Origin of the sequence: Streptomyces sp. MK37H, from assembly GCF_018035285.1 — a bacterium.
GTDB lineage: Bacteria > Actinomycetota > Actinomycetes > Streptomycetales > Streptomycetaceae > Streptomyces > Streptomyces endocoffeicus.
Genome location: NZ_JAAAYH010000030.1, coordinates 1 through 41679 on the forward strand (window position 1 = coordinate 1; position 41679 = coordinate 41679).

The window sequence follows — 41679 nt, forward strand, 5'->3', positions numbered from 1 at the left end:
ACAACCGGCTCACCCGCCCCAGCCGTCCCAGCCGCCGCCCGCGTACGCACCTCACCACCCTCATGAGCAGCGGTTCGAGCGACGTCGCATCCACATCAACGAGTACCAGCGCGGTGCCGACGCCACCGCCGTCGGCGGTCTGCTGCTCCATGTGCCCAACTTCCTCGGCAGCCTGCTGGTGGTCGGGCTGGTCTCGCTGTTATTCGGCACCCTCGGTCTGCTGCTGGTGCTCGCCTGGCTGGCCAGCGGCGCGCTCGTCTTCCACCGCCCCACCGAGCGGGCCCTTGCCCGTTATGTCCTCAAGCTGCGTCCGCCCACCCCCATGGAGCTGGCCAGGCTCGACGAGGCGTGGCGGGAAGTGATCACGCGGGCGGGCATCGAGGAGCACACCTACGAGCTGTGGGTCGAGGACAGCGACGAGTTGAACGCCGTCGCGGCGGCCGGGCACATCGTCGGTGTCACCCGCTTCGCACTGGAGCAGCTGCCCTCCGCACAGCTGGCCGCCGTCCTGGCACATGAGCTGGGCCACCATGTCGGCGGGCACAGCTGGTCGAGTCTGCTCGGCTACTGGTACGCGCTTCCCGGCCGTATCGCCTGGCGTGTCACGCAGCTCCTGGCGTACGTGATCTTCCGGGTGTCCAGCGCCTTCTCCTGCCTCGGCGGCCTCGGCGTACTGGCCTTCTTCGGCTTCGCCGCCTTCATGACGGTCAGTGCGCTGTACGGGCTGCCGCTGCTACTGCCCGTCATCCCGTATTTGATGGCCGCCGTGAGCCGGCGGGCGGAGCTCCACGCCGACCGGCAGGCAGCGGCGCTCAACTTCGCGCCGATGCTGGCCGAGGTGCTGTGGCGGATGCATATGACGCAGGAGCAGACCAAGGCCATCGCGGCGGCGGCCGGCAAACCGCTGCCCAAGGAGAGCCCCCTCGCCCGGCTGCTCTCCTCCCATCCGGATCACCACACGCGGCTGCATCATCTGACCCCTTACCTCCAGCCGCATCCCCAGCCACCCATCTGACCCGTCCGGAACGCCGCAGGGCGGCCACCCCGCGAGGGGTGACCGCCCTGTGAGCGATACCGGTGGTACTACTGGGTCACCGGCCTTACTGGTTGTACGGACCGTAGTCGTAGTCCTCCAGCGGAACCGCCTGGCCGGAGCCCGTGCCGAAGGGCGAGTAGTCGATGTCGTCGTAACCGACGGCCGAGTACATCGCGGCCTTCGCCTCCTCGGTCGGCTCGACCCGGATGTTGCGGTAGCGGGACAGGCCCGTACCGGCCGGGATGAGCTTACCGATGATCACGTTCTCCTTGAGGCCGATCAGGGAGTCCGACTTGGCGTTGATCGCCGCGTCGGTGAGCACCCGGGTCGTCTCCTGGAAGGACGCTGCCGACAGCCAGGACTCGGTCGCCAGCGAGGCCTTGGTGATACCCATCAGCTGCGGACGGCCGGAGGCCGGGTGGCCGCCTTCCTGAACCACACGACGGTTCTCACCCTCGAAGCGCGAGCGCTCCACGAGTTCGCCCGGCAGCAACTCGGCGTCGCCGGACTCGATGATCGTCACACGGCGCAGCATCTGCCGGATGATGATCTCGATGTGCTTGTCGTGGATCGACACACCCTGCGAGTTGTAGACCTTCTGGACCTCACCCACCAGGTGCACCTGGACGGCGCGCTGGCCGAGGATGCGCAGCACGTCGTGCGGGTTGACGGCACCCACGGTCAGCGGCTGGCCGACCTCGACGTGGTCGCCCTCGCCCACCAGCAGACGGGCTCGCTTGGAGACGCCGTAGGACGTCTCGTCGGAGCCGTCGTCCGGGGTGACGACGAGCTTCTTGGTCTTCTCGGTCTCCTCGATCCGGACGCGGCCGGCCGCCTCCGAGATCGGGGCGACGCCCTTGGGCGTACGGGCCTCGAAGAGCTCGACGACACGCGGCAGACCCTGGGTGATGTCCTCACCGGCCACACCACCGGTGTGGAAGGTACGCATCGTCAGCTGGGTGCCGGGCTCACCGATGGACTGGGCGGCGATGATGCCGACCGCCTCACCGATGTCCACCAGCTTGCCGGTCGCCAGCGAGCGGCCGTAGCACATGGCGCACGTGCCGACGGCGGACTCGCAGGTGAGCACCGAGCGGGTCTTGACCGTCTCCACGTTGTGGCGGACCAGCTCGTCGATGAGCACATCGCCCAGGTCGGTGCCGGCCGGGGCCAGGACCTTCCCGTCCACGACGATGTCCTCGGCGAGGCAGCGCGCGTACACGCTGGTCTCGACGTCCTCCGTCTTGCGCAGCACGCCGTCGGCGCCCGTGGTCGCGATCGCCAGCTTGAGGCCGCGGTCGGTGCCGCAGTCCTCCTCGCGAATGATCACGTCCTGCGAGACGTCCACCAGACGCCGGGTCAGGTAACCCGAGTCGGCGGTACGCAGGGCGGTGTCGGCGAGACCCTTACGGGCACCGTGGGTGGAGATGAAGTACTCCAGCACGGAGAGACCCTCACGGAACGACGCCTTAATGGGCCGCGGGATGGTCTCGTTCTTCGCGTTGGACACCAGACCACGCATACCGGCGATCTGACGCATCTGCATCATGTTTCCGCGCGCGCCCGAGTTGACCATCATGAAGATCGGGTTGGTCTTCGGGAAGTTCGCGTTCATCGCCTCGGCGACCTCGTTGGTCGCCTTGGTCCAGATCGCGATCAGCTCCTGGGTGCGCTCGTCCTTGGTGATCAGACCGCGCTCGTACTGCTTCTGGACCTTCTCGTCCTGTGCCTCGTAGCCCTCGATGATGGCCTTCTTGGCCTCGGGCACGACCACGTCGGAGATGGCGACGGTGACACCGGAGCGGGTGGCCCAGTGGAAACCGGCCGCCTTCAGGTTGTCCAGCGTCGCCGCGACGATGACCTTGGGGTAGCGCTCGGCGAGGTCGTTGACGATCTCGGAGAGCTGCTTCTTGCCCACCGAGTAGTCGACGAACGGGTAGTCCTCGGGCAGCAGCTCGTTGAAGAGCGCGCGGCCCAGCGTGGTGCGCAGCCGGAAGCTGTCACCGGGCTGCCAGGCCGGCTCGCCCTCTTCGGCCACCGGCGGGGTCCAGCCACGGGGCGGGACGGTGCCGATCGGGAAGCGGATGTCGATCTTCGCCTGGAGCGAGAGCTCCCGGGCGTCGAACGCCATGATCGCCTCGGCGGTGGAGCCGAAGGAACGGCCCTCACCGACGACCTCGCGCTCCTCCTCATCGGTGGTGAGGAAGAACAGGCCCAGCACCATGTCCTGGGTCGGCATGGTCACCGGACGGCCGTCGGCCGGCTTGAGGATGTTGTTCGAGGACAGCATCAGGATGCGGGCCTCGGCCTGCGCCTCCGCGGACAGCGGCAGGTGCACGGCCATCTGGTCACCGTCGAAGTCCGCGTTGAACGCGGTGCAGACGAGCGGGTGGATCTGAATGGCCTTGCCCTCGACCAGCTGCGGCTCGAAGGCCTGGATGCCGAGGCGGTGCAGGGTCGGCGCACGGTTCAGCAGCACCGGGTGCTCGGCGATGACCTCTTCGAGCACGTCGTACACGACCGTGCGGCCGCGCTCGACCATGCGCTTGGCCGACTTGATGTTCTGCGCGTGGTTCAGGTCCACCAGGCGCTTCATCACGAACGGCTTGAAGAGCTCCAGCGCCATGGCCTTGGGCAGACCGCACTGGTGCAGCTTGAGCTGCGGGCCGACGACGATGACCGAACGGGCCGAGTAGTCGACACGCTTACCGAGCAGGTTCTGACGGAACCGGCCCTGCTTACCCTTCAGCATGTCGCTGAGGGACTTCAGCGGACGGTTACCGGGGCCGGTGACCGGGCGGCCACGGCGGCCGTTGTCGAAGAGGGCGTCAACAGCCTCCTGAAGCATGCGCTTCTCGTTGTTGACGATGATCTCCGGGGCACCGAGGTCCAGGAGCCTCTTCAGCCGGTTGTTCCGGTTGATCACACGGCGGTACAGGTCGTTCAGGTCGGAGGTCGCGAAGCGGCCACCGTCCAGCTGCACCATCGGACGCAGGTCCGGCGGGATCACCGGGATGCAGTCCAGCACCATGCCGTTGGGGCTGTTCCGGGTCTGCAGGAAGGCGGAGACGACCTTCAGGCGCTTGAGCGCACGGGTCTTCTTCTGGCCCTTGCCGGTCCGGATGATCTCGCGGAGCCTCTCGGCCTCCTCGTCGAGGTCGAAGGACTCCAGGCGCTTCTGCAGCGCCGCGGCACCCATGCCGCCCATGAAGTACGTGCCGAAGCGGTCACGCAGCTCGCGGTAGAGCAGCTCATCGCCCTCCAGGTCCTGGACCTTGAGGTTCTTGAAGCGGTTCCACACCTCGTCGAGACGGTCGATCTCGCGCTGGGCGCGGTCGCGCAGCTGCTTCATCTCGCGCTCGGCGCCCTCGCGCACCTTACGGCGCACATCGGCCTTGGCACCCTCGGCCTCGAGCTCGGCGAGGTCCGCCTCCAGCTTCTTGGCGCGGGCCTCGAGGTCCGCGTCGCGGCGCTGCTCGATCTGCTGACGCTCGACGGAGACGTGGGCCTCCAGCGACGGCAGGTCGCGCGTACGGCGCTCCTCGTCCACCCACGTGATCATGTAGGCGGCGAAGTAGATGACCTTCTCGAGGTCCTTCGGGGCGAGGTCGAGCAGGTAGCCCAGGCGGCTGGGCACGCCCTTGAAGTACCAGATGTGGGTAACGGGAGCGGCCAGCTCGATGTGGCCCATCCGCTCACGGCGCACCTTGGCGCGGGTGACCTCGACGCCACAGCGCTCACAGATGATGCCCTTGAAGCGGACGCGCTTGTACTTCCCGCAGTAGCACTCCCAGTCCCGGGTCGGACCGAAGATCTTCTCGCAGAAGAGTCCGTCCTTTTCGGGCTTCAGTGTGCGGTAGTTGATGGTTTCCGGCTTCTTGACCTCACCGTGGGACCACTGACGGATGTCATCAGCAGTGGCGAGGCCGATCCGCAGCTCGTCGAAGAAGTTGACGTCGAGCACTTGTCGTCAATCCCTCTTTCAGGGTCGTGTCTTCGGGTCTGACTGGGGGTCCGGGGAGAGGCCGGGGCGCACGCGGTACGCGCGCCCCGGCCAGACCCGTCAGACCTCTTCGACGCTGGTCGGCTCGCGCCGGGACAGGTCGATACCGAGCTCTTCCGCGGCGCGGAAGACGTCCTCATCGGTGTCGCGCATCTCGATGGACATGCCGTCGGACGACAGCACCTCCACGTTGAGGCACAGGGACTGCATCTCCTTGATGAGCACCTTGAAGGACTCGGGGATGCCGGGCTCGGGGATGTTCTCGCCCTTGACGATGGCCTCATAGACCTTCACGCGGCCGGTGACGTCGTCGGACTTGATGGTCAGCAGCTCCTGGAGGGCGTACGCGGCGCCGTAAGCCTCCAGCGCCCACACCTCCATCTCGCCGAAGCGCTGGCCACCGAACTGAGCCTTACCACCCAGCGGCTGCTGGGTGATCATCGAGTACGGACCGGTGGACCGGGCGTGCAGCTTGTCGTCCACCAGGTGGTGCAGCTTGAGGATGTACATGTAGCCGACCGAGATCGGGTCCGGGAACGGCTCGCCGGAGCGGCCGTCGAACAGCCGGGCCTTACCGGAGGGCTGGACCAGACGGTCGCCGTCCCGGTTCGGCACGGTGTGCTCGAACAGGCCGGCCAGCTCGTCCTCGCGGGCGCCGTCGAAGACCGGGGTCGCGACGTTGGTACCGGGCTGGACCTCATCGGCACCGATCGCCCTCAGCCGCTCCATCCACTCCTCGGAGCCTTCGACCTTCCAGCCCCGGGAGGCCAGCCAGCCGAGGTGGATCTCCAGGACCTGCCCCGGGTTCATTCGGGACGGGACACCCAGCGGGTTGAGGATGATGTCGACCGGGGTGCCGTCCTCCAGGAACGGCATGTCCTCGACCGGTAGGATCTTGGAGATGACGCCCTTGTTGCCGTGACGGCCGGCGAGCTTGTCACCGTCGGTGATCTTGCGCTTCTGCGCCACGTAGACGCGGACCAGCTGGTTCACGCCGGGCGGCAGCTCGTCGCCCTCCTCGCGGTCGAAGACGCGCACGCCGATGACCTTGCCGGTCTCGCCGTGCGGCACCTTCAGCGAGGTGTCACGGACCTCACGGGCCTTCTCACCGAAGATCGCCCGCAGCAGGCGCTCCTCCGGCGTCAGCTCGGTCTCACCCTTCGGGGTGACCTTGCCGCAGAGGATGTCGCCGTCGCGGACCTCGGCGCCGATGCGGATGATGCCGCGCTCGTCGAGGTCGGCCAGGACCTCCTCGGAGACGTTCGGGATGTCCCGGGTGATCTCCTCGGGGCCCAGCTTGGTGTCCCGGGCGTCGACCTCGTGCTCCTCGATGTGGATCGAGGAGAGGACGTCGTCCTGCACCAGACGCTGGCTGAGGATGATCGCGTCCTCGTAGTTGTGGCCCTCCCACGGCATGAACGCCACCAGGAGGTTCTTGCCGAGCGCCATCTCGCCGTCCTCGGTGGACGGGCCGTCGGCCAGCACCTGGCCGGCGATCACCCGGGCGCCCTCGTCCACGACGACCTTCTGGTTGAAGGAGGTGCCCTGGTTGGAGCGGGAGAACTTGGCCACCCGGTAGGTGGTGTAGGTGCCGTCGTCGTTGGCCACCGTCACGTAGTCGGCGGAGACCTCCTGGACGACACCGTCCTTCTCGGCCTTGATGACGTCGCCGGCGTCGACCGCGCAGCGGTACTCCATGCCGGTGCCGACCAGCGGGGACTCCGCCTTGATCAGCGGCACGGCCTGGCGCATCATGTTCGAGCCCATGAGCGCGCGGTTGGCGTCGTCGTGCTCCAGGAACGGGATCATCGCGGTCGCGACCGACACCATCTGGCGCGGCGAGACGTCCATGTAGTCGACGTCGTCGCCGGGGATGTAGTCGACCTCACCGCCACGGCGGCGGACCAGGACGCGGTTCTCGGCGAAGTGCAGATCGTTCGTCAGCGGCGCGTTGGCCTGCGCGATGACGAAGCGGTCCTCCTCGTCGGCCGTCAGGTAGTGCACCTCGTCGGTGACGACACCGTCGACGACCTTGCGGTACGGGGTCTCGATGAAACCGAACGCGTTGACCCGGCCGTACGAGGCGAGCGAGCCGATCAGACCGATGTTCGGGCCTTCGGGCGTCTCGATCGGGCACATGCGGCCGTAGTGCGAGGGGTGCACGTCACGGACCTCGAAGCCCGCCCGCTCACGGGAGAGACCACCGGGGCCGAGCGCGTTCAGACGGCGCTTGTGGGTCAGACCCGACAGCGGGTTCGTCTGGTCCATGAACTGCGACAGCTGGCTGGTGCCGAAGAACTCCTTGATGGAGGCGACGACCGGCCGGATGTTGATCAGGGTCTGCGGCGTGATCGCCTCGACGTCCTGAGTGGTCATGCGCTCGCGGACGACGCGCTCCATACGCGCCAGACCCGTGCGGACCTGGTTCTGGATCAGCTCGCCGACGTTACGGATGCGGCGGTTGCCGAAGTGATCGATGTCGTCGGTCTCGACGACCACGGACTGGCCGTTGTCCCCGACGGTCTCGGTCTCACCGGCGTGCAGCTTCACCAGGTACTTGATCGAGGCGATGATGTCCTCGACCGTCAGGACGCCCGCGTCCAGCGGAGCGGCCGCGCCCAGCTTCTTGTTGACCTTGTAGCGGCCGACCTTCGCCAGGTCGTAGCGCTTCGGGTTGAAGTAGAGGTTCTCCAGCAGCGTCTGCGCGGCCTCCCGCGTGGGGGGCTCGCCCGGGCGCAGCTTGCGGTAGATGTCGAGCAGCGCGTCGTCCTGGCCCTGGGTGTGGTCCTTCTCCAGGGTGGCGCGCATGGACTCGTACTCGCCGAACTCCTCGAGGATCTGCTCGGTGGTCCAGCCGAGCGCCTTCAGGAGGACGGTAACGGACTGCTTGCGCTTGCGGTCGATGCGGACACCGACCATGTCGCGCTTGTCGATCTCCATCTCCAGCCAGGCACCACGGGAGGGGATGACCTTGACCGAGAAGATGTCCTTGTCGGACGTCTTGTCGATGGAGGAGTCGAAGTAGACACCCGGCGAGCGGACCAGCTGCGAGACGACGACACGCTCGGTGCCGTTGATGCAGAAGGTGCCCTTGTCGGTCATGAGCGGGAAGTCGCCCATGAAGACCGTCTGGGACTTGATCTCACCGGTCTCATTGTTGGTGAACTCGGCCGTGACGAAGAGCGGAGCGGCGTAGGTGAAGTCACGCTCCTTGCACTCGTCGATCGAGTTCTTCGGCGGCTCGAAACGGTGATCACGGAAGGTCAGGGACATCGACCCGGAGAAGTCCTCGATCGGGGAGATCTCCTCGAAGATCTCTTCCAGACCGGACTTGGTGGGGACGTCCTGACCGCTGTCCAGCGCAGCCTCGACGCGAGCCTTCCACGCGGCATTGCCGAGCAGCCAATCGAAGCTCTCGGTCTGCAGCGCGAGGAGGTTCGGAACCTCGAGAGGCTCCTTGATCTTCGCAAAGGAGATGCGCAGCGGGGCGGTGCTGGCGCCATTGTTCGTATTGGCAGTCGAGGCGTTGCGCGAGGCGGCCAAGAGGGGGTCCTTCCGAGGGCTCGGACTCACTACGCGCGTACCGGTCCCACCGAGAGCCCATGGATGAAATCCCTGGTCAGGGACTATTCATCGGTAGTGCTCGAAGGTAGGTATGCCCCTGGTGACGGGCAGGGAGCAGCTAACAGGCAGCGCAAAGGGTCAGTGTAGCCACTTGGCACACTGATGTCCAGCGCCGAGTTTCTGAGACCGGCAGTGCCAATCTCTCCCTCCGGTGAGGGGCGCGCCCCTCGTTGTCTTCTCACGCCCTGTCGGCAGCCCGCGCTGTCGATGCGCATATCGATACTGCCCGCTTCGCCGACGATCCATGCCTCGGACTTTTTGGATCGGTGTGACGTCGCGTCCTGAGAATTGCGCGCTGCGTGCCGTTCGTCAAGGCCCCCCACTCCGGCGAGATCGTCACAGGGCGTGGCGACGGGCAACGAAGATCACCCTACCTCCACAAACCCATAAGGCAATGTAACCGTCACGGGAACGCCGAAGGGCGACCACCCGAACGGGTGATCGCCCCTGGCTTGGAACCGGGCCGCGCCGCCGGACGTCCTACGGGCGTGTGGCGGCGGGCCGCGAGGTCATCCGACCTCGAGGGGTCACTTGACCTCGACGGAGGCGCCGGCGCCCTTGAGGGACTCGGCGGCCTTGTCGGCCTGCTCCTTGTTGACCTTCTCGAGGACCGGCTTCGGGGTGCCGTCGACGAGGTCCTTGGCCTCCTTCAGACCCAGGGAGGTCAGCTCACGCACGACCTTAATGACCTGGATCTTCTTGTCGCCGGCGCCGGTGAGGATGACGTCGAACTCGTCCTTCTCCTCCTCGGCCGGGGCAGCGGCGCCCGGGGCACCCGGGGCGGCGGCGACCACGGCGGCCGGGGCGGCGGCGGTGACGTCGAACTTCTCCTCGAAGGCCTTCACGAACTCGGAGAGCTCGATGAGGGTCATTTCCTCGAACTGCGCGAGCAGGTCGTCCTGGCTGAGCTTCGCCATGGTGGCGGTCCTTCCACTAATTCGGCAGGTGGTGCCGGATGTACATGTCGGCGGGCTTCCGGGCCCGCTGCGACCGGGGCCTGATTACTCGGCGGCCTCGGCCTCGGCGGGAGCCGGGGTGTCGGCACCGCCCTGCTCGGCCTGCTTCTGCCGGAGCGCCTCGGCGGTCCGGACGAACTTCGACAGCGGGGCCTGGAAGAGCGCGGCAGCCTGGGACTGCTTGGCCTTCATCGCACCCGCCAGCTTGGCGAGCAGCACCTCACGGGACTCGAGGTCCGCGAGCTTCTTGATCTCGTCGGCGGACAGCGCCTTGCCATCAAGGACACCGCCCTTGATCACGAGAGCGGGGTTGTCCTTGGCGAAGTCACGGAGACCCTTCGCCGCCTCGACCGGGTCACCGGTCACGAAGGCGACGGCCGACGAACCCGAGAACAGGTCGTCGAGCTGGTTGATCCCGGCCTCGTTGGCCGCGATCTTGGTCAGCGTGTTCTTCACCACACGGTACTGAGCGTTCTCACCGAGCGAACGGCGCAGCTCCTTCAGCTGCGCAACGGTGAGACCGGTGTACGCGGTCACAACGGCCGCGTTCGCGTTGCGGAACTTCTCCCGCATCTCGTCGACGGCTGCGACCTTGTCAGGACTCGCCATGAGCCTCGGCCTCCTTCCGGGTGATGAGGACCGCTTCGGTCTGAAGGAAGGAGACTGAGACAATGCGAAAACGCCCCGGCGCAGGCGCTCGGGGCGTAACTCGACCGGGACGGACTCGCGGCCCGTTCGGGAGTGCAACCTCGGTCACCTACGCAGGTCGCCCGCAGCTAGCGGATCCTTCAGCCACCGGATCCCTTGCGGGACACGGCGACAACCAGCGGTCTTTGGCTTCTGTAGGAGGTTACGCGAACGGGCCGCGGCCAGGCAAATCGGCTCTACTGCTGGAGCATGTCCTGGAAGTCCACGGTGTCCGAGGAGGACGGCTCGGTGACGGTCACGCTGGTGCCGTAGTCCGAGTAGAAGACCGTGGAGTCGTAGGCGCCGTTGTTGCTCTGCGCCTGCTCACGCTTCTTGACCAGCAGGTTCTCCCCGTCCACCCACAGGTCGATGGTCTCGGTGTCCATACCGGAGGACTCCAGCTGCTTCTGCAGGGCGTCCAGGTCGGACTGGCTGAGCTCCTTGGACTGCATCTTGGCGATCTCGGAGACCTTGACCGTGCCCGTGTAGTGGGTGGCCTTGACGCCCTTCACGTCCTCGCTGCCCACGCTCTTGACCTTGCCCGTGGCGAGCAGCAGCTCCACCGAGCGCGACGGGTTGTTGTTCTGCATCTGGTCCTTCAGGAAGGCGCCCGAGGGGCCCGCCTTCTGGGCCAGCACGTCGTAGTCGTACTTCACCCAGTGCTTGCCGCCGCCCGCCTGGGCGGCGAACTGGTCGCCCATGTTCAGGAACATGGCGTCCGGGGTGTACTTGGCGTCCATCGGCTTGCCCGCCATCGGGGAGGAGGCGATGGCGCCACCGTTCTGGGTGATGGACATGTTGGCCCGGATGCCGTTGGCCCAGTCCATGTCGCCGGACATCTGCGAGTTCTGCTCGCCCATCTTGGTGGTGCCCTCGACCTTGGCCGAGTTCTTCTTGTCCGTCTGCTGCGAGGCGAGCTTGAGCGCCGCCAGCGGGCTCATCGCGGACTGCCCGGACTTGTCGCCGCCGGTCTTGTCGCCGGCCTTGTCAGCGTCGGACTTCTCGCTCCCGCACGCGGTGAGGCCGACCATCAGAACGAGGCTTCCAGCGGCTATCGCCCATCGCGCACCGACATGAGTACCGCGCACGGCTCCCCCTAGTTTTTATTTCTCTTTTACGTCTACTGCAGAGTGACTCTAGCGGAGGGGGCCGACAACGGAAGACGCCGGGCCCCCGCACCTTCGACGCGGTGCGGGGGCCCGGCGGTTGCACACCGTGGTGCGCTGATCAGGGGCTGCCTCAGATGGCGTCTTCCTCGACCAGCAGGTTGCGGGTGCGGTTGGCGTCCAGCGGGATGCCGGGGCCCATCGTGGTGGTCAGGGTCGCCTTCTTGATGTAGCGGCCCTTCGCGGCGGACGGCTTGAGACGGTTGATCTCCTCGAGCGCCGCGGCGTAGTTCTCCACCAGCTTCGTCTCGTCGAACGAGAGCTTGCCGATGATGAAGTGCAGGTTCGAGTGCTTGTCGACGCGGAACTCGATCTTGCCGCCCTTGATGTCCGTGACGGCCTTGGCCACGTCCGGGGTGACGGTGCCGGTCTTCGGGTTCGGCATCAGACCACGCGGACCGAGCACCCGGCCGAGGCGGCCGACCTTGCCCATGAGGTCCGGGGTGGCGACGACGGCGTCGAAGTCCAGGCGGCCCTTGGACACCTCGTCGATGAGCTCGTCGGAGCCGACGATGTCGGCGCCCGCGGCCTCCGCGGCCGCAGCACGGTCACCGGTCGCGAAGACCAGGACCCGGGCGGTCTTACCGGTGCCGTGCGGCAGGTTCACGGTGCCACGGACCATCTGGTCGGCCTTGCGCGGGTCGACGCCCAGGCGCATGGCGACCTCGACGGTCGCGTCGAACTTGGTGGTGGAGGTGTCCTTCGCCAGACGGACGGCCTCGAGCGGGGCGTATGCGCGCTCCCGGTCGATCTTGGCGTCCGCAGCGCGGAGGGTCTTGCTGCGCTTGCTCACTCTTGCTCCTGATGTCTGTGGAGTTCGTGGTCCGGGCCAGCGCTTGGCCCTGCCACAGGTGGCCGCGGGGGCTGTCGGCCCTCACGCGTGAGGTGTCAGCCCTCGACCGTGATGCCCATGGAGCGGGCGGTGCCGGCGATGATCTTCTCGGCGGCGTCCAGGTCGTTGGCGTTCAGGTCGGGCATCTTGGTGGTGGCGATCTCACGCACCTGGTCGCGGGTGATCTTGGCGACCTTGGTCTTGTGCGGCTCGCCGGAGCCCTTCTCCACGCCCGCGGCCTTGAGGATCAGCTTGGCGGCCGGCGGGGTCTTGGTCACGAAGGTGAAGGAGCGGTCCTCGTAGACCGTGATCTCCACCGGCACGACCATGCCGCGCTGCGACTCGGTCGCGGCGTTGTAGGCCTTGCAGAACTCCATGATGTTGACGCCGTGCTGACCCAGCGCGGGGCCGACCGGCGGGGCCGGGTTCGCGGCGCCGGCCTGGATCTGGAGCTTGATCAGCCCCGTGACCTTCTTCTTCTTGGGAGGCATGCTCTCTCCGGGTCCTAGTGAGAGGGTGTTCGCCTCCGAACCGGATCATCCGGATGGAGGCATACCGCACAACGATAACGGGTATAGCTGTGCGCCTTAAAACCGAGCAGGTCAGACCGGCCGCGAAAGCCCGTCTGACCTGTCGGAAGTTCTCGTGAAGAGACTCAGTTCTGAAAAGACTCAGTTCTTCTGGATCTGGTCGAAGCTCAGCTCGACCGGGGTCTCCCGGCCGAAGATCTCGACCAGGCCCTTGACCTTCTTCGAGTCGGCGTTGATCTCGTTGATCGTCGCCTGCAGGGTCGCGAACGGGCCGTCGGTGACCGTGACCGAGTCGCCCACCTCGAAGTCCAGCACCTGGACCTCGACCTTGCGGCTCGGCGCCGGCACACCGCTCTCCTCGGCGGCGGCCTTGGCGGCCTTCTCCTCGGCCTCCGGGGCGAGCATCTTGACGATCTCGTCCAGGGTCAGCGGGTACGGGTCGTAGGCGTTGCCCACGAAGCCGGTGACGCCCGGGGTGTTGCGGACGACACCCCACGACTCGTTCGTCAGGTCCATGCGGACGAGCACATAGCCGGGCAGCTTGTTCTGCCGGACGTTCTTGCGCTCGCCGTTCTTGATCTGGACGATCTCTTCCTCGGGGACCTCGGCCTGGTAGATGAAGTCCTCGACGTTCAGCGAGACGGCACGCTGCTCCAGGTTGGCCTTCACGCGCTTCTCGTAGCCCGCGTAGGTGTGGATCACGTACCACTCACCGGGCAGCCCGCGCAGCTCCTGACGGAGCGCCTCGACCGGGTCGACCTCAGCCTCGGCCTCGGTCTCGACCGCGTCGTCCGCCTGGGCCGTCTCGGTCTCGACGGCGCCCTCGTCCTCGACGCGCAGCGCGTCCTCCTCGGCGGGAACGCCCGCCGAGGCGTCGGCCGCTTCAGCCTGGTCGGAGTCCGCCGCCTCGACGATGTCGAGCTCGTCCTCACGGGACTCGACGGGCTCGGCGGCGTCGTTCAGGTTCGGGTCAGACACTGTGGCTGCTTCTTCCTGGCTTCAAAGGGGTGGAACGTGCGAAAGAGGCGACGCCGGGAAAGCGGCCGCCTTTCGCGAGGGTCTCAGCCAAAGACGTACTTGATGGCGTTGTTGAACCCATAGTCAATCACGGTCACGATGCCGATCATGATGACGACGAAAACGATCACCACGCTGGTGTACGTCGACAGCTGGCTGCGCGTGGGCCAGACGACCTTCCGCAGCTCGGCGATGATCTGGCGGTAGAAAAGCGCGAGCCGGCCGAAGGGCCCCTTCTTCGCGCGCTTGCCGCCACGACGACCCCGCTTGGTCGTCTCCTCATCCTCGGGACGACCGCTCTCAGGCGTCGCGGTGGAGCCCAGGGCTTCCGTCACTCGTCCTCACCTGAATCCGGGTCGTGGCCGTGCCGCGTCCGGCCCGGCCGCACAGCGGTGCTTGTCCTTGCGTACGCATGCACGCACCCTCATCACAGTGCGTGTAGCAGGGCCGGAGGGACTTGAACCCCCAACCGCTGGTTTTGGAGACCAGTGCTCTACCAATTGAGCTACGACCCTTTGCGGCACTCACCAACCTACCGCATACACCCGGCTGCACGGAGTGTGCGGTCGGATCCGGCTGTTGATCGGCCAACGACGGATGAGTGTACGTGCTTGACGGCCGGGCGTCGAACGAGAAGCGCGCGAAGTCTCCGCAAACCCGTGTGCCACCCATTTCGCCCGTCTGCGACGATGCATCTATGACCGCTGCTACTCCCCCAGTACAGTCCCCGACCGACCGGCGGGTATCGGCCCGGATCGGCTCGATCTCCGAGTCCGCGACCCTCGCCGTCGACGCCAAGGCCAAGGCCCTCAAGGCCGCGGGCCGTCCGGTGATCGGCTTCGGCGCCGGTGAGCCCGACTTCGCCACGCCCGACTACATCGTCGACGCCGCGGCCGCGGCGTGCCGCGACCCGAAGTACCACCGCTACACCCCGGCCGGCGGCCTCCCCGAGCTCAAGGCCGCGATCGCCGCGAAGACGCTGCGCGACAGCGGGTACGAGGTCGAGACGGCCCAGGTCCTGGTGACCAACGGCGGCAAGCAGGCGATCTACGAGGCGTTCGCCGCGATCCTGGACCCGGGCGACGAGGTCATCGTCCCCGCGCCCTACTGGACCACCTACCCGGAGTCGATCCGGCTGGCCGGCGGTGTCCCGGTGGAGGTCGTCGCCGACGAGACGACCGGCTACCGCGTCTCCGTCGAGCAGCTGGAGGCGGCCCGCACCAAGAACACCAAGGTGCTGCTCTTCGTCTCCCCCTCGAACCCCACCGGCGCGGTCTACAGCCGTGAGCAGGTCGAGGCGATCGGCCGCTGGGCCGCCGACAACGGGCTGTGGGTGCTGACCGACGAGATCTACGAGCACCTGGTCTACGGCGACGCAGAGTTCCACTCGCTGCCGGTCGTGGTGCCCGAGCTGCGCGACAAGTGCGTCGTGGTCAACGGTGTCGCCAAGACGTACGCGATGACCGGCTGGCGGGTGGGCTGGGTCATCGGCCCCAAGGACGTCATCAAGGCCGCGACCAACCTCCAGTCGCACGCCACCTCGAATGTGAGCAACGTCGCTCAGGTCGCCGCGCTGACCGCCGTCTCGGGCGACCTCGACGCCGTGGCCGCGATGCGCGAGGCGTTCGACCGCCGCCGCCGCACCATCGTGCGGATGCTGAACGAGATCGACGGCGTCGAGTGCCCGGAGCCGGAGGGCGCCTTCTACGCCTACCCCTCGGTCAAGGCGCTGCTGGGCAAGGAGATCCGCGGCAAGCGGCCGCGGACCACTGTGGAGCTGGCCGAGATCATCCTGGAGGAGGCCGAGGTCGCGGTGGTGCCGGGTGAGGCGTTCGGCACCCCGGGCTATCTGCGGCTGTCCTACGCGCTGGGCGACGAGGACCTCATCGAGGGCGTCTCCCGGCTGCAGAAGCTGCTGGGCGAGGCGGCCGCGTAAGGCGCCTGGCTTTCGTACGCACGACCCGTACGCGCGGAAGGAACGGGCCGGAATCCCCGGGGGCGGATTCCGGCCCGTTCCGCGTGCGTGCACCTTCCCGTTCGGGGAAAGCGGTACCGACGGGTCCGGACGTGCGGCAGTATCTCCAGATGGCACGCGATGTACACCTGCTCCCCAAAGCGCATCTGCATCTCCACTTCACCGGCTCCATGCGCCCCGCGACCCTCCTCGAACTCGCCGACAAGTACGGCGTCCACCTCCCCGAGGCACTGAGCAGCGGTGAGCCGCCGAAGCTGCGCGCCACCGATGAGCGCGGCTGGTTCCGCTTCCAGCGGCTGTACGACATCGCACGCTCCTGTCTGCGGGAGGCCGACGACATCCGGCGGCTGGTGCGCGAGGCCGCCCAGGAGGACGTGCGGGACGGGGCCCAGTGGCTGGAGATCCAGGTCGACCCCACCTCGTACGCCCCGCGTCTGGGCGGGCTGATCCCGGCGATGGAAGTCATCCTGGACGCGGTCGAGAGCGCCTCCGCGGACACCGGGCTGGGGATCAGGGTCCTGGTCGCCGCCAACCGCATGAAGCATCCGCTGGAGGCCCGCACCCTCGCCCGGCTCGCGGTGCGCTACGCGGACCGCGGCGTCGTCGGCTTCGGCCTCTCCAACGACGAACGGCGCGGATTCGCCCGCGACTTCGACCGGGCCTTCGCCATCGCCCGGGAGGGCGGGCTGCTGGCGGCGCCGCACGGCGGTGAGCTGTCGGGCCCCGGCAGCGTTCGGGACTGCCTGGACGACCTCGGCGCGGCCCGGGTCGGCCACGGGGTGCGCGCGGCGGAGGACCCGCGGCTGCTCGCCAAGCTCGCCGAGCGCACGGTGACCTGCGAGGTGTGCCCGTCGTCGAACGTGGCGCTCGGGGTCTACGAGAAGCCGGAGGACGTCCCGCTGCGCACGCTGTACGACGCGGGCGTGCCGATGGCGCTCGGGGCGGACGACCCGCTGCTCTTCGGCTCGCGGCTGGCGGCGCAGTACGAGCTGGTGCGCGAGCACCACGGCTTCACGGACGCCGAACTGGCCGAGCTGGCACGTCAGTCGGTGCGCGGCTCGGCCGCGCCGGAGGACGTCCGGCGGCGGATGCTGGCGGACATCGACGACTGGCTGGCGGGCCCGGACTACTCACGTGAGTAGTCCGGATCAGAGGCTCACGCCGACCGTCACCGGCTCGTTGACCAGCCGGATCCCGAACGCCTCCTCGACCCCGGCCACCACCTCGCGGGCCAGCGCCAGCAGGTCCTCGGTCGTGGCCTCGCCCCGGTTGGTGAGGGCGAGCGTGTGCTTGGTGGAGATCCGGGCCGGGCCGGTGCCGTAGCCCTTGGTGAAGCCCGCCCTGTCGATCAGCCAGGCCGCGGAGGTCTTGATCAGGCCGTCGCCCGCGGGGAAGGCGGGCGGCGCGGTGTCCGGGCCCAGGCGTTCGGCTACGCGGGCCAGGAAGGCGGCGTGGGCGTCCTGGTCAAGCACCGGGTTGGTGAAGAACGACCCCGCAGACCAGGTGTCGTGGTCTCCGGGGTCGAGAACCATGCCCTTGCCCGCGCGCAGTCCGAGGACGGTCTCGCGGGCGACGGCGGCCGGCACCCGGTCCCCCACCTCGACGCCGAGCACCCGCGCGGTCTCGGCGTACCGGACGGGCGCGGAGAGCCCGCCCGCGTCCTCCAGCTCGAAGCGGACCCGGAGCACCACATGGCGGTCGGGGTCGGCCTTGAAGCGGCTGTGCCGGTAGGAGAAGGCGCAGTCGGCGTTCGGGATCGTGACGACCTCGTCGGCGCGGCGGTCGTAGGCGATCACCTCGGTGATCGTGGCGGAGACCTCCTGGCCGTAGGCGCCGACGTTCTGTATTGGCGTCGCGCCCGCGGAGCCGGGGATTCCGGCGAGACATTCGATGCCCGCGAGCCCCGCTCGGACCGTACGGGCCACGGCGGCCGACCAGTTCTCGCCCGCGGCGAGCTCCAGGCGGGTGCCGTCGAGCGTGAAGCCGCTGGTGGCGATGTGCAGGGCGGTGCCGTCGAAGCCCTTGTCGGCGATGACCAGATTGCTGCCGCCGCCGATCACCAGCAGCGGGGTCCCGGCCGCGTCGGCCGCACGGACCGCGGCGATGACCTCGTCGTCGGTGGTGGCCGTGAGCAGCCGGTTGGCCGGTCCGCCGAGACGGAAGGTGGTGAGGGGCGCGAGAGGGGCGTCGTGGAGTTCCTGCACGCGCTCAAGAGTACGGGGGCGCCCCCTGGGCTCCTTGAGGCGGCCGCCCCCGGTGTGGGGAATCCGGGGGCCGGCGGGCCTGCGGGCCGTAAGGGGCTCGGACGGGCCGCACGCGCTCCGGCGTGCTCTCATCCGCCCGGGGGCCGCATCGGGCGCGGTCGGGGGCTCAGACGAGCCGTACCACGGCGCGGGCCCGGCCAAGCACCTTCTGGCCGGCGCTGGTCGCCGTGATGTCGAGGCGCACCGTACGGGCCTCGTCGTCCAGCTTGGCGGTCACCTTGGCGCCGATCTCGATGACCGCGCCCTTGTCGTCGTTGGGGACCACGACCGGCCGGGTGAAGCGGACGCCGTACTCGACGAGGGCGCCGGGGTCGCCGGCCCACTCGGTCACCACCCGGGCCGCCTCGGCCATGGTGTAGGCGCCGTGCGCGATGACGTCGGGGAGACCGACCTCTCTGGCGAACTTCTCGTTCCAGTGGATCGGGTTGAAGTCGCCCGACGCGCCCGCGTAGCGCACGAGGTCGGCGCGGTTCACCCGGAACTCGCGCGTCGGCACCTCGGTACCGACCTCCACGGCGTCATACGAGATCTTGGCCGTCATCTGCTCTCCTCCACCTCTGCGTCAGCGGCGCGGGCCACCAGCGTCGTGAACGACGTCGCTACATGATCACCCGCCTCGTCGTGGACCTCGCCGCGGACGGACAGGATGTCGTTGCCGGCCAGCGACTTGATCGAGTCGATGGTCGAGGTGACCGTCAGGCGGTCCCCCGCGCGGACCGGGCGGGTGTACTCGAACCGCTGGTCCCCGTGGACCACCCGGCTGTAGTCCAGCCCCAGCTGCGGGTCCTCGACAACCTGCTTCCCGGCCGCCTTGAAGGTGATCGTGAAGATGAACGTCGGCGGGGCGATCACATCGGGGTAGCCGAGGTCCCGGGCCGCTTCGGGGTCGGTATAGACCGGATTGGTGTCACCGAGGGACTCGGCGAATTCCCGGATCTTCTCCCGGCCGACCTCGTACGCGGCGGTGGGCGGGTAGGTCCGCCCCACGAAGGACTGGTCGAGCGCCATCGGCGCACACCTCCTGCGATTGAATTACCAACGAAACGAGGCCGCCCCCCGCGAGTGGGGGCGGCCTCGAATGAGAGCTTATTACTATCGCGTCTCACGGTGCGCGGTGTGCGCGTTGCAACGCGGGCAGTGCTTCTTGATCTCAAGACGATCCGGGTCGTTGCGCCGGTTCTTCTTGGTGATGTAGTTCCGCTCCTTGCACTCCACGCAGGCCAGCGTGATCTTCGGGCGGACGTCGGTGGCAGCCACGTGAGTGCTCCTTGACGAACGGGCTAGGGGATTAACGCAGAAAGAGTAGCCGATCGAAGGACCGACCCCGCAATCGGCTACTGTCAGTAGCGGTGACCGGACTTGAACCGGTGACACAGCGATTATGAGCCGCTTGCTCTACCGACTGAGCTACACCGCTGCGATGCGAGTGACTCCCCGCTCGACCAGCGTAGCGGAACGGGAAGCCTCACACATCAGAGCCCCAATACGGAATCGAACCGTAGACCTTCTCCTTACCATGGAGACGCTCTGCCGACTGAGCTATTGGGGCGAGCGATGAAGACATTACACGGTCGGCCGCCGAAGGTGAAATCCGTATCGGCCCCTCGTCACCCTGGACTCATGCACCACACCGGTACGACTATTCGGCTCCTCCACGAAGCCGCCTCCACCTGGTCCTAGGCTTCGCTTCGCACCCGCGTGATCTTGGCTGCGCACGCATCCGACGCGTGCCCGGCGCGTCACCCGTCGCGTGCTCGGCGCGAATCCCAGGAGCGCGATGCCCGAGAGCCAGCAGCAGCCGCAACAGCCGCCCCGGAACGGCGGAGCGGCCCCCGGCGAGCCCACCACCCTGGTGCTCGGCGGTGTCCGGCTCGCCGACCGGCGCACCGTGGACGTCCGGCTCAGCGGCGGGCGGATCGAGGCCGTGGGCACGGCGGGCAGCCTCGTCCCCGGCACCCGGCTGGACCTCGGCGGCTATCTGCTGCTGCCCGCCCCCGCCGAACCCCACGCCCACTGCGACACCGCCCTTACGGCCGACATGGCGGGCCCGGTCCCGTACGACCCCAGGGACGTCCAGCGCCGCACCGTCGAGGCCGCCCTGCTCCAACTCGGCCACGGCGCGACGGCGCTGCGCACCCATGTCCGCATCGGCGGGGTGCACGGACTGCGCTCCCTGGAGGCGGTCCTGGAGGCCGGCCGGGCGCTGCGCGGGCTCACCGAGCTGAGCGCGGTGGCGGTGCCCCGGGTGCTGACCGGCACCGCCGGGGCGGACGGTCTGGCGATGCTGCGGGACGCGGTGGCGATGGGCGCGTCGGTCATCGGCGGCTGCCCCGACCTCGACCCCGATCCGACCGGCCACGCCGAGGCCGTCCTCGACCTCGCCGCGCGCCATGGCTGCGCCGTCGATCTGCACACGGACGGTGACGACCCGGCCCGCCTCGCCCGGCTCGCGGCGATGGCCGGGGGCCTGCGGCCGGGCGTCACCATCGGCCCCTGCGGCGGGCTGTCCCGGCTGCCCGCGGAGATGGCGGGGAGGATCGCCGAGCGGCTGGCGGCGGCCGGGGTGACCGTCGTCTGCCTCCCCCAGGGCGACTGCGCCGGGCTGGAGAACCAGGGCAGGCGGGGAGCGCGCACCCGCGCCTGGGCGCCGGTGCGGCTGCTGCGCGCCGCGGGCGTCCGGGTGGCCGCGGGCAGCGGGGCGCTACGGGACGCGGTGAACCCCGTGGGGCGCGGCGATCCCCTGGAGGCCGCCTTTCTGCTGGCGTCCCGGGGCGAGTCGCGCCCGGAGGAGGCGTACGAGGCGGTGTGCGCGCGGGCGCGGGCCGCGATGGGGCTCGCCGAGGTGCGGGTGGAGGCCGGGTTCCCGGCGGAGCTGCTCGCGGTGCGCGGGGACGGCCTCGCGGCGGTGCTCTCGCTCGCGTACAGCAGGGTCGTGGTGCACCGGGGGCGAGTGGTGGCCCGTACCAGCGCGATGCGGGAGTACTGCGACTCGGCGGCCGCGGTGGCGCTGGATCTGCCCCGGCAGGCGCGGTCGCAGAGCGGCGGCGAGCAACAGTAGGCCGCACGGCGTACGGTCGGGATCATGCGCATTGTCATCGCTGGTGGACATGGACAGATCGCGATGCGGCTGGAGCGGTTGCTCACCGCGCGCGGAGACGAAGTGGCGGGCATCATCCGCAAGCCGGAACAGGCGGGCGACCTGCTGGCGTCGGGCACCGAACCGGTCGTCTGCGACCTGGAGTCGGCTTCGCTGGAGGACGTGGTCAAGCATCTGGAGAACGCGGACGCGGCCGTCTTCGCGGCCGGAGCGGGCCCCGGCAGCGGTGCCGTCCGTAAGGACACCGTCGACCACCGGTCCGCGGTGCTCTTCGCGGACGCGGCCGAACAGGCCGGGGCCCGCCGGTTCCTGATCATCTCCTCGACGGGCGCGTCCCACGAGCCGCCGCCGGACACCGACCCGGTCTTCGCCGCCTATCTGCGCGCCAAGGCCGCGGCGGACGACGACATCCGCGCCCGGGACGGCCTCGACTGGACCGTGCTGCGCCCGGGCCGGCTGACGAACGACCCGGGCACGGGCCGGGTGAAACTGGCCGAACACACGGGCCGGGCCGAGATCACCCGCGACGATGTGGCGGCGGTCCTGGCCGCCCTCCTGGACGAGCCCCGCACGGCGGGCCGCACGCTGGAGCTGATCAACGGCGACACGGCGGTGGCGGACGCGGTGGCGGCGGTCGCCGCCGAGCGGGACTGAGGACGCGGGGGCCGGCCGGGACAGTCGGTACGGCCCGATCGCTCAGAAGTCCACCCGGGCCGGGGCGTCGGCCCGGGCCACGGACTCCTGGGCGTACTGGCGCTCGTACGCCGTCCGGATCCGTTCGATCCTCGGGTCCTGCGTCCCCGCCTCGGACGCCGGGTAGAGCAGGACCACCTCGTACGAGCGCTCCCGCTCGATCGTCCCGTTCTGGTCCCGCCACTGCCCCCGGCCGTCGTGGATCGTCAGGCCGGAGGGGAAGCGCGGGGTGATCCGCCGGTCCACGAAGGCCAGGAACTGCTTCTCGGTGACGGGCGGCCCGCCGTCGGGGCGCTCGGTGCCGAAGAAGAGCCGGGTCTCGACGTACGGCTTGCCCCGGCCCACGGCGCCGGAGGCCGCCGCGGCGGGCGGGTCGTCCAGCGCGGCGTACGCGGCGACGGGGGTGGCGGCGGCGAGGGCGAAGGCCGCTCCGACGGCGGCGAGACGGACGCGTGGCTTCATGGTCGGCATCGTCCGATCGTCCCGGCGCCGGGGACCCTCGGAAAGACCGCCTTACGGTGCACATCCGTGCGAGGCGCGGGGCACATTCGCGCCAGACGCGGGGTACGTCCGTACGAGACGCGGGGGCTGACCCGACCCGGCGTCAGGCGGCAGCGGCCCGGCCCGGGACCACCCCGGCCCAGGACGTCGCTCAGACCCTGCGCCACCGGGCCATCGCGCACGAGAACACCCCGAAGAGCGCCAGCCCCAGCGCCACCGCCATCAGCAGCCAGGGCCCCGCCGCCGTCCCGGCGAAGGTCCGCAGGGTGTCGTCGATGCCCTTCACCTTGCCCGGGTCGTAGCGCACGGCGGCCGTAAGCGCGAAGCCGCCCGCCACCGCGAACACCGCCCCGCGGGCCACCCCGCCGCAGATCCCGAGCGCCTCCACGGCCCGCCGCGTCCGCCGGGACATCGCGCCCACCTTGAGGTACTTGCGGAAGCCGCACCGGATCGCCCGTACCGCGATCCACACCCCCGCCACGGCCACCGCGGTCCCGGCGGCGGCGACCAGCCACCGGCCGTACGGCAGGTCGAGCGCGCGTGCCGTCACGTCCTTCGACCGCCGGTCGCTGGAGCCGCTGCCCTGCTCGCCGGTGGCGAAGCAGAGCACCGAGTACGCGACGATGCCGTAGAAGACCGCGCGGGCCGCCCCCGCCAGCCGCTTCCGCGCCGCGCCCCCGTCCGGCCCCGCGGCCCCGAAGGCCGCCTCGGACAGCCGCCACAGCGCCATGCAGACCAGCCCGATGCCGACCGCCCAGACCAGCGCCGCGCCGAACGGCTGTTTGGCGAGGGCCTGGAGCGCCCCGCCCCGGTCGGCCTGTTCGCCATGGTCGCCCGAGGCGATGCGCAGCGCCAGGACGCCGATGAGCAGATAGAGCACGCCCCGGGTGGCCAGCCCCCAGCGGGCCGCCGCCTCGATGGCCCGGGTGCCCGCCTCGCGCGGGGTGCGTGTGCGCGTCGCCGAACCCAATCCGCGTGCGAACGACCATGCGTTCACCGTTTCCTCCCCAGTTGTCGCTCATCGTTTGCCCTGGACGTACATGCGGAAACGGGACTTTCTCTTGTTGGTTGAAGCGATCCGCCCTACTCTGCCGCCACCGAATCTGACGAACCGTCAGATCGAAGCGAACGGACAGGACCGCCACGAGGAGACCGGGGAGAGATGGCGAGATGACCGGCGAGACGAACGGCACCACCGAGCTGCCCATGGTCATCAGCGTCGATGACCATGTGATCGAGCCCGCGCACCTCTTCGAGACCTGGCTCCCGGCCAAGTACCGGGACCGCGGCCCCAAGCCCCTTACGGCCGGGATCGGCGAACTGGCCTACATCGGCGGCAAGTACAAGTTCACCACCGACCCGGACGGCCAGCTCACCGACTGGTGGAGTTACGAGGGCGACCTCTTCCCCTACAAGCGGATCATCGCCGCCGTCGGCTTCTCGCGCGACGAGATGACCCTCGACGGCATCACCCGCGAGCAGATGCGCCGCGGCTGCTGGGACCCCAAGGACCGGCTCGCCGACATGGACCTCAACCATGTCGAGGCGTCACTGTGCTTCCCGACCTTCCCCCGCTTCTGCGGCCAGACCTTCGCCGAGGCGAAGGACAAGGAGGTCGGGCTGGCGTGCGTCCGCGCGTACAACGACTGGATGGTCGAGGAGTGGTGCGGCGACAGCGGCGGCCGCCTCATCCCGCTCTGCCTGATCCCCCTGTGGGACGTCGACCTCGCCGTGCGGGAGATCCGCCGCAACGCGGCCCGCGGCGTCCGCGCGGTGACCTTCAGCGAGATCCCCACCTACCTCGGGCTCCCCAGCATCCACAGCGGCTACTGGGACCCGTTCTTCGCCGAGTGCGAGGCCACGGGGACGGTCGTGTGCATGCACATCGGCTCCTCCTCCCAGATGCCCGCCGCCTCCCCCGACGCCCCGCCGGCCGTCCAGGCCGCGCTGAGCTTCAACAACGCCATGGCGTCGATGATGGACTTCCTCTTCAGCGGCGTCCTGGTCTCCTTCCCGCGCCTGAAGCTGGCCTACGCCGAGGGCCAGATGGGCTGGATCCCCTACGCCCTGGAGCGCGCCGACGACGTCTGGGAGGAGCACCGCGCCTGGGGCGGCGTCCGCGACCTCATCCCCGAGCCGCCGTCCACGTACTACTACCGGCAGATCTTCTGCTGCTTCTTCCGCGACAAGCACGGGGTCGCCTCGCTGGACACGGTCGGTGTGGACAACGCCACCTTCGAGACCGACTACCCCCACGTCGACTCCACGTGGCCGCACACCCGCCGCATCGCCGCCGAGCATGTCGCCGGGCTCCCCCCCGAGGTCACGTACAAGATCCTCCGCGGCAACGCGATCCGCATGCTGGAGCTGGACCTCGACGGGGCGCGGTAGGCGGGGCGGGCGGCCAGGCGGCGATCGGCCCGGCGGTTACTCCATGCGTGGCTGGTCCGAGGCGCAGTAACGGCACTTGCGCGCCGCCTCGGGGATGTCGTCGGCGAGGCATTCCGGGCAGGTCTTAACGGGGCCCGGCTCGCCGAAGACCTCGGCGCCCCGGCGGGCCTGGGTGTACTTGTACGGCATGACGATCAGGAAGTAGATGACGGCCATGAAGATGGTGAAGTAGATCAGGGCGCCGATGAACGACCCGATGTTGATGTAGGTCGCGTTGTTCCCCTCCTGGCCGAGCTGCCAGCCGAGCCCGACCGCCTTGCCGCCCTGGAGCCGGGCGATGATCGGGTTGATCACGGAGTCGGTGAACGTCTTGATCAGCGTCGAGAACGCCAGCGCTGTGACCAGGCCGATGGCGACAACAATGACATCACCGCGCATGAGGAAGTTCTTGAAGCCCCTGAGCACGATCCGCCCTCTCTGTCCCGATACGGGGGAATCACCACCCTAGGAGCGGCCGCACGGCGCCCAGGGCGCGCCACGACGACGGCCGCCCGTACGGCGGCAGGGGACGACTTAATCCACGCCATGAGATAAGTTGTCCGCGAGGCTTGACGCCCGGCGGCGCGCCTCGGATCATCACAGTCACCGAGCACCGTGAACACACCGGTGCCTCGCTGCTCAGCCGCACAGCTGCTCAGCCGCTCCGCTGCTCCGCTGTTCAGCCGCTCCGCTGCTCCGCCGCTCAGCCGCACCGCTGCTCCGCCGCTCCGTTGCCGTGAACACACCGGTGACCGGAGTTCCCCCCATTCCTTCCCTCCGGCCGTGACCACACCGGCCCGAGCCTGCCCACACAGGAAAGGCACCGGTTCCATGAGATCCCTCAGATCCGTGAGTTCCCCCCGCACGACGCGCACCGCCCTGGTGAGCGCCTTGGCCGCGGTCGCCGTGGCCGTCGGCCCATGGCTGACCTCCCCGGCCGACGCCACGACCGCCGGTACCGGCTCGGCCAAGGCCGGCGAGACCGTCAACGTCTATCTGACCACCACCTCCGGCTCCGACGGCCGCACCGTCGTGAAGGGCCTGGAGCAGCAGGCGCCCACCCGGTTCGGCTCGGGCGGGGGTGGCAGTGTCACCGTCGACGAATCCAGGACGTACCAGGAGTTCTCGGGCGCCGGGGCGTCGTTCACGGACACCGCCGCATGGCTGTTCAACAGCAGCGGCGCGCTGAGCCAGAGCACCCGCGACGAGGTGATGCGCAAGCTCTTCTCGCCCACGGACGGCATCGGGGTGAGCTTCCTGCGCAATCCGCTCGGCGGCTCCGACCTGGCCCGCTACGGCTACACCTTCGACGATGTGCCGGCCGGGCAGACCGACCCCGGCCTCACCAGCTTCTCCATCAACCACGACCTGGCCGACGTCCTGCCGCTGACCAAGCAGGCCAAGCAGCTCAACCCGGCGCTGAAGGTCATGGCCTCGCCATGGACCGCCCCGGCCTGGATGAAGGACAACGACCAGCTCAACCAGGGCTGGCTGGAGGCGCAGTACTACGGCACGTACGCGAACTACTTCGTGAAGTACATCCAGGAGTACCAGAGCCGGGGTGTGCCGATCGACTACGTGACCGTGCAGAACGAGCCCACCTGCTGCCCCGGCTACCCGTCGATGCAGTGGAACGGCTCCGGGCTCAACTACTTCACCAAGAGTGAGCTGCTGCCCAAGCTGGCGAACGCGGGCCTGAAGACCAAGGTGCTCGCCCTCGACTGGAACTGGGACCAGTGGGCGGGCTTCGGCGCACCCGTCGTGGACGACGCCGCCATCCGCAACCACCCGAACTTCGGCGGCATCGCCTGGCACGGCTACGGCGGCAACGTCGGCCAGCAGACGACCGTCCACAACCAGTACCCGAACGTGGACGCCTTCGACACCGAGCACTCCGGCGGCACCTGGATCGCCAATCAGCAGCAGGAGGACATGCACAACCTGATCGACTACACCCGCAACTGGGGCAAGAGCTGGATCAAGTGGAGCCTCGCCGTCGACCAGAACAAGGGCCCGCACAACGGCGGCTGCGACACCTGCACCGGCCTGGTCACCGTGCACAACGGCGACGGCCAGAGCGGCCGGGTCGACTACACCGTCGAGTACTACACGATGGGCCACCTCACGAAGTTCGTGAAGCCCGGAGCCCGCCGCATCGACTCCAGCGCCAGCTCCACGGTGCCGAACGTGGCCTGGAAGAACCCGGACGGCTCCAAGGCGCTGATCGCCTACAACGACACCGGCAGCCAGCAGACCCTGAAGGTCAACTGGGGCAGCCAGTCCTTCAGCTATCAGCTCCCCGCCCGGGCCTCCGCCACCTTCACCTGGACCGGCACCCAGTCCTAGGCCCGGCGCGAGGCCGCGTCCCCGCTCCACCCTGACACAGCAAACGGCCCCTGGCTGCGTTTCCGCAGTTCAGGGGCCGTTTTCCACTGTGGCGGCGCCAGGATTCGAACCTGGGTAGGCTAAGCCGACGGATTTACAGACCGCGCGGCCGTACTGCTGTGACCAGGCAGAACGGCCCAACTGGGCCGCTCTGCCCCACACCTGTCCCATGGTCCGCCGGGCGGCACGGATTACATCGGCGCCTTCCCGACCGCCAGCAGGTGGGAGCTGGCGGCCAGAAGCTCGGGGTAGGGCTCGGCCATCCGCGCGGCTGTCAGTGCGGAGGCGAACAGGTCCTCCGTAGGCCCTTCCCCGGGCTGCTGCTCCACTGCCTTGAGCAACGACCAGGCGGGGCCCTCGATCCCGAACACCTCGACGTCGGTCAGCCCCGCCGCACGAAGTTCGTCGACGAGTTCTTCGGCACGGTGGAAGTAGGCCAGGGTGAAGCCTTTGCCGTCGTGCACGGCGGTGCTGAGGATCTTGGAGATGGCCGCCTGTAGCCGGTCGGTGTGCAGGTGGGCATAGCTGACGTGCTCGAACAGGGAGGCGTACCGGTTGATGCCCGCTGCGGCGACCAGCCCCCCGGGCTTCACCACGCGCCGAGCCTCCGAGAGGGCCCGGCGCCGGTCTTCCGGATCGGGCAGATGGTAGAGCGGGCCGAGTAGCTGCACCACGTCATAGCTCGCGTCTGCCGCATCCAGCGCCCGCGCGTCGCCCTGCGATGCGGGGCAGATTGCCGCCGCCTGCTCGACATGCCGGGCCACGGGGTCGATCAGCTCAACCTTGTAGCCGTCTTCGGCAAGCCACCGTGCGTGCACTCCCGTCCCTCCCCCCACGTCGAGAACGCGCGCCGGGGTCGGCGGGAGGAAACGGCGCAGGATCTCCTGCGTGCGGATGAGTTCGAGTCGCCCGTCTGCCGACATGCTCAGCCGGGTGTTCTCGTCAATGACCTGTGAGTAGAAGTGTTCGATCTCCGGTGCTAGGACCACCTCTGGTTTCGTCATGGAGGCAGTATCCTGTGTACCGGTGGACCAGTCCAGTACGGACCTGACAAGGGGAGCCATGGCGCTGCTGAAGTACGAGGAAATCGCGGAATCACTGCGGTCCCGGATCGCAGCGGGTGAGTTCGGGCCGGGCGAGATCGTCCCATCGGGGCGGGATCTGGCCGAGCAGTGGTCCGTGTCACGGGCTACTGCCATCAAGGCCATGGACGTGCTGCGAAACGACGGCGTGGTCGAGGCCAAGCAGGGCACGGGGTTCATCGTCACCGAGACCCCCAAGGCGCGGCCGGCGGGCGGGCGCCGGGCCGGTTCGGCACGCGTGACCGGCGGCATGCCGTTCCTGCGGGTGGGCGCCCCCGACTGGGCGGCACCTCCGGCACATGTGGCCGAGGCACTGCGCATGGATGGCGAAGTGGAGGCACTTCGCCGGGTGCGCGTGATGCAGCTTCCCGACGGGAGCCCTCACAGCTATGCGGTGGCGTGGTTCCCGCCCGAGGTGGCGGAGGCGGCGCCCCGCCTGACCCAGACCGCCCCCATCGCGGAGGGGACGACGCGGTACGTCCGCCGACAGACCGGCCGGTTCCCTGTGGAGGGGGCGGACGTCACCACGGTGCGCCTGGCGACGGAGATCGAAGCAGAGCACCTGGGCCTGCCGGAGCCGACCCCCGTGGCCGTCGTGCTGCACACCGCCTACGACCAGGAGGGGCGCCCGCTGGTCTGCGAGGAAGGGGTCACGCCGGGCCCCCTCTATGAGCGGGAGGAGACCTACGAGATGTAACCATCACACACGACAGAAGAAGCTGGACCGGTCCGCCGGTCCAGCTTTTTTCGTGCCCAAAAAGCGACTCTCACCAGCGGATACGCGCCGACCCTCAACCGACTTCCACTCGAAGAGTTGACTGGACCGGTCCACCGGTCCAGTCTATGGATGTGGCCGCAAGCCAGCCCGAACCCCCTCGGGGGCGGGGCTACTTGGCCATGCGTGCGCCCGGAGGGCCCCGTGAGACGGGCCCAAAGGATGCGACTGGATCTTGAGAACTCAACAGAGGACGCACCGCAGCCTGCACACGGGAAGAGCGGCCGTCAGAAGCATCAGGCAACAGCGACAAGCCGTAGGCCCTGCCGCACGAGCAGCAAGCACCTTCTCCCAAGCCGTCCCTACAGGGCGGACAAGTGACCCTCACGTGCGGTGAGACAAGGGCAAAGATCGCGGGGCCCCGAAAGGCAGCCTGACCGGTTCGAGTCCGGTCCGGGGCACTCCGGCCACCGTTTGCGGCCGTGCCGCGCGAGGTTCGCGCGGCTTTCCACCACAACGGCGCGCACCCCCGAAGCGGCAACTCCGGGGGTGCTGTTCGGGCCGTTCCCTTGTGAGAGGAACCACGACCCATGAAGCACATCGGTGCACTTCAGGCGGTTGTTACCGCCGACCTGTCCGACCACGAGCCGACCGCCGCGGAGCTGGACGCCATCGCGGATGAGATGCCGCTCATCGCGGCGGAAGTCGAGTTGCTGGACGTGCAGATCAGCCTGCTCGACCGGCCCGCGTCCGAGCTGGACACGCGCCGTCTGCGCCGGGCCCGTCGCCGGGTGCTGGCCGCGCGGCGGGTGCTGGCGAACCGGGGCGGGGCGATCTCGCCGGAGGTGGCCTGATGGCGCAGGAGTTCACGGCGCAGATGTCCACCGGCGCTCGTGGGTGGCGCCTGTACGTGGTGCTGCTGAACACCTTCGAGATCTGGCCTGAGCACGACTTCGGCCGTGCCGCTCCGGTGCCGACGTTCACCGAACGCGCGGCGGCGCTCACCGCGCTGGGCTATGAGCTGGTGCCGGGCGCTGAGTGGGAGTGGTGTGAGACCCCCGACATCCCCGAAGACCTCTCCTCTCCGGTGTGCCTGATCGCAGCGGTCCGGGTGCGTTCACGGGCGGGGGTGGACTGGTGAACGCGGTTCAGATCCGTTCAGCCGAGCGCGCTCTGTCGGTCGGCACATGGCTGATCGTCGCGGGCGCCATGCTCTACTCGGTCCTCACCGTCACCCCGCTGGCAGCCGAGCACACCCCGGACAAGTGGGACTGGACCGCGCCGATTCTGCCGCTGGTGGTGGACGCCGCGGTGGTGATCGTGGTCCGCCTGGATGCGGTGCTGGCCCGGCTGGGCGGGCATGGCGGCCGGTGGCCGGTCGTGCTGCGGTGGATGACCGGCTGCATGACCCTGGCGCTGAACGTCGCCGATTCCGCGCTGAAGAAGGACCTGGTGGGCGTGGCCGTGCATGCGGTTGCACCGTTGCTGCTGATCGTCACCGCGGAAACCGGGCTGGCCTACCGGCGCGCCATCGCCGCGGCTGTGACCGCGCTGGAAGCGGAGCAGCGCGCCGAGCGGGAAGCCCGCGAGAAGGCAGCGGCCGAACGCCGCGAGGCGGCCGAGCGGCGGGCCCGTGAAGAGCGCGAGCACGCCGCGATGCTGGCGCGTGAACAGCGTGAACACGAGGCCGGTCTCGCCCGTGAGCAAGCCGAGCGGGAGGAGCGGGCCCGCCGTGAGGAACGGGAGCGGGCCGAAGCCTGCGAACGCGCCGAGCGGGAAGAGCGTGAGCGCCGTGATCGCGAGCGTGAACAGCGTGAGCGAGAGCTTGAACGCCGTGAACGCGAGGCCGCCCAACGCCGTGAGGATGAGCGCCGCGAGCGCGAAGAGCGTGAGCGCCGTGAACAGCGGGAGCGCGAGGAGCGGGCCGAGCGTGAACGCGCCGCGCTGCTGGCCGCCGGGCCCGCGGTGGAGAAGTTCCCCGAGGACCGGGCCCGCGCGACCGTTCAGGCCGCGTTCGAGGCAGGGCTGCCGGTGCGTGCCGCTGCTGAGCTGTGCGGCTGGTCGGTCGGCTGGGTCTCCACCCGCTACCAGGAACTGCGCGACCACGGCGCGACCACCACCCCCATCCTCGAAGGAGCCGTCACGTGATCGCCGTTTGCCATACCCGGACCCTGCGTACCCTGCGCGCTGACCTGATGACGGCCGAGGCCGAGGCCGAGGAGCGTCGGCACGAAGCCGAGATCGTCACCGATTCCGCGATCCGCGCGGAGGCCGCCCTTGAGGAGCTGCGCGCCCAACTGGCCCGCGCTACGGCCGATGCCGCCCGGCTCGAGGGAGAGCTGGAGACCCTGCGGGCGCAGTCCCTCCTTGACACCGAGGACCGGCAGGCGCTGCGGATGCTGCTCCGCACGGTCCGCAAGCAGAGCGCCCTGACTGACCGCGTCTACGTCCTCTTCCACCGCGGGTCCCTGCACAGTGTTCACGCCACTCTCGACGCAGCGGAGGCCGCGGCCGAAGCCGAGGGCGCGCCCCGCGATGGGTGGACCGCGCACACGCCGGGCGCCGCTCTGCCCCCGGCCGCCGAGGTCCTGTGGCGGGTGCAGCCGCTCCCCCTCGGTGGTGCCCGGTGAGCCCGGCGTTCGGCAAGTGTTACGACCCTTCCGGCGCCCGCTACGGCATCCCCACTTTCCCGTGGCGCCTGGCGCCGGACGGCATGGCCACCAGGCGCCAGTTACGGGCCCGCGGGCTGCGTCCCGGTGGGCAGCCGATCGCAGCGCAGGTCATGCGGGCCAATCGCCGTGCCGGTGGGGTGCAGGTCGCATTCCTGTACCGGCTGGAACGGGCGAAGCGGGTGCGGCCGATGACGGCCGCGAAGTCCGCGGCGCTCGCCGCGGCGATGCTCGCCCGCCGTACCTGCCCCGCCTGCCGCACCGATGCCGGGTACTGCATCCCGACCTCCCTCGGTCTGTGCGTGACCTGCGCCTACCCCGACGAAGAGTGCGCCGCCTAACCCACTCCACTCCGTCCCGTTCAAGGGAGATTCGCTGTGTCCAGCCGTACCCGTGCCCGCACCGTGAAGACGGCGGCGGGTGTCACCACCGTTCGTATCCCGCGCCAGCGCGGGCGCCGCTCCGCTGACCCGTTGGTGGTCGTGGTGCCCGAGCGCCCGACCCTGACCCGCCTGGCCCTGGCCGCCGCGGCACGGTGGCTGTGGCGCCACCGCCGCGCGCTCGCCCCGCTGGCTCTCGGGGTGCTGGCTCTACCCATCACCGCGCTGCTGCACGTGATGGCCTGGTGGTCCGCCCTGGTGCTCGCCCCCGCCGCCGCGGGCCCGCTGCTGTGGCTGGGCATCGCGCAGCGCCGCCGCCCGGCCGCCAACGGGTCGGTGTGGGGCTGGCGCATAGCCGCGGCCCTGCTCGGCACCTCCGGTCTCGCCTGGGCCGCGTCGGCGGCGGGGTTCGGTCCGCTGGCCGGTCCGCTGGAGCTGTGGTGGCTGCTGAACCTGATCGCCGCACAGACCACCTGGCTCATCGTCCGCCGCACCGCCAACTGACCTAAGGGGACCGTCTGATGGCTCAGCACACCAACGGCCAGCGCCCGCACCGGCCCACCAATGGCCGCGCGGACAACGGCAAAGGGAACAAGTTCGCCAACGCGGGCGCCGCGGCGGGCGGGTTCGTCGGCGCGATGGGCGGCTCGTTCGTCCCGCCAATCAACGTCACGGTCAACAACAACCGCAGCAAGAACCACGCTGGCGGCGCCCGTCCGCACTCCGAAGCCCTGCTGCCTTCCCCGGAGTTCGGCTCCCCGGCGCAGGTGCGGTTCTACTGCAACAGCATCCGCGCGGCGGCCGTCACGCTCTCCATCGAGGTGGCCATGGGTGCCGAAATCCTCAAGGGCGTGCTGGCCGCGGTGCCGGACCCGGAGGGCAAGACGTTCGGGTCCCGTATCCGGGCGCAGAAGGTGGCCCGGAAGCTCCAGAAGTCTGCTGACGATCTGCGGGATGCGGCGAAGAACGCCGCGGCTGCCTACGCCACGTTCCAGCAGCAGTACGAGGAAGAGATCAACCGCGTCCGTCACCGTGCCCGGCGCCCCCAGCAGCCGCGCATGGACTTCACCCAGCAGTAAGAAGGAGGTGCGGCCATGACCCGCAACAACAGGGTGACCACCTACCACCACGACGGTATGAGTAGCTACACCATGGACCCGCGCGGCGGGTCGGGCGGGGGCAGCATCAGCGGATACCTGCTGCACCGCGTCAAGCCCCACCTCCCCCCGTGGCTCGGTGTCGCGGGCGTGGGCCTGGCCGGTGTCCTCGGACACGAGCGGTGGGCGAACAGCGCGGGGGCCGGGGTCGGCCTGACCCTGGCGTCCGTGGCCCTGACCGGCACCACGTGGTGGGTCGGCCGCACCACCGGCAAACAGCGACGTCTCCACTCAGCCATCACCGTCGCGGCGGGGTCGGCATGGCTCACCGCCGCCTGCCTGGCCGGACCGACCACCGGCCCGATCGATGACGTCTACCTCATGGGCGGCCCGGGTGTGGCGCTGTCGTGGAACGTGCGCATGGCCATGCGCCGCAACGACACCGACGCGGAAGGCTCCGGCTCGGACAAGGGCCTGCTGGAGAAGGTCGGCTTGGCGCGAGCGCAGATCGGCGCCGCGAAGGTGGAGCCGAACCGCGTCACCGCCCCGATCGCTGGGGCGGCCGGGGAGCACACCCACGACGACGTGACGAAGGCTCTGGCCCACATCGCCTCCGCGCTCGACCTGCCGACTTCGGCCGTGCGCTACACGCCCGACGCCGACTCGGCACGGCGCGGCGAGCTGGTGATCGTGCCGGAGGACATGCTGGCTGAGACGGTCGAGTGGGAAGGCCCGTCCAGCCTGGGCGGTTCGATCGCCGATCCGCTGGTCATCGGCCGCTACGACGACGGCGCCCCGCTGATGCTGTGGCTGCCCGGTGACCCGAGCCCCAAGGTCAAGCGGAACTCCACGCACCTGCTGATCGCGGGCGGTACCGGTTCCGGCAAGGGCGACGCGGCGCTGAACCTGCTGACGGAGATCCTCTCCCGCCGCGATGTGCTGGTGTGGCTGTCGGACCCGAAGGCGTTCCAGGACTTCGGCCCGCTGCGTCCCGGTCTGGACTGGGGCGTGGAGGGCGGCCCCGACACCGAGGTCATGGTGGAGGGCGTCAAGGCAGCCATCCCGGCCCGGACGCGCTGGCTCGGTGCCCACAGCTACCGCCAGTGGGTTCCGGAGTGTGCGCAGGTGCAGGACAGCTCCGAGCACACCTGCCGCCCGGACGGCCGCCCGTGCGGCTGCCCCGGGATGCCGTTCCTGGTGGCCTGGATGGAGGAGGCCGCGAACACCCTGCGCGCGCTGGGAGACGACGCGTTCACCGGCATCGCGCAGGAGGCCCGCTCTGCCGGCATCTCTTTGGTGGTCTCGCTCCAGCGGCCGAGCTATGACCAGATGAGCACCAGCACCCGCGCCTCCCTCCCGTCCGTGCTCGCTCTCGGGTGCGACCCGCGCGACGAGGGATTCTCCCTGCCGGATTCGGTGCTCGACGCAGGGGCCCACCCCGGCGCGTGGGGCAACCGGCGCCCCGGGTACTGCTACCTGGTCACCCCCGGCGTCCCCGAGGACCGGTACCCCTCCCCGGGCCGTACGCGGGCGTTCAGCCACCGCGCGGTCTCGCTCATGGAGGTGCTGGCCTCCTGGGCCCAGCGCAACGGCGCCACCGCCGACCCCATCACCGCAGGCGCAGCCTCCGGGGTCGCCGGGCGCCTCTACACCGGCCGCACCGCTGCCGGGGACAACCAGGCAGCAGCGCGGGACGCCGTGGAGGAGGACGAGGACGGCATGGACTACGGGCTGCTGGTGGACCCCGAGGACGGCGACATCGACCCCGAGGCTGAGCTGCCCGAGCCGGAGCAGGGCGATGACGCCCCGATCTTCGGCCAGGACACCGGTCGCAAGCCTTCCCCGGCTGAGGCGCGGGAGCTCTTCGCTCAGGCGCTGGAGGAGTTCGAGGAGGAGGGTCGGATGGTCGTTGGTCCGAAGGACTTCACGGACTGGTGCGACCGGAACAACCTCTCCCGCCCCTGGGTGTCCGCGCGCCTGAAGGAGGCCGCGATGGAGGGCCGTCTGGAGCCGACCAACACCACCGGTCGGTGGCGCATCGTCCCTGTCCTGACGGCCGCCTGACGCCTGACACCGTCACGGCCCCCTGACACCCAAACCCCTAGGCAAACCCGCTGTCAGAAACGCGTGACGCCCCGGCGTGACACCCCTGACACCCGAACCCCGCGGGCCCGTACCGTCTCCCGGCGCGGGCCCGCGGGCATCCCGGAGGGACTCGCGATGACCCACCTCGACCGGCCCCCGGCCGTCGAAGTCCACCACCCCCAACCCATCACCCCACACCCGACCGCCGCGCCCCTGGTGCCGGTGCAGCCGGGCACGGCGGCCCAGGTGCAAAGCGTCGTGCTGCCGGACGGGCGGGTCATCACCGGCTACGCCATCGAGCCGGTCAAGCCTGAGCCCGTCACGGCCAAGCCCGTCATCTCCCGCACAGCGGCGAACATCGCCCTCGGAGGGATCGGGTTCGCCGCGGTCTGCGGTGGGCTGGTCATGCTCACCGCGTTCATCGCCGCGCTCGCCGCGTTCATCCACCAGCTCATCATCTTGGCCGCGGTCATCTTCGGCGGCTGGATCACCGTCCAGATCCTCGGCACCAGCCGCGGCCGAAGCGCCGGAACGACGGTCAACATCCGCAAGGCCGTCATCAAGCGCAACCACTTCCACAGCTAGGAGAGGCCATGGCCCGGCTCGACCCCACCAACTACGACGACTACGCAGAGGCCGGTGAAGAGGGCGGATACGCCGAGTTCGACTGCGATCTGTGCTTCCCGCTGGACGGCTCCGAGCCCTACGACGCGCCGCACTGCTGCGGATGCGGCGCCAACGGCAGCAGTGAAGCCCCCGACTGCACCTGTCCCTAGCCACGGCTGGGGCGGCCGTCTCTCGCCAAAGTCACGGCCGCCCCGGTCTCCCGCTCATTCCACAGAACTGGAGGCATCCAGCATGACCCAACCCGCCGTCATCCGGCGAGACCCTCCCGCCCTGTCACTCCTGCGGACCGCGCTGGAGCTGGCCGCGACCGGTCTGCCGGTGCTGCCCCTCCGCAAGGGCAAGGTCCCGTTCGGGAACTGCCGCACCTGCGCGGCCGTCGCCTGTGGCGGGCGGCCGAACATGAAAGACGGGGGCCCCTGCCATTGCCCCGGTCCCTGCCACGCCTGGGCCGCCGCCACCACCGACCCGTCCGTCATCGCCTCACCCGCATGGGCGTCAGCGTGGCGGGAGGCCGTGACGGTCGCCTACCACCCCGGCGGCGCCGGGCTGACCGTGGTGGACCTCGACGACACCGCAGCCGTCGCATGGGCCAGGGAGACCCTGCCCGCCACCCGGATCGTACCGACGGCCCGCGGTGAACACTGGATCTACCGAGACGCCATGAGGTCCGTGAACGCCGTCCGTGACGGTGTCGACATCAAGTCCACGATGGCCTACGCCCGGTGGCTCGGTCCCGGCGCCGGCACCATGACCGACCTGCCGGATGCCGTGCGCGCGCTGGCCGTGAAGGAGCCCCCCACGGTCCGGCAGGCACCGCACGCCATCACCGTGCCCGCACGGGCCGGGGAAGGCGCTTGCCGCCACCGCACGCCCGCCTACCTGGAGCGCGGCATCTCCATGGCCGAGCAGCGCATCACCGAGGCCCGCAGCGCGGTCCACGCCACCGTCTACCGGACCTTCCTCGCCGTGCTGTCCACCCACGGCCGGTGCGGCTGCCTCACCGAGGCCCACATCGCGCGACTGTTCACCGCCGCGCAGGCCAAGGGCGAATCGCCCCGGCACTGCACCGACGCGTGGACCAACGCCCGCACCACGTTGGGGCTGTAGCCATGGCTGAGGACGAGAAGAGCCCCGCCCGCGAGGTCATCACCGACTACGCGCAGGCGCACTTCCGGTACTTCCGCACCGTCGACGGGACCGTGTACGCGCAGAGGAACGGCCACCCCGTTGCCCGTCCGATCCGCTCTCAGGGCACCACGGGAAGCCACCGCCAGGAACTCATGGTCGGCCTGTTCAGGGACGGGCGCGGCGTGTTCAACGGGACCGCACTCAAGGAGGCGTTGGATTTGATCGAAGCACTCGCGCTGACCGAGGACGTACAGCCCACCCACATCCGCGTAGCGCCCGGGTTCGACGGAGCGACCTGGCTCGACCTGGGCCGCAACGACGGCAAGTCCGTCCGCATCCACCCCACCGGCTGGGACATCCTCACCCCCGACCCGCAGGAAGTCTGCTGGCGGCGCACCCAGCTCACCGGCGAACTCCCCCTGCCCGCCAAGGACACCAACGGCAAGGGCATCGACCTCCTGCTCAGGCTGTGCAACTTCGCCAACGCAGAGACCGAATGCCTGGCCATCGCCTGGCTCATCGGCTGCCTGGAGCCGTCCGTGCCCGTGCCCGCCCCGTTCCTCACCGGCCCCCAAGGGGCAGGCAAGTCCACCGGCGGCCGGATGCTCGTGCGGATCATCGAGGGCATGAGCGGCGACCTACGCCGGGCGCCGAAGGACGAGGAGAACATGATCACGGCCGTTGCCGCCGGATGGGTCACCGCCCTGGACAACCTCTCCCACCTGCCCCCGGACCTGTCCGACCTCATGTGCTGCATCGTGACCGGCGCCGAGAGCATCAAGCGCGCGCTCTTCACCGACGGGGACGTCGTCCGCTCCCGCTACCGGCGCCCCATGCTCCTGACCGGCATCGACGTCGGCGTCATCAGGCCCGACCTCGCCGAACGCCTCCTCCCGCTCCGTCTCGTGCGGCCCCGGGTGCGGCGAACCGAAGCAGAGCTGTGGACCGAGTACGCGGAGATCCTGCCAGTAGTTCTCGGCTCCCTGCTGGACCTGACCGTCAAGGTGCGGGCCGCCCAGGCGGACACCCCCACCGACCTGCGGATGGCCGACTTCGCCCACCTGTGCGCGCAGCTCGATGCGGCTACCGGCTTCGGCTCACTGGCCGCGTACCGGGCCAGCCTCGATGACCTCAACGACGACGTCATCGAAGGAGACCTCCTCGCGCAGACGGTTCTGAAGCACGCCGCCGGGCTCGAGACGGGCGAGGAAGTCCGTATGCCGTCCTCGGAGTGGCTGCACTGCCTCACCGAGCTCTACAGCGGCGAGGAGTGCCGTCCCCTGCCCAAGGGCTGGCCCACCACCGGCAAGGTCCTCTCCGACCGGCTCAAGCGGCTACAGCCGACCCTCGCCGCACGCGGCGTCCTCATCGACTGGGGCCGCACCAGCTCCGCCCGCTACATCGAGATGACCCGCCCCACGACACCGCCCCCGCACCAGCAGGAAGCGGCGTTCTGACCCGCACCACCACGGCCACCCCCCGAACAGCAAGAGGAGCACCCGCCGCCCGTGCGGTGCTCTTTTTGCTGTTCCGGCGGCTTGCCGCCGCTGCACAAGGCGCGCCGCGAAGCGGCTCCTTCTTCACGTCCTGAGCCGCACCGCACCACCACAGACACCACCCCTTCTCTTTTTCCTAAGAGAAGAGACCCTGCGTCACCCATGTCACCAGCCACCGGAACCCGGTTCCTGACCAGCGATGACAGCGGTGACGCAGACGGCCAAACCTGCGTCATCCCGCGTCACCAGCGTCACAGGTGACAGAACCCCGCCCCACCCTGTGACACGCCCCGAGCTGCCCGCGTCACCGGATAACCGCAGGTCAGAGCCACAAATGACGTGCGTGACGCGATGACGCAGAAATCCGCGCTTCGGACAGGCGCAACCCCTCGAAAGCCCAAAGACCCCGCCATCAGAGCGAAGGAGTCGAACGCGTGGCACGCGACGAAAAGCTCAAGCTCACTGACGTCCTCACAGAGATCAAGATGAGCCGCGCCGCCTTCTACCGGATGCGCGCTCGGGGCAAGGCCCCGAAGCTCACCAAGCTCCCCAACGGTCACCTTCGCGTCCTGCGTAGCGACCTGGACGCCTGGTGGCGAGACCTCGATTCCCCTGCCTACTGACCTCGACTCGAAGGGGTCCGGCCGCGCTCCGCGACCGGACCCCTTTCTCATGGAAGGACCCCCGTGGGACACACGTTCAACGTCCGCATCTGGGCCGTACGACAGCGGAAGGATCTGCGCCGGACCACAGCGGAACTCCGCTGGAAGGTCGGCAGCACGCCCCACTCCGAGAGCTTCGCCACCAAGACTCAGGCCGACGGCCGCCGCGCCGAACTGCTCATGGCCGTCAACAAGGGCGAAGCGTTCGATGAAGCCACCGGCCTGCCACTGTCCGAGCTTCGGAAGCTCAACGATGTGAGCTGGTACCAGCACGCTCGCGACTACATCGAGATGAAATGGCCGGCCGCCCCCGCCAAGACGCGCACCACCTTGGCCGAAGCCATGGCGAGCGCCACCCCGGCCCTGGTCACCACCCGTCGGGGCATGCCCGGCGCGCGGGAACTCCGCCGGGCCCTCTACAGCTGGGCATTCAACATGAACCGCTGGAAGGAGGACCCGCCCACGGACGTGGAACGCATCCTCGCGTGGGTGGAACGGAACACGGTGCCCGTGAGCGCGCTGGATGACCCCCTGCTCCTACGGAAGGTGCTCACCGCGTTCACGCTGCGCCTCGACGGCGAGCACGCCGCAGCGTCCGTGATCCGCCGCAAGCGCGCGATCTTCCATAACGCCCTGGGCTTCGCTGTGGAGGCACGGCGGCTGACCACGAACCCGCTCCCCCAGGTGCAGTGGACCATCCCGGATTCGGTGGAGCAGGTGGACCCCGGGGCCGTGGTGAACCCCCGGCAGGCGCGCCGCCTGCTTGACGCCGTCGCCGAGCAGGGCGACCGGGGTAAGCACCTCCGGGCGTTCTTCGGCTGTCTCTACCACGCGGGCATGCGCCCCGGGGAGGCCGTGTGGCTACGGCGCGCGAACTGCGACCTTCCCGCCACGGGCTGGGGGACGCTGCGCCTCGACGGCTCCCGGCCGCGTGTCGGGAGTTCCTGGACGGACTCCGGGACCGCACACGACGAGCGCGGGCTGAAGCGGCGCCCGAGGAAGGAGGTGCGATCGGTTCCGATCCCGCCGGACCTGGTGACGATGCTGCGGGATCACCTGATGATGTATGGCACGGCCCCCGACGGTCGGCTGTTCCAGACCGCCCGGGGTGGTCTTGTGCAGGAGAGCGGCTATGGGGAGGTCTGGGCGCGGGCCCGCAAGCAGGTGCTCACGGCGGAGCAGCAGGCTTCGGCACTGGCCGCCCGCCCCTACGACCTGCGTCACGCGTGCGTGTCCCTGTGGCTGAACTCCGGGGTGGACCCCATGGAGGTCGCGCGCCGCGCCGGCCACACCGTGGCCGTCCTGCTGAAGGTCTACGCGAAGTGCCTCGACGGAGCGACCACCATGGCGAACGCTCGCATCGACAAGGCACTGAAGACCTGGAAGTGATCGGAATCTCCGTCCCACAGATGTCCCACACGCGCTGGTCAACACGCGAAATCGAGTGAGACAGTCTGGGACATTCCCCACCATTTCGGGCCTGAGCCCCGTCCGTCAACGAGAACGGCCCCCAGCTGCGTTTTCGCAGCTCGGGGGCCGTTTCCCTCGTGTGGCGGCGCCAGGATTCGAACCTGGGTAGGCTAAGCCGACGGATTTACAGTCCGCTCCCATTGGCCACTCGGGCACACCGCCTGGGATGTGGCCAGGTGCCCCGCTCTCGCGGTGCTGCTCCCTGGCAACGACGTAAACAATACCTGATGCGCGGGGGTGCTTCGCCACCCGGTTGATCGCCTCTGGATCATGGCCGAGATCGCTAGGCTGGCTGGAGCGGTCCGCTGGGCCGTGCCACTGACGGATCTACGTACGAGGAGCCAACTCAAGATGGCCGACTCCAGTTTCGACATCGTCTCGAAGGTCGAGCGGCAGGAGGTCGACAACGCTCTGAACCAGGCGAGCCGCGAGATCTCCCAGCGCTACGACTTCAAAAACGTCGGCGCCTCGATCGAGTGGTCGGGCGAGCGGATCGAGATGCGAGCCAACTCCGAGGAGCGGGTCAAGGCGATCCTCGACGTCTTCCAGTCCAAGCTGGTCAAGCGCGGGATCTCGCTGAAGGCCCTGGACGCGGGCGAGCCGCAGGCGTCGGGCAAGGAGTACAAGATCTTCGCCTCGCTGCAGGAGGGGATCTCGCAGGAGAACGCGAAGAAGGTCGCCAAGATCATCCGCGATGAGGGGCCCAAGGGCGTCAAGGCGCAGGTGCAGGGCGAGGAGCTGCGGGTGACCTCCAAGAGCCGGGATGACCTGCAGGCCGTGATCGCCCTGCTCAAGGGCAAGGACCTGGACTTCGCGGTGCAGTTCGTGAACTACCGGTAGGCAGCACTCGGACCGGTGCGGCAGGGGCGGTGCGGCGTGGCCGTGCCGCCCCTGGTGTTGTCGGCGGGCAGGTCAGCGGTGGCCGAAGGGCTGGTCAGTGGGGACGATGTCGACGCCGAGGGGGGCCAGGGAGATCGGGATGAGCTTGAAGTTGGCCAGGCCCAGCGGGATGCCGATGATCGTGATGCAGAGGGCGATGCCGGTGAGCAGGTGGCCGAGCGCCAGCCACCAG

At 69.3% G+C, this 41679-nt stretch carries 41 protein-coding genes and 4 tRNA genes; 23 read left to right on the forward strand and 22 right to left on the reverse strand.

Going from position 1 to position 41679, the window contains the following annotated elements; all coding sequences use genetic code 11:
- Positions 1 to 1015: M48 family metalloprotease (locus GWI24_RS07275; protein ID WP_247616010.1), on the forward strand; the 1015-nt coding region annotated here is incomplete at its 5' end.
- A gap of 85 nt (positions 1016 to 1100) precedes the next feature.
- Here GWI24_RS07275 and GWI24_RS07280 read toward each other — a convergent pair.
- The 10 genes from GWI24_RS07280 to GWI24_RS07325 form a co-directional block, all read right to left on the reverse strand.
- Positions 1101 to 5000, reverse strand: coding sequence for a DNA-directed RNA polymerase subunit beta' (locus GWI24_RS07280; RefSeq protein ID WP_210945076.1), 3900 nt, complete (start codon positions 4998 to 5000; stop codon positions 1101 to 1103).
- A gap of 99 nt (positions 5001 to 5099) precedes the next feature.
- Positions 5100 to 8582 carry a DNA-directed RNA polymerase subunit beta gene (rpoB, locus tag GWI24_RS07285; protein WP_210945077.1) on the reverse strand — a complete coding sequence of 1161 codons (3483 nt, stop codon included), beginning with the start codon at positions 8580 to 8582 and terminating at the stop codon, positions 5100 to 5102.
- A gap of 608 nt (positions 8583 to 9190) precedes the next feature.
- Complete coding sequence (rplL, locus tag GWI24_RS07290; RefSeq protein WP_037952872.1) at positions 9191 to 9580, reverse strand: 50S ribosomal protein L7/L12; 390 nt, start codon at positions 9578 to 9580, stop codon at positions 9191 to 9193.
- Positions 9581 to 9664: 84 nt separating this feature from the next.
- Positions 9665 to 10228 (reverse strand): 50S ribosomal protein L10, encoded by a 564-nt coding sequence (gene rplJ, locus GWI24_RS07295; RefSeq protein ID WP_020869302.1) that lies wholly within the window; start codon positions 10226 to 10228, stop codon positions 9665 to 9667.
- A 275-nt stretch (positions 10229 to 10503) separates the two neighbouring features.
- A complete protein-coding gene (locus tag GWI24_RS07300) occupies positions 10504 to 11337 on the reverse strand; it encodes a hypothetical protein (RefSeq protein WP_210945078.1) in 834 nt (277 codons plus the stop codon).
- 208 nt (positions 11338 to 11545) lie between these two features.
- Positions 11546 to 12265 (reverse strand): 50S ribosomal protein L1, encoded by a 720-nt coding sequence (gene rplA, locus GWI24_RS07305; protein WP_037952865.1) that lies wholly within the window; start codon positions 12263 to 12265, stop codon positions 11546 to 11548.
- 95 nt (positions 12266 to 12360) lie between these two features.
- Complete coding sequence (gene rplK, locus GWI24_RS07310) at positions 12361 to 12795, reverse strand: 50S ribosomal protein L11 (RefSeq protein WP_020869305.1); 435 nt, start codon at positions 12793 to 12795, stop codon at positions 12361 to 12363.
- A 180-nt stretch (positions 12796 to 12975) separates the two neighbouring features.
- Positions 12976 to 13812 carry a transcription termination/antitermination protein NusG gene (nusG, locus tag GWI24_RS07315; RefSeq protein ID WP_210945079.1) on the reverse strand — a complete coding sequence of 279 codons (837 nt, stop codon included), beginning with the start codon at positions 13810 to 13812 and terminating at the stop codon, positions 12976 to 12978.
- 83 nt (positions 13813 to 13895) lie between these two features.
- Positions 13896 to 14186 carry a preprotein translocase subunit SecE gene (secE, locus tag GWI24_RS07320; RefSeq protein ID WP_037952862.1) on the reverse strand — a complete coding sequence of 97 codons (291 nt, stop codon included), beginning with the start codon at positions 14184 to 14186 and terminating at the stop codon, positions 13896 to 13898.
- A gap of 107 nt (positions 14187 to 14293) precedes the next feature.
- Positions 14294 to 14366, reverse strand: a tRNA-Trp gene (locus GWI24_RS07325).
- A gap of 182 nt (positions 14367 to 14548) precedes the next feature.
- Between GWI24_RS07325 and GWI24_RS07330 the strand changes: the two genes are divergently transcribed.
- A complete protein-coding gene (locus tag GWI24_RS07330) occupies positions 14549 to 15787 on the forward strand; it encodes a pyridoxal phosphate-dependent aminotransferase (protein WP_210945080.1) in 1239 nt (412 codons plus the stop codon).
- A gap of 149 nt (positions 15788 to 15936) precedes the next feature.
- Positions 15937 to 16968: an adenosine deaminase gene (locus GWI24_RS07335; protein WP_210945081.1), complete on the forward strand. Its 1032-nt coding sequence runs from the start codon at positions 15937 to 15939 to the stop codon at positions 16966 to 16968.
- A 6-nt stretch (positions 16969 to 16974) separates the two neighbouring features.
- Here GWI24_RS07335 and GWI24_RS07340 read toward each other — a convergent pair whose 3' ends face one another.
- The 6 genes from GWI24_RS07340 to GWI24_RS07365 form a co-directional block, all read right to left on the reverse strand.
- The gene (locus GWI24_RS07340) at positions 16975 to 18030 is read right to left on the reverse strand and encodes a UDP-N-acetylmuramate dehydrogenase (protein WP_210945082.1); all 1056 of its coding nucleotides are present in this window, start codon (positions 18028 to 18030) and stop codon (positions 16975 to 16977) included.
- 166 nt (positions 18031 to 18196) lie between these two features.
- Complete coding sequence (locus tag GWI24_RS07345) at positions 18197 to 18631, reverse strand: MaoC family dehydratase (RefSeq protein WP_044571702.1); 435 nt, start codon at positions 18629 to 18631, stop codon at positions 18197 to 18199.
- The gene (locus GWI24_RS07350; RefSeq protein ID WP_210945083.1) at positions 18628 to 19098 is read right to left on the reverse strand and encodes a MaoC family dehydratase N-terminal domain-containing protein; all 471 of its coding nucleotides are present in this window, start codon (positions 19096 to 19098) and stop codon (positions 18628 to 18630) included. Before GWI24_RS07350 ends, GWI24_RS07345 begins: the two co-directional genes overlap by 4 nt.
- Before the next feature lie 84 nt (positions 19099 to 19182).
- Entirely contained in the window at positions 19183 to 19347 is a 165-nt protein-coding gene (rpmG, locus tag GWI24_RS07355) for a 50S ribosomal protein L33 (RefSeq protein ID WP_009715907.1), read from the reverse strand.
- A gap of 87 nt (positions 19348 to 19434) precedes the next feature.
- A tRNA-Met gene (locus GWI24_RS07360) sits at positions 19435 to 19507 on the reverse strand.
- A 59-nt stretch (positions 19508 to 19566) separates the two neighbouring features.
- Positions 19567 to 19639: transfer RNA gene (locus GWI24_RS07365), tRNA-Thr, on the reverse strand.
- Positions 19640 to 19867: 228 nt separating this feature from the next.
- Here GWI24_RS07365 and GWI24_RS07370 point away from each other — a divergent pair.
- Together GWI24_RS07370 and GWI24_RS07375 are read left to right on the forward strand one after the other, a co-directional pair.
- Positions 19868 to 21148 carry an amidohydrolase family protein gene (locus GWI24_RS07370; protein WP_210945084.1) on the forward strand — a complete coding sequence of 427 codons (1281 nt, stop codon included), beginning with the start codon at positions 19868 to 19870 and terminating at the stop codon, positions 21146 to 21148.
- A 24-nt stretch (positions 21149 to 21172) separates the two neighbouring features.
- Positions 21173 to 21841, forward strand: coding sequence for an NAD(P)H-binding protein (locus tag GWI24_RS07375; protein WP_210945085.1), 669 nt, complete (start codon positions 21173 to 21175; stop codon positions 21839 to 21841).
- A 42-nt stretch (positions 21842 to 21883) separates the two neighbouring features.
- Here the strand turns inward: GWI24_RS07375 and GWI24_RS07380 are convergent, their stop codons facing one another.
- Together GWI24_RS07380 and GWI24_RS07385 are read right to left on the reverse strand one after the other, a co-directional pair.
- Complete coding sequence (locus tag GWI24_RS07380) at positions 21884 to 22342, reverse strand: DUF3574 domain-containing protein (RefSeq protein ID WP_247616011.1); 459 nt, start codon at positions 22340 to 22342, stop codon at positions 21884 to 21886.
- Between the two features lie 190 nt (positions 22343 to 22532).
- Positions 22533 to 23378, reverse strand: a complete 846-nt coding sequence (locus GWI24_RS07385) for a DUF1206 domain-containing protein (protein ID WP_374103280.1) — start codon at positions 23376 to 23378, stop codon at positions 22533 to 22535.
- Between the two features lie 173 nt (positions 23379 to 23551).
- Here GWI24_RS07385 and GWI24_RS07390 point away from each other — a divergent pair, with 173 nt between their 5' ends.
- A complete protein-coding gene (locus GWI24_RS07390) occupies positions 23552 to 24772 on the forward strand; it encodes an amidohydrolase family protein (protein WP_210945087.1) in 1221 nt (406 codons plus the stop codon).
- A 36-nt stretch (positions 24773 to 24808) separates the two neighbouring features.
- On the opposite strand, the gene GWI24_RS07395 is transcribed toward GWI24_RS07390, so the two are convergent.
- On the reverse strand, positions 24809 to 25237 hold the full coding sequence (locus GWI24_RS07395; RefSeq protein ID WP_210945088.1) for an MscL family protein: 429 nt from the start codon (positions 25235 to 25237) through the stop codon (positions 24809 to 24811).
- Between the two features lie 405 nt (positions 25238 to 25642).
- Here GWI24_RS07395 and GWI24_RS07400 point away from each other — a divergent pair, with 405 nt between their 5' ends.
- Positions 25643 to 27157: a glycoside hydrolase family 30 beta sandwich domain-containing protein gene (locus GWI24_RS07400; RefSeq protein ID WP_210945089.1), complete on the forward strand. Its 1515-nt coding sequence runs from the start codon at positions 25643 to 25645 to the stop codon at positions 27155 to 27157.
- A 230-nt stretch (positions 27158 to 27387) separates the two neighbouring features.
- On the opposite strand, the gene GWI24_RS07405 is transcribed toward GWI24_RS07400, so the two are convergent.
- Positions 27388 to 28200 carry a bifunctional 2-polyprenyl-6-hydroxyphenol methylase/3-demethylubiquinol 3-O-methyltransferase UbiG gene (locus GWI24_RS07405; RefSeq protein ID WP_210945090.1) on the reverse strand — a complete coding sequence of 271 codons (813 nt, stop codon included), beginning with the start codon at positions 28198 to 28200 and terminating at the stop codon, positions 27388 to 27390.
- A 58-nt stretch (positions 28201 to 28258) separates the two neighbouring features.
- Between GWI24_RS07405 and GWI24_RS07410 the strand changes: the two genes are divergently transcribed.
- The 15 genes from GWI24_RS07410 (at position 28259) to GWI24_RS07480 (ending at position 40526) form a co-directional block, all read left to right on the forward strand.
- Positions 28259 to 28975 carry a GntR family transcriptional regulator gene (locus GWI24_RS07410; RefSeq protein ID WP_210945106.1) on the forward strand — a complete coding sequence of 239 codons (717 nt, stop codon included), beginning with the start codon at positions 28259 to 28261 and terminating at the stop codon, positions 28973 to 28975.
- 608 nt (positions 28976 to 29583) lie between these two features.
- Complete coding sequence (locus GWI24_RS07415) at positions 29584 to 29847, forward strand: DUF6284 family protein (protein WP_210945091.1); 264 nt, start codon at positions 29584 to 29586, stop codon at positions 29845 to 29847.
- Positions 29847 to 30134: a DUF6303 family protein gene (locus GWI24_RS07420; protein WP_210945092.1), complete on the forward strand. Its 288-nt coding sequence runs from the start codon at positions 29847 to 29849 to the stop codon at positions 30132 to 30134. The genes GWI24_RS07415 and GWI24_RS07420 overlap by 1 nt, the downstream gene beginning before the upstream one ends.
- Entirely contained in the window at positions 30131 to 31141 is a 1011-nt protein-coding gene (locus tag GWI24_RS07425) for a DUF2637 domain-containing protein (RefSeq protein WP_210945093.1), read from the forward strand. Before GWI24_RS07420 ends, GWI24_RS07425 begins: the two co-directional genes overlap by 4 nt.
- Before the next feature lie 47 nt (positions 31142 to 31188).
- Positions 31189 to 31623, forward strand: coding sequence for a hypothetical protein (locus GWI24_RS07430; protein WP_247616012.1), 435 nt, complete (start codon positions 31189 to 31191; stop codon positions 31621 to 31623).
- Complete coding sequence (locus GWI24_RS07435; RefSeq protein WP_210945095.1) at positions 31620 to 32003, forward strand: RRQRL motif-containing zinc-binding protein; 384 nt, start codon at positions 31620 to 31622, stop codon at positions 32001 to 32003. Before GWI24_RS07430 ends, GWI24_RS07435 begins: the two co-directional genes overlap by 4 nt.
- A 36-nt stretch (positions 32004 to 32039) precedes the next feature.
- Positions 32040 to 32546: a hypothetical protein gene (locus tag GWI24_RS07440; RefSeq protein WP_210945096.1), complete on the forward strand. Its 507-nt coding sequence runs from the start codon at positions 32040 to 32042 to the stop codon at positions 32544 to 32546.
- Between the two features lie 17 nt (positions 32547 to 32563).
- Positions 32564 to 33121, forward strand: a complete 558-nt coding sequence (traA, locus tag GWI24_RS07445; protein WP_210945097.1) for a plasmid transfer protein TraA — start codon at positions 32564 to 32566, stop codon at positions 33119 to 33121.
- Between the two features lie 57 nt (positions 33122 to 33178).
- Positions 33179 to 35203, forward strand: a complete 2025-nt coding sequence (gene traB / locus GWI24_RS07450) for a plasmid transfer protein TraB (RefSeq protein ID WP_210945107.1) — start codon at positions 33179 to 33181, stop codon at positions 35201 to 35203.
- Positions 35204 to 35359: 156 nt separating this feature from the next.
- Positions 35360 to 35809 (forward strand): hypothetical protein, encoded by a 450-nt coding sequence (locus GWI24_RS07455; RefSeq protein ID WP_210945098.1) that lies wholly within the window; start codon positions 35360 to 35362, stop codon positions 35807 to 35809.
- An 8-nt stretch (positions 35810 to 35817) separates the two neighbouring features.
- Positions 35818 to 36000: a hypothetical protein gene (locus GWI24_RS07460; protein ID WP_210945099.1), complete on the forward strand. Its 183-nt coding sequence runs from the start codon at positions 35818 to 35820 to the stop codon at positions 35998 to 36000.
- A gap of 82 nt (positions 36001 to 36082) precedes the next feature.
- Positions 36083 to 36958, forward strand: a complete 876-nt coding sequence (locus GWI24_RS07465; RefSeq protein WP_210945100.1) for a bifunctional DNA primase/polymerase — start codon at positions 36083 to 36085, stop codon at positions 36956 to 36958.
- A 2-nt stretch (positions 36959 to 36960) separates the two neighbouring features.
- Positions 36961 to 38436, forward strand: a complete 1476-nt coding sequence (locus GWI24_RS07470) for an ATP-binding protein (protein ID WP_210945101.1) — start codon at positions 36961 to 36963, stop codon at positions 38434 to 38436.
- 473 nt (positions 38437 to 38909) lie between these two features.
- Positions 38910 to 39098 (forward strand): helix-turn-helix domain-containing protein, encoded by a 189-nt coding sequence (locus GWI24_RS07475; RefSeq protein ID WP_210945102.1) that lies wholly within the window; start codon positions 38910 to 38912, stop codon positions 39096 to 39098.
- Positions 39099 to 39161: 63 nt separating this feature from the next.
- Positions 39162 to 40526 carry a tyrosine-type recombinase/integrase gene (locus GWI24_RS07480; protein WP_210945103.1) on the forward strand — a complete coding sequence of 455 codons (1365 nt, stop codon included), beginning with the start codon at positions 39162 to 39164 and terminating at the stop codon, positions 40524 to 40526.
- A 161-nt stretch (positions 40527 to 40687) separates the two neighbouring features.
- Here GWI24_RS07480 and GWI24_RS07485 read toward each other — a convergent pair.
- Positions 40688 to 40769, reverse strand: a tRNA-Tyr gene (locus GWI24_RS07485).
- Between the two features lie 189 nt (positions 40770 to 40958).
- Here GWI24_RS07485 and GWI24_RS07490 point away from each other — a divergent pair.
- Positions 40959 to 41447 (forward strand): YajQ family cyclic di-GMP-binding protein, encoded by a 489-nt coding sequence (locus GWI24_RS07490; RefSeq protein ID WP_059148998.1) that lies wholly within the window; start codon positions 40959 to 40961, stop codon positions 41445 to 41447.
- Positions 41448 to 41519: 72 nt separating this feature from the next.
- Here GWI24_RS07490 and GWI24_RS46080 read toward each other — a convergent pair.
- A partial coding sequence (locus GWI24_RS46080; RefSeq protein WP_281789264.1) for a YccF domain-containing protein occupies positions 41520 to 41679 on the reverse strand: 160 nt, incomplete at its 5' end.

Bases quoted from the DNA above. Each gene is read 5' to 3' on its own strand.
- GWI24_RS07400 (WP_210945089.1), top strand. From the start codon at position 25,643: ATGAGATCCCTCAGATCCGTGAGTTCCCCCCGCACGACGCGCACCGCC.
- GWI24_RS07350 (WP_210945083.1), bottom strand. From the start codon at position 19,098: ATGGCGCTCGACCAGTCCTTCGTGGGGCGGACCTACCCGCCCACCGCC.
- GWI24_RS07375 (WP_210945085.1), top strand. From the start codon at position 21,173: ATGCGCATTGTCATCGCTGGTGGACATGGACAGATCGCGATGCGGCTG.
- traA (WP_210945097.1), top strand. From the start codon at position 32,564: ATGGCTCAGCACACCAACGGCCAGCGCCCGCACCGGCCCACCAATGGC.
- GWI24_RS07380 (WP_247616011.1), bottom strand. From the start codon at position 22,342: ATGAAGCCACGCGTCCGTCTCGCCGCCGTCGGAGCGGCCTTCGCCCTC.
- GWI24_RS07490 (WP_059148998.1), top strand. From the start codon at position 40,959: ATGGCCGACTCCAGTTTCGACATCGTCTCGAAGGTCGAGCGGCAGGAG.
- GWI24_RS07390 (WP_210945087.1), top strand. From the start codon at position 23,552: ATGACCGGCGAGACGAACGGCACCACCGAGCTGCCCATGGTCATCAGC.
- GWI24_RS07330 (WP_210945080.1), top strand. From the start codon at position 14,549: ATGACCGCTGCTACTCCCCCAGTACAGTCCCCGACCGACCGGCGGGTA.
- GWI24_RS07455 (WP_210945098.1), top strand. From the start codon at position 35,360: ATGACCCACCTCGACCGGCCCCCGGCCGTCGAAGTCCACCACCCCCAA.
- GWI24_RS07460 (WP_210945099.1), top strand. From the start codon at position 35,818: ATGGCCCGGCTCGACCCCACCAACTACGACGACTACGCAGAGGCCGGT.
- GWI24_RS07420 (WP_210945092.1), top strand. From the start codon at position 29,847: ATGGCGCAGGAGTTCACGGCGCAGATGTCCACCGGCGCTCGTGGGTGG.
- GWI24_RS07370 (WP_210945084.1), top strand. From the start codon at position 19,868: ATGCCCGAGAGCCAGCAGCAGCCGCAACAGCCGCCCCGGAACGGCGGA.
- GWI24_RS07415 (WP_210945091.1), top strand. From the start codon at position 29,584: ATGAAGCACATCGGTGCACTTCAGGCGGTTGTTACCGCCGACCTGTCC.
- rplK (WP_020869305.1), bottom strand. From the start codon at position 12,795: ATGCCTCCCAAGAAGAAGAAGGTCACGGGGCTGATCAAGCTCCAGATC.
- GWI24_RS07345 (WP_044571702.1), bottom strand. From the start codon at position 18,631: ATGACGGCCAAGATCTCGTATGACGCCGTGGAGGTCGGTACCGAGGTG.
- GWI24_RS07410 (WP_210945106.1), top strand. From the start codon at position 28,259: ATGGCGCTGCTGAAGTACGAGGAAATCGCGGAATCACTGCGGTCCCGG.
- rplL (WP_037952872.1), bottom strand. From the start codon at position 9,580: ATGGCGAAGCTCAGCCAGGACGACCTGCTCGCGCAGTTCGAGGAAATG.
- GWI24_RS07405 (WP_210945090.1), bottom strand. From the start codon at position 28,200: ATGACGAAACCAGAGGTGGTCCTAGCACCGGAGATCGAACACTTCTAC.
- GWI24_RS07430 (WP_247616012.1), top strand. From the start codon at position 31,189: ATGACGGCCGAGGCCGAGGCCGAGGAGCGTCGGCACGAAGCCGAGATC.
- GWI24_RS07470 (WP_210945101.1), top strand. From the start codon at position 36,961: ATGGCTGAGGACGAGAAGAGCCCCGCCCGCGAGGTCATCACCGACTAC.
- rplJ (WP_020869302.1), bottom strand. From the start codon at position 10,228: ATGGCGAGTCCTGACAAGGTCGCAGCCGTCGACGAGATGCGGGAGAAG.
- GWI24_RS07300 (WP_210945078.1), bottom strand. From the start codon at position 11,337: ATGGTCGGCCTCACCGCGTGCGGGAGCGAGAAGTCCGACGCTGACAAG.
- traB (WP_210945107.1), top strand. From the start codon at position 33,179: ATGAGTAGCTACACCATGGACCCGCGCGGCGGGTCGGGCGGGGGCAGC.
- GWI24_RS07465 (WP_210945100.1), top strand. From the start codon at position 36,083: ATGACCCAACCCGCCGTCATCCGGCGAGACCCTCCCGCCCTGTCACTC.
- GWI24_RS07335 (WP_210945081.1), top strand. From the start codon at position 15,937: ATGGCACGCGATGTACACCTGCTCCCCAAAGCGCATCTGCATCTCCAC.